Here is a 57,671-nt window from a genome sequence, read left to right as displayed (position 1 = left end):
CGGTGCTGCCGGCCGCAGCGGCCGGGTCATACCGGTGGGTGGTGTTCGCCCAGGTCACCTCGGCGCGCATCCGCTCCGCGGCCCACAGGGCGCGCGAGCCCTTCTCCGTCCAGACGCCGGCGGCACCGCAGGGCGCGTCGCCCGCCCCGGCCACGGCCTCCTCCGGCGTGCGGAACGTGCGCACCGCCAGCACGGGCCCGCCCGGTGCCTCCCGCGCCACCGGCAGCGTCCCGTCGACCCCGGTGCACATGGTCGGCCGGACGAACCACCCGCGCTCCGGCAGCTCCGCGGCGGCCGCGTGCACCAGCGCGCCCGCGGCCGCCGCCTCGTCCACCAGCGCAGCGAACCGCTCCCGCCGCCGCTCGGTCACGAGCGGTCCGACCTCGGTGTTGCGGTCCAGCGGGTCGGCGACCCGCACCGCGTCCAACCGGGCCCGCAGGTGCTCGGTGAACCGCTCGGCCAGCGGCTCCTGCACGAACACCCGGGAGCCGATCGGCCCGGACTGCCCGCAGCCCCGCAGCACACCGTCCACGGCCTGGTCGAGCGCGGCGTCGTCGAAGACCACGTGCGCGGCCGGGGCGGTCGCGTCCACCCGCAGCGGCACCGCACCGGCCGCGCTGCGCACCGCCGCCGCGGCCGACGCCGAGCCGGACAGGAACAGCTGGTCCACCGCGGAGCCCGCCAGCGCCGCGCCGAGCTCGGCGTCGCCGGGCAGCACGTTGACCACGCCCGCGGGCAACCCGGCCTGCCGGCACACCTCGGCGAAGACCAGCGCGCTCAGCGGGGTGTGCGGCGACGGCTTGACCACCACGGTGTTGCCGCAGGCCAGCGCCGGCGCGGCCGCGCGCACCAGCGAGAGCAGCGGCGCGTCGGCGGACAGCAGCTGCGCGACGACGCCGAGCGGCCGCGGCCGCTCCCCGAACCCGGCGAACTCCAGCTTGTCGGCCCACCCGGCGTAGTGGAACAGCCACGCCGCCGCGCTCGGCAGGTCGCCCTCCCGCGTGTGCGCCACCGGACGCCCGGTGTCCAGCGTTTCCAGCACGGCCAGTTCCCGCGCGCGCTCCTGCAGCAGTCGTGCGAGGCGGAACAGGTGCTTGGCGCGCCGCGCGCCCGGCACCTCCGCCCATTCCGCGAGCGCGGTGCGCGCGGCCTCCACCGCCTCGGCCGCCTCCGCGGGTGCGGCGGTGGCGACCTCGGCGAGCGCTGCCTCCGTGGCCGGGTTCCGGTCGGGGCGCGCGGGTCCGCGGCCGCCGCGGAACTCGCCGGCGACGAACGGCCGGTAGCGCGCGGCGAGCTGCGCCGCTCCCGCCGACTCCGGCGCCGGGGCGTACTCCCAGGGGATCTCCGTCATTCACTCCACCGCCAGGTCGCGTTTCGTGCCGTAGTGGGACCGCACCCGCGCGCGTCCCGCACGGGTGCGCCGCTGCAGCAGCAGATCGTCCAGCAGGCTCGACGCGCCGAACCGGAACAGCTCCGGCGTGAGCCACGCAGCTCCGGCGACCTCCCGCACGGCGACCAGGTAGCGCAGCGCGTCCTTCGTGCTGCGGATCCCGCCGGCCGGTTTCACCCCGCACCGGCGGCCGGTGGCCGCGTGCCAGTCGCGGACCGCCTGCAGCAGCACGTGCGTGACCGGCAGGGTGGCCGCCGGGGAGGTCTTGCCGGTGGAGGTCTTCACGAAGTCCGCCCCCGCCAGCAGGGCCAGCCAGCAGGCCCGGCGCACCGCGTCGTACGTGCCGAGCTCACCGGTCTCCAGGATCACCTTCAGGTGCGCGCCGCCGCAGGCCTGCTTGACCGCGCGGATCTCCTCGTGCGCCCGGCCGCAGCGCCCGGCCAGGAACGCTCCCCGGTCGAGCACCATGTCGACCTCCTCGGCGCCGGCCTCGACCGCCTGCCGCACGTCGGCGAGCTTGACCTCCTGCGACGCCCGGCCGGCGGGGAAGGCCGTGGCCACCGAGGCGACCCGCACCGGAGACCCCCGGGTCGCGGCGACGGCGGTCGCGGCCAGGTCCGGGTAGACGCACACCGCCGCCACCGGCGGTGCCGCCGCGGGCGGGTCCGGGTGCCGCGCCCGCCCGCAGAGCCGCCGCACCGCCTCGGGCGTGTCGGCGCCTTCCAAGGTGGTCAGGTCGAGCATGCCGATGGCCGCGTCGATGGCCCGGTCCTTGGTGCCGTCCTTGAGCGCTCGGCCGGCGAGCTCGTCAGCGCGCTGCTGCAACCCCACCGCGTCGACGGCGGGCAGGCCGTGCAGGAAACGGCGCAGGGCGGATTCGCTCGCCGTGACCTCGGGCAGCGGTTCGTCCGGGGCGTGGACCATGCGGCGCAGTCTACGACCGCTTCCAACGCCACGGCTCCGCCAGGAGGGCAGCGTCAGTGGTCGCGCGGTTCGGTGGCCGTGTGCTTGGCCGCAGCGGTCCGTCAAGGCAAGCGGTGCAGCCGCTTCCTCCCCGCGCGCGGACCGCCCCGACGGGGATTCCCCGCCCGACCCGCTACACCAGCCAATCCGCGGACTCCCTCGGCCGGTCACCGCCAGGAGGGCAGCCACAGCTCCGCGTCCCAGTGGCCCTGGGTGATGGGCTCGGCGTTGAGCACCGGCCACAGCCACAGGAAGTTCGCCACGACCAGCCCGATGTACAACGACACCGCCAGCAGACCCGTGCGCCGGCGTTCAGCGGTGTCGGTGGCCCTGCCGAGCACCTCCCCGAGCACCAGCGTGATCCCCAGCACCAGGAACGGCGCCAGCGGTGTGGCGTAGAAGTAGTACATGGTGCGGTCGAGGTTGAGGAACCAGGGCAGGTACCCGCCGGAGTAGGCGACGAGCACCGCCGCGTACCGCCAGTCGAAGCGGGCCGCCGCGCGCCAGACCGCCCAGCCCGCCACGGGCAGCGCCGCCCACCACAGGGCCGGCGTGCCCAGCAGCATCGTGGCCTCGACGCACTCCGGGCGGCCGCAGCCGCTGGCGGTCTCGTCGATCGCGTAGGCCATCGGCCGCAGACCCATCGGCCACGACCACGGTTTCGACTCCCACGGGTGCGACGAGGTCAGTCCTTCGTGGAACTCCAGCACGTTGAAGTGGTAGTGCAGCAGCGAGCGGAACATGTCGGGCAGGAAGCCGAACCCGACCTGGTCGAGGTCCACCGCGTGCCGGTCCGTGGCCGTCTCGCTGGCGTACCAGCCGGCCCAGGTGCCGAAGTACACCACCAGCGGCAGCACGAGCAGCGCCCACAGCGCGGCGGGGGTGTCCCGCAGCAGCGCGCCCGCCCACGGTCGGCGCACCCCGGCGGTGCGCCGCGCCAGGGCGTCCCAGAGCACCGAGAGCAGACCGAACGCGGCGAGCCAGTAGACGCCGTTCCACTTCACCCCGCAGGCCAGGCCCAGCGACACCCCGGTGGCCAGCCGCCACCAGCGGAAACCGAGCCGCGGTCCCCAGTCGGAGGCGGTCGCGCGGCCTTCGGCGACGACCCGCTCCAGGCGCTGGCGGACCTGGTCGCGGTCGACGAGCAGGCAGCCGAAGGCGGCGAGGACGAACACCGCCTGGAAGACGTCGAGCATGCCCACCCGCGACTGCACGTGGCTGAGCCCGTCGCAGATCAGCAGCACCCCGGCGACCGCCCCGAGCAGGGTCGAGCGGGTCAGCCTGCGGCCGATGCGGACGATCAGCACGATCATCAGCGTCCCGGCCAGCGCCGCCGTGATCCGCCAGCCCCACGGGCCGTAGCCGAGCAGCCACTCGCCCACGGCGATGAGCTGCTTGCCCACCGGCGGGTGCGCGACCAGCTCGTAGCCCGGGTTGTCCTCGTACCCGCCGTTGCGCAGCATCTGCCACGCCTGCGGCACGTAGTGCTTCTCGTCGAAGATCGGCGTGCCGTCGTCGGTGGGGTGCCCCAGGTTCCACAGCCGCACCAGCCCGCCGAGCGCCCCCAGCACGAGCGCGACGAGCCACCCCCGGAGGCGGTCGGGGGGCATGGCCACGCGCAGCGGCCCGCGCGGGTCGCGCTGCCCGGGAGCTCCGGGCGGCGGAGTCCGCCCGGCGGGAACCAGCTCGTCGGAACGGCCGGTGGATTCGGGCACGAGGACGCTCACACCCCCGGGATCGTAGGGGTGGGCGGTGACCGCCGGTGCACGGCCACCTCGGCCGACCGGGCGATCGCGCGCGGTCTAGGCTCGAAGGCGATGCCGGCACCTGACGCTCCGGGAACCCTGCTGCTCGCGGCGACCCCGCTGGGGGACGCGCGGGACGCTTCGCCGCGGCTGCGCGAAGCGCTGCGCACCGCCGACGTCGTCGCGGCCGAGGACACGCGCCGGGTGCGGGCCCTCGCCTCCAGCATCGAGGCGCTGCCCGCCGGCCGGGTCGTCAGCTACTACGACGCGGTGGAGGCCGCCCGGACGGACGCGCTGCTGGCGGACCTGCGCGGCGGCAGCACCGTGCTGCTCGTCACCGACGCGGGCATGCCCAGCGTCTCCGACCCGGGCTACCGCCTGGTCGCCGCGTGCGCGGCCGAGGGGATCGCGGTGACCTGCCTGCCCGGGCCGTCGGCGGTGACCACGGCGCTGGCGCTGTCCGGCCTGCCCTCGGACCGGTTCTGCTTCGAAGGCTTCCCGCCGCGCAAGTCGGGCGAGCGGCGGCGGTGGTTCGACGCGCTGCGCACCGAGCGGCGCACCGCCGTGTTCTTCGAGGCCCCGCACCGGCTGGCCGACACGCTGGCCGACGCGGTGGACGTGCTGGGCGGGTCCCGCCCGGCCGCGGTGTGCCGGGAGCTGACCAAGACCTACGAGGAGGTCCGGCGGGGCTCGCTGGCCGAGCTCGCCGAGTGGGCCGCCGCGGGCGTGCGCGGGGAGCTGACCGTGGTGCTCGGCGGCGCCGAGGTGGCGCCGAGCGATCCGCGCGCGCTCGTGCCGCAGGTGGAGCAGCGGGCCTCCGCGGGCGTGCGGCTCAAGGACGCGGTCGCCGAGGTGGCCGAGCTGTCCGGTGTCCGCAAGAAGGAGCTCTACGACGCGGTGCTGGCCGCCCGCGAGCAGGAGTGAGCGAGTCCGCGGCGGAGATCCGGGCGCGGAACGCGCTGCGCGCGGCCTACCGCTCCGCGGCGCCGAGCACGGCCAGCTGGGGCGCGGCCTTGGTGAGGCTCTCCTGCCACTCGGCGTCCGGGTCGGAGTCGGCGGTGATGCCGCCGCCCACGCCGAACTCGTACTCACCGTCGCGGTGCTCCAGCGTGCGGATGGCCACGTTGAGCTCCATGCCGGCCGCGGGGGAGGCCATGCCGATCGCACCGCAGTAGAGGCCGCGCGGCTGCGCCTCCAGCTCGTCGATGATCTGCACCGCCCGGGGCTTCGGCGCGCCGGTCACCGAGGCGGGCGGGAACGTCGCCCGCAGCAGCCGCCCGTGGGGCAGGTCGGCGGGGACCTCGGCGCGCACCTCGGAGACGAGGTGCCACACGCCGGGGTGCGGTTCCACCTCGAGCAGCCGCGGCACGGTGACCGTGCCGACCTCGGCGACGCGGCCGAGGTCGTTGCGCGCCATGTCCACGATCATCACGTTCTCGGCGGTGTCCTTGGCCGAGGAGCGCAGCGCTTCCGCGTTGGCGTCGTCGGCGGGTCCGCGGCGCGGCAGCGTGCCCTTGATCGGCCGGGAGCGGACCTCGCGCCCGGTGCGCCGCAGGAACAGCTCGGGTGACAGGGACGCGACCGCTCCCCACGGGCCGGCCAGGTACGCCGCGCGGGCCGGGGAGAACCGGGCGCTGCCGTGGGCGAAGACCTCCCACGGTTCGGCGTCGGAGCGCACGCCGAACCGGCAGCAGATGTTGGCCTGGAAGATCTCCCCGGCGGCGATCTCGGCGACGCAGCGCCGCACCGCTTTGCGGTGCTGCTCGCCGTCCGGGTGCGCGGCCGTTCCGGTCCACCCGGCCGGGGCGCTCCGGTGGGCCGTCGCCGGTGCGGAAGCGGTGCGCACGAGCCCGGCGAGCTCGGTGATCAGCTCCGCGGGCGGCGGTTCGGCGCCCAGCGCTTCGAACCACCACCGGCCGTCGCGGTCGCGGCGCAGCACGTGGTCGGCCCAACCCCACGCGGTGCGGGGCAGGCGCCGCGGCTGGGCGTGGCGGTCGGGGTAGCCGAGGTAGCCGATCCACCCGCCGCCGACCGCCCCCGGCCGGTCGCCGGACACCGGGGGGTCGGCCGCGTCGAGCGGGCCGAACTCGGACTCCCGCGGAGTGATCGCCACGGAGGGGGCCAGCACCGCGCTCGAGCCGAACCACTCGCCGGTCAGCGCGGCCGGGCCGGGCAGGTGGTGGCGCCGGGCGCGGGCGACGAGCGCCCGCAGCACCGCCGAGGGGTGGGCGTCGGCGTCCAGCGGCCGCGTGTACAGCTGCATCCCGCCGAGTATGCCGGGTGCGCACCACCGCTCCCGCCGCCGGAGGTGGCGGGGTGACCTGGCTCGCGTTCCCGCTGCCGCGCGTCGGGGCCGCCGGCGCGGGGCGCCGCCGCGCCCGCCGGTCTACGGTGGGCTCCATGGTGCGCGTGCTCACCAGCGTCCGGATCGGACGCGTGACCGGCGAGGAGTCGCGGAACCGGACCGCGAGCCGCTTCGGGGTCACCGCCACGGACCTCGGCATCCCCTGGCGCAGCGCCGACGGGGGGATGCTCGTCGCGTTCGGCGACACCTACGGCAGCGGTTGGGGCGGCTACGGGGCCGGGCCCCGCACGGCCGACTGGCGCTGCAACGTGCTCGCCCGCAGCGGCGCCGCCGACCCGGGGGCGGGGTTGCGGCTGGACTGGATGCTCCCCCGCGGGGACGGCGCGGCCGGCCAGGTGCTGGCACCGGACCGGGAGGTGCGCGCGGCGACGATCATCCCGACCTCGGGGATCTCCGTCGACGGGCGGGAGTACCTGCACTACATGTCCGTCCGGTGCTGGGGAGTGCCGGGCGTGTGGCACACGAACTACGCCGGTCTGGCCTTCTCCGAGGACGGCGGCCGGACGTGGACGAAGTCGCGCACGGCCGTGTGGCCGAACCGCAAGCAGCGGACGCTCGACCGGCTGCGCCGCCGCGACCAGGGCGGGCACCCGTTCCAGATGGTCGGGTTCGCCGGGGTCGTGGACGGCTGGGTGTACCTGCTCGGCACGCCCAGCGGGCGGTTCGGGGCGGCGCACCTGGCCGCGGTGCCGGCGGAGGACCTGCTGCAGGCGCGCGCCTACCGGTACTGGACCGGCGACGGCTGGGGCGAGGACCCGTACCGCGCCGCGGCGCTGCTGCCCGCGCCGGTCGGGGAGGTCTCGGTGGGGTTCCACGACTACCTGGGGGTGTGGCTGGCCACGCACCTGGACGAGCACCGCGCGGCGATCGTGCTGCGCAGCGCTCCGGAGCTGACCGGGCCGTGGAGCGCGGGGGAGGTCGCGGTGGCCGGCTTCGACTACCCGGCGCTGTACGGCGGGTTCCAGTGCCCGTGGCCGCGGGACCGGCCGGCGCTGTACTTCACGCTCACCCAGTGGGGCCCGTACAACGTGGACCTGTTCCGCGCCGACCTGGTCGGATGAGGGGCGCTCGGCGGACGGGCCGCTGCCGCGCTCCACCCCCGCTCGAGTGATGTGAGGGACGCATTTCCCGGGAAAAGTCCACCGCCCCGCCCTCCTCGGGACCCGGCGGCGCGCGGGGCGGGCGGTTCGAGCGGTTCCGGTGGTGCGCCGTAGGCTGGAAACATGAGCACCTCCGTGTTGACTGCCGTGGCCTGGCCCTATGCCAACGGTCCGCGGCACATCGGCCACGTGTCGGGTTTCGGTGTGCCGTCGGACGTGTTCACGCGTTACCAGCGAATGGCGGGCAACCGGGTGCTCATGGTGTCCGGCACGGACGAGCACGGCACGCCGATCCTGGTGCAGGCCGAGAAGGAGGGCCTGAGCCCGCGGGAGGTCGCCGACAAGTACAACCGCGTCATCGCCGAGGACCTGCAGGGCCTCGGGCTGTCCTACGACCTGTTCACCCGCACCACGACGAGCAACCACTACGCCGTGGTGCAGGAGATCTTCAAGGCGATGTACCGCAACGGCTACATCCAGCCGAAGACGACCACCGGGGCGATCAGCCCGTCGACCGGCCGCACGCTGCCGGACCGCTACATCGAGGGCACCTGCCCGCTCTGCGGGGCCGACAGCGCGCGCGGCGACCAGTGCGACAACTGCGGGAACCAGCTCGACGCGGCCGACCTGATCAACCCGGTCTCGCGGATCAACGGAGAGCGCCCGGCGTTCCAGGAGACCGAGCACCTGTTCCTGGACCTGCCCGCGTTCACCGAATCGCTCGGCAAGTGGCTGTCCACGCGCACCGACTGGCGGCCGAACGTGCTGCGGTTCGTGCGCAACCTCGTCGAGGACATGCGCCCCCGGGCGATCAGCCGCGACCTCGACTGGGGCGTGCCGATCCCGCTGGAGGGCTGGCGGGACCAGTCGATGAAGCGGCTGTACGTCTGGTTCGACGCGGTGATCGGCTACTTCTCCGCCAGCGTCGAGTGGGCCCAGCGCATCGGCCGCCCCGACGCGTGGCAGGCGTGGTGGACCGACCCGTCCGCGCAGGCCTACTACTTCATGGGCAAGGACAACATCACCTTCCACGCCCAGATCTGGCCGGCGCTGCTCATGGGCCACAACGGCCAGGGCGACAGGGGCGGTGAGACCGGCCCGTACGGCGAGCTGAAGCTGCCGGACGAGATCGTCTCCAGCGAGTTCCTCACGATGAGCGGCTCGAAGTTCTCCACCTCGCGGGGCACGGTCATCTACGTCCGCGACTTCCTCCGCGAGTTCGGCCCGGACGCGCTGCGGTACTACATCTCCGTGGCCGGGCCCGAGAACCAGGACACCGACTTCACCTGGGACGAGTTCGTCCGCAGGACGAACTTCGAGCTGGCCAACGAGTGGGGCAACCTGGTCAACCGGGCGATCTCGCTGGCCGCGAAGAACAACGGCGGCGTGCCCGCGCCGAACGCTCCGCGCGAGGAGGACGAGCAGCTGCGCCGGCAGGCCCGCGAGGCCTTCGACGCCGTGGGCGCGAACCTGCGCGGCTCGCGGTTCAAGAACGCCGCGCAGGAGGCGATGCGCGTGGTCAGCGCGGCGAACAAGTACCTGTCCGACCAGGAGCCGTGGAAGCTCGGCGACGACCCGGACCGCCGCGATTCGGTGCTGCACACCGCGCTGCAGGTGGTGGCGGACGCCAACGCCCTGCTGACGCCGTTCCTGCCGCACTCGGGGCAGAAGGTGCACGAACTGCTCGGCGGGACCGGCGTGTGGTCGGCCCAGCCGGAGTTGCACGAGGTCTCCGACGCCGGCGACGGGTCGCAGTACCCCGTGCTCATGGGCGAGTACGAGCAGGAGCAGGCGAGCTGGGGCCCGCAGGAGGTGCCGGTGGGCCGTCCGCTGGCGAAGCCGAAGCCCCTGTTCGGCAAGGTCGACCAGGAGCTGGCCGACACCGGCCCGGAATGGGCGCCGATCCCGGAGTGACGCCGGCGGAGTGATCGGCGGCGCGTTCGAGGAGGCACCCCGCCCGGTCGCGGACCGGCGGCGGTGCCTCCGTCGTGTGTGGACGGTGGTGTTCCCGCACCACCGCTGATGTGGAGGGATGATGAGCAGCAAGCGGGAGCTGCCGCCGGTGCCCGAGTCGTTACCGGCGGCGGCGGTGGACGCGCACACCCACCTGGACGCCATCGGTGCGACGACGCCGGAGGGCGTGCGCGCGGCGGCCGACCGCGCCGCGCGGGCCGGGGTGGGCCGGCTGGTGACGGTCGCCGACGACATCGAGTCGGCGCAGTGGACGGTGCGCGCGGCCGAGTGGGACGAGCGCGTCGTCGCCGCCGTGGCGCTGCACCCGACGCGCACGGAGAAGTTCGACGACTCCGACCGCGAGGTGCTCACCGGGCTCGTCGACCACCCGCGGGTCGTCGCGGTCGGGGAGACGGGGCTGGACTACTACTGGGACTACGCCTCGCCCGCGGCGCAGCAGGAGGCCTTCCGCTGGCACATCGACCTCGCCAAGCGCTGCGGCAAGCCGCTGATGATCCACGACCGCGAGGCGCACGAGGACATCCTGCGCATCCTCGACGAGGAGGGTGCTCCGGAAACCGTCGTGTTCCACTGCTTCTCGGGTGACGCCGACGTCGCCCGGCGGTGCCTGGACGCGGGCTACGTGCTGTCCTTCGCGGGCACGGCGACGTTCCGCAACGCCAAGGGGGTGCGCGCGGCGGCGGAGATCGCGCCCGCGGAGCAGATGCTGGTGGAGACCGACGCCCCGTTCCTGGCCCCGCACCCCTACCGCGGGCGTCCGAACGAGCCGTACTGCGTGAATTACACTCTTCGGGATCTCGCCGAGCTGCGCGGCCAGCCGCTGGAGGAACTCACCGTGGCGACCACGCGCACCGCCGAGCGGACGTTTTCACTCGATCCCGTGACCTGACACCTGGATCCGGACTCGTCGCGTGATGTGGTAAGAGCGGCGCGTCGTCGTCCGGCTTGCGGGGGAGTGCGCACTTCGTACCGTCCGAAGTGGAAGCCGGGATGAGGAGCCCCCGAACCGGGAACCGCCGCGGCGCACCGAGCACCCGCGGTTCCCGCGTCCTCTGCCCGGACCCGCGAGAGTCAGGACGGTTATGCGCAACGACGGCGGCACGGCCGGTTCCTCCCAGCACGCCGATCTCCCCGAGCACCGCGGCCCCGTTCCCCGGCACCGCGGTCGCGCTGCCCGCGCTTCCGGGCGCTTCGCCCTCGCGGCGGTGTTCGCGCTCGGCGCCGCGGCCGGTCCCGCGCTGGCCGCGCAGGCGGCCCCCGCGGGCGCCGAGGGCCGGCTCGTGTGGGACAGGCTCGCCGAGTGCGAGGCGGGCGGCAACTGGCAGGCGAACACCGGCAACGGCTACTACGGCGGGCTGCAGTTCGACGCGCGCACCTGGCGAGCCTACGAGGGTGACCGGTTCGCCGGATATGCCCACAACGCTTCTCGGGAGCAGCAGATTTCAGTCGGTGAAGCGGTCCGCGCCGATCGCGGGGGCTACGGGGCGTGGCCCGCGTGCTCCCGGAAGCTGGGGCTGCCGCGGTGACGCGAGCACCGCTGCCGTCCTCCTGCGCGGTCGTCACCAGCGAATTCCGTTCGCGTTGAGCGCTCGGGCCGCGCCCGGGAGCGCTGTGCGCGCTCGCCGGCCGTCGAGCGCGGGAGTACCGCTGAATGAGTGACGAACGGGAGCGCAGCTGTGGCGAAATGTCACCGCGTGTGACGATCAGGCCCGCGATGTTGGGTAATACGAGTCACATAGCGATGTTGGTTCCTTGGTTCGGCAGCGGAGATCACGCTAAAGTCTCAGCGCCATAACCCACGTCAACGAGTGCCGTGGGAACGGATGCCCGCTAGTCGCCGCCGGAGCACGTCGGGGAGCCAATCCGCCGGATTGGCTGGGACGGCGCTCGGCTACGGGAGTCGAGTACACACGCGAAGCACGAAAGCACCGTGCTGACCCGGGACAGGAGTGTCCGGCATGCGCCCCGCGGGGGAGAGTGCGGCTCGCCGAGTCCCGCAGGTACGGCTTTTGCGCCTTCGGGAGGTAGCGACCCGGTGAACGAAAGCGACGACCCCGGCAATCCCGCGCGCAGCGGTGTCGACCAGGCGACATCCGGGATACCGGCGAACACGATTCCGCGGGGCGGCAGGCGCGGTCCCGGCGGGGGCGCCGACCAGTGGCGGACCGGCCGGTTGGCCGGAGTGATCGAGGACACCGCCGCGTGGCACCAGCCGCGCAGCGCGGAGCGGACCTGGATCGACCCGAGCGAGGCGCAGTCCCGCCCCGCGGCGCGGGCGAGCGCCGTGGGCGTGCTGGACCGCCCGCGCACGGCCGAGGCCCCGGACCCGGTGCTGTCCACGCAGGACATCCCGGCGATCGGGAGCTTCCCGGACACGATGGAGCGCGCGCTCCGCGGTTTCCCGTCCGATGACTACCCGAGCATTCCGCCGGGCACCCTGGAGATCACCCCGCAGGACGTCTACGAGGCGCTCGGCTCGGACGCCGAGGACCTGCTGGCCACGGCGGAGATCGACGTCCACGAGGTCATCCGGCTGATCAACGCCGAGACCACGGTGCTGCCCGCCGTGCCGCTGCCGGTGGTCCCGGACGAGCCGGCGGAGGCCGAGGCGCAGCCGGAAGCGCAGGCCGAAGCCGACCGGGAGGAGGGCGAGGAAGCGCTCACCGCCTGGAAGCGGCGCTTCGTCAAGGGCGCCGTGGCCGCGGTCGTGCTGTCGCTGACCGGTGGCGGCGCTGCCGCGGCTGCGATGGACAAGTCCGTCACGGTCGAGGTGGACGGCAAGGAGCTGTCCGTCAACACCTACGACTCCACGGTCGGCGAGGTCCTCGAGGACGAGGGCATCAACGTGGGGCCGCACGACGCGCTGAGCCCCTCCCCGCAGGCCGAGGTCGACCACGGCGACACCATCACGCTCGACCGCGGCCGCCTGATGAAGGTGTCCGTGGACGGGCAGCAGCGCGAGGAGTGGGTCCGCTCGGCCACCGTCGGCCAGGCGCTGCGGCAGATGGGCGTGTCCGTGCAGGACGCCCAGGTCTCCGCGGACCTCAACCGGGCCGTTCCGCGCGACGGCATGACCGTCAGCGTGCAGACGAGCAAGGACATCACGGTCGTCGACGGCTCCGGCCAGCCGCGTCCGATCACCACGCACGCGGTCACCGTCCAGGACCTGCTCCGCGAGCAGAACCTCGAGCTGGGGCCGCAGGACGAGGTCACGCCCGGCGGCGGACAGAAGATCACCGACGGCACCGAGGTGCGCATCGACCGCACCGACCGCTCGGTGATCAACGTGCGCCAGCCGATCGAACCGCCGGTGCAGGAGATCGTCGACAACTCCATGCTCAAGGGCGAGGAGCACGTCGAGAACCCCGGCAAGGCCGGGGAGAAGATCCTGGTCACCCGCGTGACCGAGCACAACGGCGACGAGGTCTCCCGGGAGACCATCAACGAGAAGGTCGTCCAGCAGGCCGAGCCCCGCGTGATCCGCGTCGGCGGCAAGGAACCGCCGAACAGCGGTGTGTGGGACAAGCTCGTGCAGTGCGAGGCCGGCGGCAACTGGCAGATCAACAGCGGCAACGGCTACTACGGCGGGCTGCAGTTCGACAAGTCCACGTGGGACGCCTTCGGCGGCGACCAGCACGCCGAGTACCCGCACCAGGCCAGCCGCGAGCAGCAGATCTCCGTCGCCGAGAAGGTGCGCGACTCACGCGGGGGCTACGGCGCCTGGCCGGCGTGCTCGAGCGAGCTCGGCCTGAGCTGAGTGGCTGCGCGGAATTGGCCGTTGCGGGCGGGTGGGTGGGGTAGCTGGGAGAACCCCCGGCGGGTCGGTCCGCGTACGCGGGCAGGAAGCGGCTTCGCCGCTCGTCTGACGGACCGGTGCGGCGGTGGTGTCTCCGGCCCCGCGACCGCGGTTTCGGCCGGAAACGCGGGAGAGCGGGTCGGATCCGTCGCGGACGCGTCCGATCGCCGCCGCCCCAGGCCGGTACATTGGTGCGCGTGGACCAGCAGGCGACACTGCTCGGCCCGGCCGATGTGCGCAGGCTGGCCGAGGAGCTCGGGATCCGCCCGACCAAGAAGCTCGGGCAGAACTTCGTGCACGACGCCAACACGGTGCGGCGCATCGTGTCCACCGCCGGTGTGGACGCCGGCGACGTGGTGCTCGAAGTGGGACCGGGACTGGGGTCGCTGACCCTGGGGCTGCTGGACCGGGTCCGCGCGGTCACCGCGGTCGAGGTCGACGCGGCGCTGGCGGGGCGGCTGCCGCGCACGGTCGCCGAGCGCGCCCCGGAGCGCAGCGAGCACCTGCGCACCGTGCAGGCGGACGCGTTGCGCGTGCGCGCGGAGGACTTCCCGGAGAACCCGACCGCGCTGGTGGCGAACCTGCCGTACAACGTGGCCGTGCCGGTGGTGCTGCACCTGCTCGCGGAACTGCCGAGCGTGCGCAGTGGACTCGTGATGGTGCAGGCCGAGGTCGCCGACCGGCTCGCCGCGAGCCCGGGCGGGCGCGACTACGGCGTGCCGAGCGTGAAAGCCGCGTGGTTCGCCGAGGTGCGGCGCGCCGGGTCCGTTCCGCGCGGCGTGTTCTGGCCGGTGCCGAACGTGGGATCCGGGCTGGTGGCGTTCGAGCGCGTCGATCCGCCCTCGGCGGTGCCGCGCGAGGAGGTGTTCCGCCTCGTCGACCAGGCCTTCGCGCAGCGCCGGAAGACGCTGCGCGCGGCGCTGTCGCCGTGGGCGGGTTCGGCCGGGCGCGCCGAGGAGCTGCTGCGGGCGGCGGGCATCGACCCCGCGGCCCGCGGGGAGCGGCTGCGCGTGGCCGATTTCGCGCGCATCGTGGAGCGCGCCCGCGGCTGACCCCGTTCGGCGGTACCCGTTCCGCTGCACCCGTTCCGCGGGATCAGCGCGAGGGTGCGAGCACCTCGCGCCTCGGGTCGAACGCGCCCGGAACGGGACTCCGCGGGACGAATGCCTCCGGGGTGAACGCGAGCTGTGGCCACTCGAACGCGCGTCGTCGCCACTCGAACGCGTGAGCGCGACATGTCCGATCCGTTTCGTTACGTGGGCCATAACAGCTTGCGCGGGAGCGTGCCAGTAGGGTCTACTATTCGGGAAATCGCGAAGAACCCATCCCGAGCGGCCGAGAGACCTGGCTCGACGACGCCGCAGCAACCACCCCCCGGGCAGGTGCTAACGCCAGGAACGATGGAGTTGTGGTGTCCATTTCCCCGCCTGCCAGTCAGCCCGGCCCGACCGGCGGAAGCGCACTCGCCGGACTCGACGCGGCGGAGCGCTCGGAGCGCTGCGTTCCCTCCCCGAGGCTGTTGACGCAACGGCGCGTCATCGATCACGGGCGGCGCACCACGACCGGCTGTCGAACTGGGATGTGATCCCCCAGCCGTCCTCCTTCCCACTCCGCCCCGGGCATTCGTGTGTCCAGGGCCGGTGCGAGCTGATCTGGAGCCGATCGTGATCACTGTTGAGAACCTGACGAAAACCTTCCCGCACAACGGGGAAACCGTGCGTGCCCTGGACAACGTGTCGCTCGAGGTGCCTGCGGGCAGCGTCTGCGGCGTGGTCGGGTCGAGCGGTGCCGGCAAGTCCACGCTCGCCCGGTGCCTCGCGCTGCTGGAGCGCCCCGAGAGCGGCGCCATCCGCGTCGACGGGACCGACCTGCTCTCGCTGCAGGGGCGCGACCTGCGCGCCGCCCGTCGGCAGATCGGCGTTGTGCCGCAAGGGGATTCGCTGCTGCGGCAGCGCACCGCGGCCGGCAACGTCGCCCTGCCGCTGGAGGCGGCGAAGGTGGGCGCACCGCAGCGGCGCAACCGCGTCACCGAGCTGCTCGACCTCGTCGGCCTGTCGGACAAGGCCTCGATCTACCCGGACCAGCTCTCCGGCGGGCAGCGGCAGCGCGTGTCGATCGCCCGCGCGCTGGCGGCGAAGCCCTCGGTGCTGCTGGCCGACGAGCCGACCTCCGCGCTGGACCCGGGCACGACCGACTCGGTGCTGACCGTGCTCGACCGCGTCCGCTCCGAACTGGGCGTCACCGTGCTCGTGGTCACCCACGACATGGCGGTGGTGCGCCGCGTCGCCGATGACGTCGCCGTGCTGGAGCAGGGCAGCGTGGTCGAGAACGGCAGGGTGCTGGACCTCGTCACCGAACCGGGCAGCCGGATCGGCACGACCCTGCTGCCGGAGACCGACCAGGCCGACCGCGTCGTCGGCGCCGTCGGCGGGCAGCACGACGTCGTCGCCGAGGTCGTGCTGGTCGGGTTCGCCGCGGTGGGGGCGCTGCTGCCGGAGGCCTCGAGCCGGTTCGACGTGGGATTGGACATCCTCGGCGGCGGACTGACCCGCCTGGGCGACACCCCGGTGGCGAAGTTCCGGATCGGGATCACCGGTGAACGGTCCGAGTCCGCCCTGAAGTGGATGGTCGAGCGCGACGCGCACGTGCGTCGCAGCCCAGTGAGTGTTGACGGAGTTGCCGCGTGACTGATGTGACCCCCTGGGCCGAGGTGTTCGAACTCCTCGGCCCAGCGACGGTCGAAACCCTGTACATGGTGCTGGTGGCGACCCTGCTCGCAGTGCTCGGCGGGCTACCGCTCGGCGTGCTGCTGCACATGACTTCGCCGGTCGGGCTGAACCCGCGGCCGACGTTGTACAGGGTCCTCGGCGTGATCGTCGACGTGGTCCGCTCGGTGCCGTTCGTGGTGCTGCTGGTCGTGCTGGCGGCGTTCACGCGGCTGCTGGTGGGCACCTCCATCGGCAGCACCGCGGTGATCGTGCCGCTGACCGTGGGAGCCGTGCCGTTCTTCGCGCGGTTGACGCAGAACGCGCTGCGCGAGGTGAACTTCACCGTGGTGGAGGCCGCGGTGACGACCGGGTCGAGCCGGCTGCGCATCGTGTGGACGGTGCTGCTCGGCGAGGCCCGGGCCGCGCTGGTCGGCGCGGTGGGCGTCACCGCCGTGGCGCTGATCGGCTACGCCGCCATGGCCGGCGCGATCGGCGGCGGCGGGCTCGGCACCACCGCGATCCAGGACGGCTACCAGGGCTACGACGACCGGGTGCTCTACAGCTCGGTCGTGGTGCTCGGGGCCCTGGCCTTCGCCATGCAGCTGACCACCGACGCGGTCGCCAAGCTCGTGGACCGGCGCCGCGCCGCCAGCGGGTGACCGCGGGCGGCCGCCGGGGCCCGGTACCGGCCGCTGAGTTGTTTTCCGCAATCCCCTGACGCCTCCCGTGGGGGCGGGCACCCCGCACGTCCGCGCGACGCGGGGACGGGTGTGCCCTTTTCTGTCCAGAAAGGACTGTTCATGCGTACGCGTTTCGCTGCGTTGCTGGGATCCGCCGTGTTCGCGCTGGCGGCCTGCGGCGGGGGCGGCACCCCCGCGCAGGAGGACCCGCAGGCGCCGCTGAAGATCGGCGCGAGCCCCACCCCGCACGCCGAGGTCCTCGAGTTCGTCAAGGACAACCTCGCCGAGGACGCCGGCCTCGACTTCGAGATCGAGCAGTTCGACGACTACAACCGCCCGAACGACGCGCTGCAGCACGGCGAGCTCGACGCGAACTACTACCAGCACAAGCCGTTCCTGGAGAAGTACGAGTCCGAGCGCGGCGGCGAGTTCTCCTGGGTCACCGACGTGCACAGCGAGCCGCTCGGCGTGCACTCGAAGAAGGTCGACGACCTGCAGGACCTCCAACAGGGCGCGACCGTCACCGTTCCGAACGACCCGGCCAACCAGGCCCGCGCGCTGAAGCTGCTGCAGGCCGAGGGCGTGCTGAAGCTCGAGCCGGGCACCGGGCAGAACGCCGGCGTCCGCGACGTCGCGGAGAACCCGAAGAAACTCGAGCTGAAGCCGCTGGCCGCCGACCAGCTGCCGCGCACGGTGCAGGACGCCGCCGCGGCCGTGGTCAACGGCAACTACGCGATCAAGGCCGGCCTCGAGGACCCGATCGCGGTGGAGGACGTCAAGAACGACCCGTACGTCAACGGTCTGGTCAGCACCCCGCAGATGAAGGACGACCCGCGGGTGCGCAAGCTCGCCGAGCTGCTGACCTCGCAGCAGGTCAAGGACTTCATCAACGAGAAGTGGGGCGCGGCGGTCGAACCGGCCGCGTGATCGCGGCAGCACACCGCTGCGGGGCCGGGCGCACGCGCCCGGCCCCTCCTCGTGCTCCGCGCGCCGCGCCCTGCCCAGGCGAGTCGACCCTAACCCGGGGGCGGCACGTACGCTTTGAGTGTGCTCTCCGTGGTTCCAACGCCGATCACCGTCCGCGTGCCAGCGAAAGTGAACCTGCACCTGGCCGCGGGAGACGCGCGCCCGGACGGGTACCACGAGCTGGTCACCGTCTTCCAGGCGCTCTCCCTGGTCGACCAGGTCACCGTGGTGACCTCCGAGCAGTCCGGCATCGAGGTGTACGGGGAGGGCGCCGACGTGGTGCCCGCGGACGCGGACAACCTCGCCTGGCGGGCGGTGCGGGTCATGGCCGAGCGCGCCGAGCGGGACCCGGACGAGCCGGGCGTGCGGCTGTCCATCCACAAGGGCATCCCGGTCGCCGGGGGCATGGCCGGCGGCAGCGCCGACGCGGCGGCGACGCTGCTGGCGCTGAACCAGCTGTGGCGGCTCGAACTGGGCCGCGACGAGCTCTCCGATCTCGCCGCCCCGCTCGGCAGCGACGTGCCGTTCGCCCTGCACGGCGGCACCGCGCTCGGCACCGGCCGCGGTGAGCGGCTCGTGCCCGTGCTGGCGCGGCACCCGTTCCACTGGGTCATCGCCCTGGACGACGAGGGCATGAGCACCCCCCAGGTGTACGCCGAACTGGACCGGCTGCGGGCGGAGAGCAAACCGCACCGGGTCGGCGACGTGGAACCGCTGCTGGAGGCCCTGGCCTCGGGCGACCCGCGGCAGCTCGCGCTGCTGCTGGGCAACGACCTGCAGTCGGCTGCGGTGTCGCTGCGCCCCGGCCTGCGCCGCACGCTGCGCGCCGGGGTGCAGGCCGGCGCCCTCGCGGGGATCGTGTCCGGCTCCGGCCCGACCTGCGCGTTCCTCTGCCTGGACGGGGACGAGGCGGTCCGCGTGGCCGCCGAGCTCTCCGGGGCCGGCGTGTGCCGCACGGTGCGCGTGGCGCAGGGCCCGGTGCCCGGGGCGCGGATCGTCACCGAGGAGCACACCGACCGGCCGACACCCCCGCAAGTGCACGCGTGAGCCGCCCCACCCCGCGGGATGCCGCGGCGGGGCGGGCAGTGTTGTGCCGGGCGGGCCCGACCGGAAGCCCCGGGGGTGCCCGGAAGTACCGAGGTTCCCGGAAGTCCAGGGGTGCACCGGAGCGCGGGCGCACCCACGAGAACGCGAAGTCGATGGAGCGGTTGAACCCCCGATGGTGAATATCGTCAATCTGGAGGCGGTGCACAAGAGCTACGGCGTGCGCCCGTTGCTCGACGGCGTCTCGCTCGGCGTGAGCTCCGGCGACCGCATCGGGGTCGTGGGGCTCAACGGCGGCGGCAAGACGACGCTGCTCGAGGTGCTGTCCCGGCTCGAGGAGCCCGACGAAGGGCGCGTCAGCCACGCCCGCGACCTGCGCACGGCCGTGGTCACGCAGCGCACCGAACTGCCCGCCGGGTCGACGGTGCGGGACGTGGTCCTCGAACCGCAGGGCTACACGGCCGAGCACGAGTGGGCCGCGGACGCCAACGTCCGCTCCGTGCTCGGCGGTCTCGGCATCACCCGCCTCGGGTTGGAAACCGCCGTGGACAACCTGTCCGGCGGCGAGCGGCGGCGCGTGGCGCTCGCCGCCGCGCTCGTGGCCGACCTCGACCTGATCGTGCTCGACGAGCCCACCAACCACCTCGACGTGGAGGGGGTGCGGTGGCTCGCCGAGCACCTGCTCGGCCGGCGCACGTCGCTGATCGTCGTCACCCACGACCGCTGGTTCCTGGACACCGTCTGCAACCGCACGTGGGAGGTCGTCGACGGCCGCGTCGAGCAGTACGAGGGCGGTTACGCCGACTGGGTCTACGCGCGCGCGGAGCGCGCACGGCTGGCCCAGCAGGCCGAGGAGAAGCGCCGCAACCTCGCCCGCAAGGAGCTGGCCTGGCTGCAGCGCGGCGCCAAGGCCCGCACCTCGAAGCCGAAGTTCCGCGTCGAGGCGGCCGAGGCGCTCATCGCCGACGTCCCCGAGCCGCGGGACACGGTGGAGTTGACCGCTTTCGCCAAGCAGCGGCTCGGCAAGACCGTGGTGGAACTGGAGAACGCCGACCTGCGGGTGGACGACCGCGCGCTGCTGAACGACGTCACCTGGCGGCTCGGCCCGGGCGAGCGGATCGGCCTCGTCGGCGTCAACGGCTCCGGCAAGACCACGCTGCTCAACCTGCTCGCCGGGGAGCGCGAACCGGACGCGGGTCGGCGCGTCCAGGGCAAGACGGTGCGGCTGGCCCACCTGACCCAGGAGCTGCACGACTTGCCGGAGCAGTGGCGCGTGCTCGAGGCGATCGAGAAGGTGGCGACCAGCGTCAAGCTCGGCAAGTACGAGCTGTCCGCCTCGCAGCTGGCCGAGCGGTTCGGCTTCGGCAAGGGGCGGCAGTGGACCCGGGTGCAGGACCTCTCCGGCGGGGAGCGGCGCCGGCTGCAGCTGGCGCGGCTGCTCATGGGCGAACCGAACGTGCTCGTGCTCGACGAGCCGACCAACGACCTGGACATCGACACGCTGCAGCAGCTCGAGGACCTGCTGGACGGCTGGGCCGGCACGCTCGTCGTCGTCTCGCACGACCGCTACCTGGTCGAGCGGGTCTGCGACAGCGTCCACGCGCTGTTCGGCGACGGCGCGATCACCCACCTGCCCGGCGGCATCGACGAGTACATCCAGCGGCGGGAGTCGCTGCTGTCCGAGGACAACAGCATCGGGCGCCAGGCCCGCGACGGCGCGGACGAGGACAGCGGTGGCCGGGAAACCACCGGGGGGCTGAGCGGCGCCGAGGAGCACGCCGCGCGCAAGGAGCTCGGCCGCCTGGAGCGGCAGCTGGACAAGCTCACCGAGCAGCAGAAGCAGCTGCACGAGGAGCTCGCCGAGGCCGCCACCGACCCGGAGCGGTTGCCGGAGCTGGAGGCCAAGCGCCGCGACCTGCAGGAGCGCAAGGACGAGGTCGAGGGGCGCTGGCTCGAACTGGCCGACCAGCTCGACTAGGAGCAGGTTCTTGGATCGCTTTACGTGCGGCCTCCCGTAGCGGAACCTCCGGGGCCGCTCATGTTCCGGGTGCTCGACATCGGGTAGTCACCGGTCTGTGAGTTGCTTCTTCGGTGATCACCGCTGCGTGCGAACTCGTTTCAACGCCCGGTTCGAAGAGGCGGCGGTGCGCCGCCCGGAATCCGCCGACGCGGTGATCCGCGGGGCTGTGCAGAGCATCACAGCGGCCGTAAGCTGCCGGACATGAGCAGGTTCGTGGACACGCTGGTCGCCGCGGCGCGGGAGAACACGGCGGACGGGAGCACGGCAGGTGCTGGCACCGCCCGCGGGTTGGTCACGGGGGAGCCGGACGAGCCGGTCCGCCGCAGCTGGGGCGAGGTGCACGCCCGCGCCCGCGGCGCGGCCACCGCGCTGCGCGGCACCGTCGGCCCCGGCGACGCGGTCGCGGTGCTCGCCGCCGATCCCGGTCTGATCGCCTGCGCTGTGCAGGGGGTGTGGCTCAGCGGCGGCAGCGCCACCATGCTGCACCAGCCCACCGCGCGCACCGACCTCGGTCAGTGGGCCGAGGACACGCTGCGCGTGCTGCGCATGATCGGTGCCCGCGTGGTGCTGCTCGGCCCGCCGTTCGACGAGCTCGGCGACGTGCTCACCGACAACGGCATCGCCTTCCAGCGGCTCGGCGAGCTCGTGGACACGCCCCAGGACCCGGAGTTCACCCCGGTCGACGCGGCGGAGGAGTCCGTCGCGCTGCTGCAGCTGACCAGCGGTTCCACCGCCGAGCCGAAGGCGGTGCGCATCACCCACGGCAACCTCGGCGCGAACCTGCGCGCGATCACCGAAGCCGGCCGGCTCGACCCCGAGCACGACGTGGTCGTCTCCTGGCTGCCGCTGTTCCACGACATGGGCATGGTCGGCTGCCTGGCGGTGCCGATGGCGCTGGGCATGGAGGCCGTCAAGGTCACCCCGGCCGACTTCGTCACCCGGCCGCTGCTGTGGCCCGACCTGATCACGCGCTACCGCGGCACCGTCACCGCCGCGCCGAACTTCGCCTACGCGATCACCGGGCGCCGCATGGCGCGGGCCGAGGAGGGCGACTTCGACCTGTCCTCGGTCCGGTTCACGCTCAACGGCGCCGAACCGATCGACCCGTCCGCGGTGCGCATGTTCACCGCTGCGGGTGCGCCGTTCGGGCTGCGCCAGGACTGCATGGTGGCCGCGTTCGGCATGGCGGAGGCGACGCTGGCCGTGTCCTTCGCCCCGCTGCACCGGGGGCTGGAGGTGGATGCGGTGGACGCGGACGCGCTGGAACGCGAGGGGCGCGCCGTGCCCGCCACCTCCGGGGGCGCCGGAGTGCGGCACTTCGCGCTGCTCGGCGAAGCGCTGCCCGGGCTGGAGGTGGAGGTCGTCGACGACGCGGGCGCGCGGCTGGACGACCGCGAGGTCGGACGCCTGCGCGTGCGCGGCGGGGCGGTCAGCCCCGGGTACGTGACCGTCGACGGGTTCGCGCCCACGCAGGACGCCGACGGCTGGTTGGACACCGGCGACGAGGGCTACCTGGTGGGCGGGCAGGTGGTCATCTGCGGGCGCCGCAAGGACGTGATCATCATGGGCGGCCGCAACATCTACCCGGTGGACATCGAACGCGCCGCCTGCGAGGTGGACGGGGTGCGCGCGGGCAACGCGGCCGCGGTGCGGCTGGACGCGGGCAGCAGGCGGGAGCGCTTCGCCGTCGTCGTCGAATCGGCCTCGGCCGGGGACGCGGAGGCCGAGCGCGAGCTGCGCAAGCAGGTCACGGCCCGCGTGGTGGACGCGGTCGGGCTGCGGCCCTCGGCCGTGGTGGTGCTCGCCGCCGGTGGTCTGCCGAAGACCCCGTCCGGCAAGCTCAAGCGCTCCGCGACGGTGTCGCTGGTGCCGCAGGACGTGGCGGCCCAGCAGTCGTGAGCGGCCACGTCGCCGGGGCCGCGGCGACTACGCGCAGGCCGCGGAGCGGTCGACCCCACTCGTGGACACCGTGACGTCGTGGTCCTCGAAGTCCGCGACGAGCTTCAACGCGGCTCCCAGGGCGGTGATGCAGCGCCGGACGGTGCCGAGTTCGGGATGGGCGAGATCGCCGCTCCCGGGGTTCAGTGGAAGCGGTTCTGGGCGGCCTCGAGCCCGTCGTTGACGAGCGCCTCCACGGCGTCGGCGCAGCGGTCGACGAAGTAGCCGAGCTCCTTGCGCTCGGCGGCGGAGAAGTCGCGCAGCACGTAGTCCGCCGGGTCCGTGCGACCGCTCGGCCGGTCCACGCCGAACCGCACGCGCAGGTAGTCGCGGGTGCCGAGGGACTTGCTCACCGACCGCAGGCCGTTGTGCCCGTTCTCGCCGCCGCCCTGCTTGAGGCGGACGGTGCCGAACGGCAGGTCCAGCTCGTCGTGGATCACCGCGATCGACGTCGGCTCGATCTTGAAGAACTTCGCCACGGCCGAGACGGGACCACCGGAGAGGTTCATCAGCGAGCGCGACTTGGCCACCAGCGTGCGGGTGGAGCCCAGGTGCCCTTCGGCGAGCTCGGCACCGCTGCGGTGCGCCCGGAACTTCTCGCGCATGCGCTCGGCCAGCTCGTCGGCGACGAGGAACCCGATGTTGTGCCGATTGCCGGCGTAGCGCGGGCCAGGGTTGCCCAGTCCGACGACCAGGCGGGGGGAACCGGTCACGGGGTGCACTCCACGGGCTGCTGCGAGGAACGGCGGGCGGACGCGGCGCCACCCGGGCGGGCGGCGCCGCATCGGCCGATCAGGACTCGGAGGACTCGCCCTCCTCGGAGCTCTCCTCGGCGGACTCCTCGGTGCTCTCCTCAGCGGCCATCTCGGCCTCGCTCGGGGCCTCGGTGACGTTGACGACCAGCGCCTCCGGTGCGCTCTGCAGCTCGACGCCGCCCGGCAGCGGCACGTCGGCGGCGGTGATCTGCGTGCCGCCCTCGGCCCCGTCGACGGAGATCTCGAGCTGCTCGGGGATGTGCAGCGCCTCGGCGGAGACCTCGATCGCGGTGATCTCCTGGTTCACCAGGGTTCCCGCGTTGGCCTCGCCGGTGACCGAGACCGGGACCTCGACGGTGACCTTCTCGCCGCGCTTGACCACGAGCAGGTCGACGTGCTCGATGTAGGCCTTGATCGGGTGGGTGGTGACCGTCTTGGTCAGCGCCAGCTCGGTGCTGCCGCCGGTGACGTCCAGGCGCAGGACGGCGTTCTGGCCGTTCTCGCGGAGCGCGCGGGCGAACTCGACGGACGGCAGCGACAGGTGCTTCGGGTCGGTGCCGTGCCCGTAGAGCACGGCGGGGATCTTGCCGGCGCGGCGGGTGCGGCGGGCAGCGCCCTTGCCGAACTCGGTGCGCTGTTCGACGGGCAGGCGGACCTCGGACACGGTGGTGTACTCCTCAGGACGTCGGTGAACGTTGGGGCGGCCTGCGGCGGCGGGGCGCGCAACGAGCGAGTACGACGCGGGACCACCGGGGTCCGTGCCGGAGCCGCGGTCGGCGCCGCGGCACGGGGGAACGAGGGCGACGTGGCGACCGACCGGGACGACCGGTGCGGACGTCGCCCGCGTCACCGCGCCGATCACGCCAGGCACAGCGCCCGACCTCGCCGAGGCAACCAGCCCAGTGTAAGGGCCCCCGCCCGCGGGCCCCGCGCGCGGGGGTGGGCAGCGGAGCGCGCCGCGGCGGGCGGTGGAGCTCACGCTCGGATCAAGGTTTGGTCGCGTGCCCGATGCGGGGGCTCGCGCGTGTTACTGCCGGGGGGCCGCGTGTATTACGTTGCCCGCTATGGCGGCTGATGCGAAGGCTGAACGGAACTCCGCCCCCGGCGGAGCGGAACCGCCCGCGGGAGGACTCGCGCGGTTGAAGCAGATCGGTCCGGGGCTCGTGGCCGCGGCCACCGGTGTGGGAGCCGGTGACCTGGTCGCGAACATGATCGCCGGGTCCCGCTTCGGCTACGAGCTGCTGTGGGCGGTGGTGCTCGGCGCGGTGTTCAAGCTCGCGCTGGCCGAGGCGGTCGCGCGCTGGCACATGGGCTCCGGCCGGACGATGCTGTCCGGGTGGCGCACCCTCGGCCGGTGGGCGGTGACGTTCTTCGGCGTCTACATCGTCATCTGGGGCGTGATCTACGGGGCCACGGCCATGTCCGCCTCCGGGTTGCCGCTCAACGCGCTGATGCCGGGGCTGCCGGTGTCCGCGTGGGCAGCGCTGTGCGGGCTGGTCGGGCTGGTGCTCGTGTGGTTCGGCCGGTACCGCTTCGTCGAGCGCGTGATCACCGTGCTCGTCGGCGTGATGTTCGTGGCCGTGGTCGGCACGGCCGTGCTCACCGCGCCGCAGCTGTCCGGCCTGGGCGCCGGGCTCGTGCCGCGGATCCCGGAGGGCTCGGTTGCCTACGTGCTCGGCCTCATGGGCGGGGTCGGCGGCACGATCACCATGGCGGCCTACGGGTACTGGACGCTGGCCAAGGGGTGGGCCGCGCCCAAGTGGATCCCGTTCATGCGGCTGGACAACGCCGTCGGCTACGTCACCACCGGCATCTTCTCCGTGGCGATGCTCGTCGTCGGTGCCGAGCTGATGCTCGGCCAGGACATCACCGACAGCGACGAGGGGCTGCTCGTGCTGGGCGACACGCTCGGCGCGGAGTACGGGCAGTGGGCGCGCGTGGTCTTCCTCGTCGGGTTCTTCGCCGTGTCCTTCAGCTCGCTGATCGGCGTGTGGAACGGCGTGAGCATGCTGTTCGCCGACTGGTGGCGGACGTGGCGGATGCCGCGGGAGGCGCCGCAGGAAACGGCGCAGGAGTACAGCGCCAAGGCCGGGCTGCGCAGCTGGCCGTTCCGGCTGTACGTGCTGTGGCTGACCTTCCCGCCGATGCTGCTGCTGCTGTGGGGCAAGCCGTTCCAGCTGGTCATCATCTACGGCGTGCTCGGCGCGCTGTTCATGCCGTTCCTGGCGGGAACGCTGCTGTGGCTGCTGAACAAGCCGGCGCACATGCCCGCTGCGCACCGCTCGCGGTGGCTGTCCAACGCGCTGCTGGCGCTGTGCCTGGTGCTGTTCGTGATCGTCGGCGTCATCAAGATCATCGGTGAGCTCGTCTGATCAGCCGTGCAGGGCGAGGTAGGGCGCCACGGCGAGCAGGGCCACGACGAGGGCGTGCTTGAGCACCCGGGTGGGCAGCGACCGCGCCACGACCCAGCCGATGAGCACGCCCGCGAGCTCGGGCACCCCGACGAGGGCGGCCAGGCCCCAGTCGACCCCGCCGTGCGCCAGATAGCCGAGCGAACCGACCCCGGCGATCACGACGGACTGGGCCTGGGCCGCGGCGAGCGCGGGCAGCACCGGCAGGCCGATCGCGATGAGCAGCGGCACCGCCAGCATGGGGCCGCCGAGGCCGAGGACGCCGCTGGCCACGGCCACGCCGCACCCCAGCGCCAGCACGGTCGGTGCCGACGGTGCGGCCGCGGCCTCCTGCCCGGGTTGCCGGCGTTCGCGGTACCACACCAGCCCGGCCACCAGCACGACGAGCACCGCCAGCAGCACGCCGAACACGCGCGCGGAGACGAGCGTGTTCAGCCGCACCCCCACCGGCGTGCCCACCAGGGCCGCCGCCGCGAGCAGGGCTGCGATCCGCGGCGTCGCCGGTGCGCGCAGCTGGCCGGAACGCGCGTAGGCGCCCGTGGCCAGCAGGCCCGTGGCGACGTGCGTGACGATCGCGGTGCCGGCGATCACGGTCGGGGACAGTCCGGTCAGGGCGAACAGCCCGATCGTGGGCAGTACCCCGCCCGGGCCGAGCGCGGTGATGCCGACGCCGCCCGCCAGTCCGAACAGCGCCAGCGTCACGAGTACGGGCAGGTCCAGCCCAGCCATGTCCGCTCCGCAACGGTTCCTCGGTTCGCTACCGAGCGGACAGGTTACCGCCCGCGCACGCCGGGGCCGCGGTGCGCGCAGCACCGGGCCGCGGTGGCGCCTGGGCGCGGGGCCCACGGCCCCGCCGCGACCGGCGCACGGCCGTTCGGGGCGGTGCCGGTCCCGCCGCTCACGCTGCCGCGAGCGCCGGTTGTTGCTGGACGCCGATGCCGGGGATGCCCTTGAGCTCTCCGAACAGTTCCCGGGTGAGGTCCACGGAGTGGTGGGGCAAGTACATCGTGATCTTGCCGACCTGCACGTACACCGGTGTTTGCCCGGCATGCGCGGCCAGCGTCGACTTCAGCTCGGCCACGGCGTCCTCGGTGACCCGCTGGGGATCGGCCCGCAGCAGGAACGGCTGCTCGCCCGCCGCGTCGGTGGGGTTGTGCTCCGCCTCGGAGATGTCGAGCCCCACCAGGCCGGAGGCGAAGACCGACATCGTGTCGTCGCGCCAGTTCACGCGCCCTTTCACCGCCACGGCGGTGTCGGTGACCAGCTCCTCGCCGAGGGTGGAGTAGGCCTTGGCGAAGAACAGCGTTTCGATCGTGTCGTCGTGGTCTTCGATCGTGACGATGGCCCAGGGCTGCCCGTTCTTGTTCACGCGGCGCTCGATGCCGGTGATCAACCCGGCGATCGTCACTTCACCCTCGCCGGGGGCGTCGGCCTTGAGCTGCGCGATCGAGCGGTGGGCGTGGGAGCGCAGGATGCCCTCGGCACCGTCGAGCGGGTGGGCGGAGACGTAGAGCCCGAGCATCTCGCGTTCGTAGGACAACCGCTGCTTGCGCGGCCACTCCTCCTCGGTGAACGCCAGGTGCGCCAGCGGCGAGGTCGTCTCGTCCGGTTCGGCGTCACCACCGCCGAAGAGGTCGAACTGGCCGGCGGCCTCGTGCTTCTTCAAGCTCGACATGGCTTCGACGGCCTCTTCGTGCACCGCGTTGAGCGCCATGCGGGTCGCCCCGGACGAGTCGAACGCACCGGCCTTGACCAGCGACTCGACGACCTTCTTCGAGCACACCGTCGCCGGCACCTTCGTGAGGAAGTCGGCGAAGCCGGTGCAGGTGCCCTTCTCGTCGCGGACCTGGATGATCGTCTCGGCGACCCCGGTGCCGACGTTGCGGATCGCGCCGAGGCCGAAGCGGATGTTGCCGTCGACGGCGGAGAACCAGACCGCGGACTCGTTGACGTCGGGCGGCAGGACCTTCACGTTCATCCGCCGGCATTCGGAGAGGTAGACCGCGGTCTTGTCCTTGTTGTTCGAGAACGCCGTGAGCAGCGCGGCCATGTACTCGGCCGGGTAGTGGGTCTTGAAGTAGGCGGACCAGTAGGTGACGATGCCGTACGCCGCGGCGTGCGACTTGTTGAAGGCGTAGCCGGCGAACGGCAGCACCGTCTGCCACAGCGTGCTGATCGCTTCCTCGGAGTAGCCGTTCTCCCGCATGCCGGCGTGGAAGTGCTCGTACTCCTGGTCCAGCACCTCCTTCTTCTTCTTGCCCATGGCGCGGCGCAGCAGGTCGGCTCGTCCGAGGCTGTAGCCGGCCACGCGCTGGGCGATGGCCATGATCTGCTCCTGGTAGACGATCAGGCCGTAGGTCTCGTCGAGGATGTCCGACAGCGCGTCCGACAGCTCCGGGTGGATCGGCGTCACCGGCTTCTTGCCGTTCTTGCGGTCGGCGTAGTCCAGGTGCGCGTTGACCTCCATCGGACCGGGGCGGTACAGCGCGTTGCAGGCGACGATGTCGGCGAACGCGGTCGGCTGCATGCGCTTGAGCAGTTCGCGCATGCCGCCGCCTTCGATCTGGAACAGGCCCAGGCTCTCGCCGCGCGCCAACGTCTCGTACGTGGCGGGGTCGTCCAGCGCCAGCTCCAGCGGTTCGATCGCCACACCGTGGTTGGCCTGCACGGCCTTGGCCGCGTCGTCGATGATCGTCATGAAGTTCAGCCCGAGGATGTCGATCTTCAGCAGACCGACCGCCTCGCACTGCGGACCGTCCCAGCCGGTGATGATCTCGCCGTCATCGCGCTTCCACAGCGGCAGCACGTCCAGCAGCGGCTGGCGGCTGATGATGTGCGCGCACGCGTGCACGCCCGCGTTGCGCACCAGCCCCTCGAGCCCGCGGGCGGTTTCGAAGATCTGCGCCGTCGTGGGATCGTTCTCGATCATCGCGCGGGCCTCGGCCGCTTCCGCGTAGCGCTCGTGCTCCGGGTCGACGATGCCCGACAGCGGGATGTCCTCGGCTTCGGACGGCGGCGGCAGCGCCTTCGAGAACTGGTCGGCCAGCGCGAAACCGGGCTGGCCGAGGTGGACCCGCGCGGCGTCCTTGAAGGCCGCCTTCGTCTTGATCGTGCCGTAGGTGATGACCTTCGCGAAGGACTCCTCGCCGTACTTCTCCTTGGCGTAGGCGATGACCTCCTCGCGCCGGCGTTCGTCGAAGTCGATGTCGATGTCCGGCGGGGAGTTCCGCTCCGGGTTGAGGAACCGCTCGAACAGCAGCCCGTGCGCGATCGGGTCGATGTCGATGATGCGCAGCAGGTACGACAGCAGCGCTCCGGCTGCGGAGCCGCGGCCCGGGCCGACCCGGATGCCCTGCGACTTCGCCCAGCGCACCATGTCGCCGACGACGAGGAAGTAGGAGCAGTAGCCCTTCTCGGTGATGACCTCCAGCTCCCAGTTCAGCTGGTCCCGGTACTGCTGGGACAGCCCCTCGGGGAACCGGGTCGGGATGAACTGCTCGATCTCCTCGCGCAGGACCTCCTCTTCGGTCTTGCCGGCCTGGATCTTCGCCTGCGGCATCCGGTTGACCTCGGCGAAGGCCTCGTCGTACTCCTCGACCATCTCGGCGATGGCCAGCGTGTTGTCGCACGCGCCCGGGACTTCGGAGTCCCAGTACTCGCGCATCTCCTGGGCGGACTTGATGTTGTACCCCCCGCCCTCGAAGCGGAAGCGGTTGGTGTCCGCCAGCGTCGAGCGGGTCTGCAGGCACAGCAGCGCGTCGTGGTGATCGGCCTGGTCGGCGGTGACGTAGTGGCTGTCGTTCGTGGCGACCACGCCCAGGTCGAGCTGGCGGGCCACGTCCAGCAGCTCGGGCCGGATGTCGCGCTCCATCTGGATGCCGTGGTCCATGACCTCGATGAAGAACCGGTCCGGACCGAAGATGTCCTTGTAGTCGGACGCGGCCTGCAGCGCTTCCTGCTTCTGCCCCAGGCGCAACCGCGTGAGCACCTCGCCGGCCAGGCACCCGCTCGTGGCGATGATGCCCTCGGAGTGCTCCGCGATGAGCTCGCGGTCGCAGTTGTGCAGGGCGAAGTCGCTGACGTACGAGTGGTCGTCCTCCACCTCGATGTTGTAGACCGGGCCGTCGTAAGGCTCCTGCAGAACCTCTCGCACCGGCCGGTACACGTACTCGGCATCACTGGCGATCTGGCGGTTTCCGGCGTAGCCGTGCTTGGTGAACGAGCACCAGTAGGCTTGCGAATGGCGCTCCGAGTGCTTGGGTTGCTGGTACACGCCGGGGAAGTCGCCGCGCAGACAGGAACCGAGGGTGCGCATCTGCCAGATGAGGTTCTCCGAGACAAGGCTCAGGCGGACGATGTTCTCAGCGCTCTTCGACCCGTCGCCTGCCAGAACCCCGTCGTAGGCGCCGCGCATGAACTCGACGGGGGCTTCGAAGGTGAACTCCGGCAGGTGCTTGTTCGCCGCGCCTTTGCCGCACAGGGCTTCCACGAACTCCGCCAACAGCTGTGCGGACACGGTCGTGGTGATTCCTCGGTAGCCGTGTCGGTCCGGGCGGTGCCGCGTCGTCGCTTCCTTCCCGACGAGCTTCTGCGTCATCTTGGAGCAGAAGTCGGCCAGGTCGGTCTCGTCTTCGTGGAAGTGCCAGAGCACGCTGTTGCCTCGATCAATGCTGCCTTCCGAGGCGTACAGCCCGAGGAGGAAACCGAAGTCGTAGTCCAGGTCGACTGCTTCGGCGAGCTCCCCGTAGTGCCGTGTCGGGCCCATACCGGTGCGCTCGATTTCCTTGTGGAACTTGTCGCCCCCCTCGTGGGTCCAGGTGACGTAGTCCGCCGGGTTGACCACGGTCACCTGTGGCGCATCTGACTGGGCTCGGGGCAAGCAAACCCAGCTGTTCCAGCAGTCTGAGGCTTCTCGTGTACCGGTCCCGGGGCGGCCCGCAACGAGGTCACGCGCCTTCACCCAGTCCCGGTTTCCGTTCCGGAACCGAGTCAGCACCGGGTGCTCGTCGGTCATCCACGTGGTGCGCGTGTAGCGCCCGCTCAGTTGAACGCCGTAAATGGTTCCGGAGTAGTGGTTCTGCATGGTTTCCGTGACGCGGCGGAACCGACCGCGGTGAGTCAGGACCTCGTCGCCGACGCGGACGTCTTCGATGGGCTTGACTCCGTCGCGTGTGATGATTTCCTGCCCGGGGAGCAGACAGCGAGGCTTGCGGAAAAAGCCCTCGAAACTGGCGATGCTGGAGAGCTTGAACAGGTTCCGCAGGCCGGTGGAGTTCTGCGCGAGCAGCGTCATGTGGGTGTAGGCGCCGCCGCCGGAGACATCGCCGCCGACCTCCTTGTCACCGGAGTCGGACTTGCCCTTGCCGCGGCTTCCCCAGAACACCGGCTTCTTGTGGTGGCGACTGGCGGGTGCGACGTACGCCTCGATGCCGATGATCGGCTTGATGCCGGCCTTCTTCGCGTGGTCGTGGAACGACCACGCACCGAACATGTTCCCGTGGTCGGTCATCGCCACGGCCGGCTGCTCGAGCCGGGCGACCTCGCTGAACAGCTTCGAGTGCTTCGCCGCCCCGTCCAGCATCGAGAACTCGGTGTGCACGTGTAGATGCACGAAGTTGCTGCTCATCGCACCTCATCCCAGAACGGCCAGCTCGTCGGCGCCTTGATTCTCCCTCCGCGGGCCCCGTCCCCGCCCACCGGGGACGAGGCCCCTCGCTGCTGCGGGGGAGGCGGCGCCGGCGTGCTGCCGCAGCACGTCGAACGGGCGCACGCCCGCTGCCAGCGGCGCGGACGACCCGGCTGGGAACGGCTCCCGACGGGGGTCCGCCGACATGCGCGAGGGCCCCGGTCCGGGAGTCCGACCGGGGCCCTCGCGCATCGGTGCGCAGCGCGCCCGCGCGAGCCGGCCGGGGCGCAGGCCCGCCCGCGCCCGTCGTCACGCGTCGCCGTCGAAGAGGCTCGTCACCGAGCCGTCCTCGAAGACCTCCTGGATGGTGCGGGCCAGCAGCGGAGCGATCGACAGCACCGTCAGCGTGTCGAACTTCTTCTCCTCCGGGATCGGCAGCGTGTTCGTCACGACGACCTCGCGCGCGCCGCAGTTCGCCAGGCGCTCGGAGGCCGGCCCGGACAGCACGGGGTGCGTGGAGGCGATGATGACGTCCTTGGCGCCCGTCTCCAGCAGCTGCTTGGTGGCCTTGGTGATGGTGCCGCCGGTGTCGATCATGTCGTCGACCACGACGCACAGCCGGTTCTCCACGTCGCCGACCACCCGGTTGGCCACGACCTCGTTCGGCTTGAGCGGGTCGCGCGTCTTGTGGATGAACGCCAGCGGCGTGCCGCCGAGGTCGTCGGCCCACTTCTCCGCGACGCGCACGCGGCCGGAGTCGGGGGAGACGACGGTGATCTGCTCGTCCGGGTAGGTCTCGCGGATGTAGTTCGCCAGCAGCTTCTGCGCGAACATGTGGTCCACCGGGCCGTCGAAGAAGCCCTGCACCTGGTCGGTGTGCAGGTCGACGGTGACCAGGCGGTCGGCGCCCGCGGTCTTGAACAGGTCCGCCATCAGGCGCGCCGAGATCGGCTCGCGGCCCTTGTGCTTCTTGTCCTGGCGGGCGTAGCCGTAGAACGGCATGACCACGGTGATGCGCTTGGCGCTGCCGCGCTTGAGCGCGTCCACCATGATCAGCTGTTCCATGATGGCGTCGTTGAGCGGGTGCGTGTGCGACTGGATCACGAACGCGTCGCAGCCGCGCACGGACTCGTCGTAGCGGACGAAGAGCTCACCGTTGGCGAACTGGTAGGCAGCCTGGGGCGTGACCGTCACGTCGAGCTGCTTGGCCACCTCCTCGGCCAGCTCCGGGTGGGTGCTCCCGGAGAAGAGCTTGAGGCTCTTCTTGGGTGTCGCGGACATGGCACTCACGGTCATCGTCCCTCCCCGTTGACGTGCGTCATTGCCGTCACTCGTCGGATTGGTGGATGGTTTCTGCATTGCCCAGGGCCCGTTGTGCGGCCTGGTCGGCGGCGGTACCCGGGCGGCGCTTGGCCACCCAGCCTTCGATGTTGCGCTGCCTCCCGCGCGCCACCGCCATGGCGCCCGGGGGGACATCTTCTGTGATCACCGAGCCGGCGGCGGTGTAGGAACCGTCGCCGACCTCGACCGGTGCGACGAACATGTTGTCGGCGCCGGTCCGGGCGTGGGAGCCGATCACGGTGTGGTGCTTGTCCACCCCGTCGTAGTTGACGAAGACCGTGGCAGCCCCGATGTTGCTGTGCTCCCCGATGGTTGCATCACCGACGTAGGTGAGGTGCGGGACCTTCGTGCCGGTGCCGATGTCCGCGTTCTTCGCCTCGACGAACGAGCCCGCCTTCGACCGCGCGCGCAGCTGCGTGCCCGAGCGCAGGAAGGCGAAGGGGCCGACCTGGGCCTCCGGGCCGACCTCGGCGCGCTCGCCGTGCGAGCGCACGACCGACGCGCCCGCGTGCACGGTGCAGGCGGTGAGCGTGGTGTCCGGGCCGATGGTGGCGCCCTCGCCGACGGTGGTGCCCGCGCGCAGCTGCACGCCCGGTTCGAGCAGCACGTCGCGGTCGAGCACGACGTCGCAGTCCAGCCACGCGCTGGAGGGGTCGGTGACGGTGACGCCGCTGCGCATCCACGACTCGACGAGGCGGCGGTTCAGCTCCGCGCCGAGGTTCGCCAGCTGGACGCGGTCGTTGACGCCCTCCACCAGCCACGGGTCGGAGCAGACCAGCGCACCGACGCGGCGGCCCGCGCCGCGGGCGATGGCCAGCACGTCGGTGAGGTACCACTCGCCCTGGGCGTTGTCCGCGGAGAGCCGGGCCAGCGCGTCGCGCAGGACGAACGCGTCGAAGGCGTACACCCCGGAGTTGATCTCGGTGATCTCCGCCTGCGCGTCGGTGGCGTCCTTCTGCTCGACGATCCCGGTGACGACGCCGTGCGCATCGCGCAGCAGGCGGCCGTAGCCGGTGGGGTCGGCGACGGCGGCCGAGAGGACGGTGACCGCGTTGCCGGAGTCGTGGTGCTCCTCGAGCAGGGCGCGCATGGTCGCGCTGTCCAGCAGCGGCACGTCGCCGCAGGTCACCAGCACCGTCCCCGCGGACGTCCCGTCGAGGGCCTCGAGGCCGCGGGCCACGGCGTGCCCGGTGCCGAGCTGCTGCTCCTGCACGGCGGTGGCGATCGGGCGGTCGAGGGAGGTGGACAGCTCGTCCAGGTGCGGAGTCACCGCGGTGCGGCCGTGGCCGACGACCACGGCGAGCTCGCCCGGGTCGACACCGGCGACGGCGCGCACGGAGTGCTCCAGGAGGGGGCGTCCGGCGAGGCGGTGCAGCACTTTCGGCGTCGCGGAGCGCATCCGCGTGCCTTCCCCCGCTGCGAGGACGATGGCCTGCACGGAATCCGGCGAATCGGACCCGGCGGAGCTGTCGGGGGAAGCGGGCTGGGCGGCTTCGCCCTGGAGCATCGGCGCTCTCCCTTGGTCTTTCGACGCTGCCTTCGCGGCACCAGGCTTGAGTTCGTCGCGCTCGCCGGGGCTCCGGCGAGCGCGATTCGAGGAGTGCTTCCCGCACGCGTGTCAACGCTCGCACAGCGGTAGCGCCGTCCCTCCGCCGGAGCAGCCGATCGGCGCGGCCACTGCCACCGAGCGGGTGAAGGGTAACCGGAACGAACGGCCCCGGCGCGCACGGCCCCTCCGTGGTGCGAACCGGTCGGAGTTGCCGTGGTGCCCGCCCGATAATACCTGCTCAGCCTCTTCGGGCGGTGATGCGCGAGCGGTGCGAGCTGCGATTTCCGGGGGGCGGGCGCGAGCGGGCCCGCACTGCCGGTGCCGCCTGTCCCGCGGCGGTGCCGCTGCGGTGTCGCCGCGCGTGCCCGCCGGTCGGGTCGCGCGACGGGTGGTTGTCGCGAATCCCACTGCCCGCACCCGGCGGGCGCGCCCGGAGGGCCCGGAAGCTGTCGGAGCGCCGGAATCGGCCGAAGTGCCGGAAGCACGCCGGTCGTCCGACCTCTCGCGAACCGCCCCGTCCCGAACCGACCGGATCAGGTGAGCGGGTCCGGCGGGGTCCAGAGCCGCCGCCCGCCCGGGTCCTCGACCTCCGCGGCGGGTGCGGCGGCGTGCACGCCGCCGCCGCCCGCGCGCTTGGCCCGGTACATGGCCTCGTCGGCGCGCGCGAGCGTGCGCGCCGGTGATTCCTCGGCGCGGGTGGCCACCACCCCGATGGACAGCGTCACCCCCCGCGCGACGCCCGCGGGCAGCCGGCTCACCGCGCGGACGCTGCGCCGCAGCGCGGACTCGGCCGCCTCGAGCGCGACGCCGGGCAGCAGCACGACGAACTCGTCCCCGCCGTAGCGCGCGACGAAGTCGTCCGCGCGCAGCGTGTCCCGCAGCGAGTCGGCGATGGCGCGCAGCACGTCGTCGCCCTCGGCGTGCGAGGAGTGGTCGTTGACCTCCTTGAACCCGTCCAGGTCCACCAGCGCCACCGCCAGCGGTTGCGCCTCGGGGGAGGAGTGCAGCTGCTCGAGGCGTTCGTCGAGCGCGCGCCGGTTGTGCAGCCCGGTCAGCGAGTCCTGCAGGGCCTGGCGCGTGATCGCGTCGTGCTCGTTGCTCAGCCGCGAGTTCTCCAGCCGGGTCAGCAGCGTGGACACCCGGGTCTGCCGCATCGCCCACAGCTCGTTCTCCAGCTCGGCGGCGTAGCTGCGCAGCGCGGCGTCCCTCTCCTCGGCTCCCAGCGCGGTCATCCGCGTGCACTCGCGGGCGAGCGCGATGCGCAGCGTGGGGTCGGAGGTCTCCGCGGTCAGTTCCGCGCGCACCCGGGTCAGCAGCGCGCCCGCTTCCGGCTCGCGGTCGGCGCGCACGAGGCAGCGGGACAGCGCGACCGCGGTGAGGATCTTCTCCCGGGGGTGGATCGCGCGATCCAGCTCGAGCAGTCCGCGCAGCCGGGAGACGTGCTCCGGGCCGGGACGGGCCAGGGCGTGCGCGGTGCCCAGCACCGGCATCTGCTCCGCCGCGGGTTGTTCGGCCAGGCGGGGGAACAGCGACTCGTGCCACGGACCTTCGGCGGCCTCCGCGATGGCCGCGGCGGTGCTGTAGCGGCGCTCGGCCTCCTCGGCGTGCCCGACCCGCTCGAGCCGCATCCCCCAGCCGAGCAGCATGCGGCAGCGGTTGATCAGGTGCACCGCGATCTCGTGCGGACCGCCGCCTTCGCGGATGCGCTGGTGCGCCCGCGACATGACCTCGTCGGCCACCTCGTAGACGCCGAGCTGGGTGAGCACCAGGCCGAGGTCCACCAGGGCGGTGGCCAGCACCCGCTCCCAGGAGCGCAGTCCGAGGGCGTGGTCCGGGGCGGGGTCCTCGTCGAGCAGGGCCAGCCCGTGGGCGACCTCGGTCAGCGCGCTGTCCTCGGCACCGCTCAGCAGCGCGCGCTGGCCGCGCAGGGCGTGGCTGTCGGCTTGGAAGACCACGAGCCCGTGCCGCCGCGAGTGCGTGAGCAGCTCGTCGAGCAGCGGTTCGGCGCTGGCCGGGTACCCGGCGGTGGCCAGCCGGAGGGAGGTGCAGTGGCGCAGGACCTGCGCGATCACGCGGGGTTCGCCGCGGCGGCGGGCCTCCGCGAGCAGCCGGTCGGCTTCCCCGATCGCCTCGGACTGCCCCTGCGTGTCGCTGTACTGGCCGACGGCGTTGAGCTCGCGCGCCCGGGCCAGGAGCCAGGCCTCGGAGACCTCGCCCAGCGCGGCCGCGTCCTCCTGCGGTGCCTCCGCGTCCTCGTGCAGCGGCGCACACCCCCTGGTCGTGTGGCGGAGCCGGCGGAGTTCGCCGTCGTCCGGTTCGGGGGTCAGCACGGCAGGTCCGGGAAGGTCGCTCGCTCCGCCGCCAGGATTCGAACCTGGACCATCGGAACCAAAATCCGAGGTGCTGCCGTTACACCACGGCGGATCGGGCACTGCCGTGGATGTCCCTCGACAGTCGGAGCCGGGGTCCGGGACCGGAACCGGTTCCGATATCGCCCACGGCACATCCTGGCACGGCCGCGGCCGCCGGGGGGCAGTGGGGCCGCGCTCGCGCGGCGGCCGGGGAGTTCGGGTGCTGCGTCGGTCACGTCGGATCCGACGGTGCGCGCCGACTCGCGGTTGCGCGCTCCTCCTCGGTCGAACGGGTGAAGTCGGTTGGCGAACCGGACCGCACCGAGGCCTCGTGGGGGCGAGCGGCGACACGCCTGAGAGCGGCGACACGCCGTGATTTACCGAATCGGGATGACGTGTTCGCGGGGGAGAACTTACGCTGTCGTAGGTTACGGTTCCGTAGGTTGGACTCCTTCGCAGCACAACGGCACGCGCGAGTCTCGGAACTGCCACGGACAGTGAGGAAGAGAGCATGACCGCAACAACCGGGTACGCGACCCCTTCCGCCGCTTCCGCGGACTCAGGAACCCCGAACGGCCAGTCCGGGCGCAAGCCCCTCGTGGCCGAGACCCGGAACTGGGTGTCGCAGCTGTCGGTGTACATCTTCGTCCTCGTGCCCCTGATGGCACTGATCACGGCCGTCCCCTTCGCCTGGGGGTGGGGCCTCGGGTGGGCCGACGTCGGCCTCGCCGTCGCCTTCTACGCCATTACCGGGCTCGGCGTCACCGTCGGGTTCCACCGGCACTTCACGCACGGCTCGTTCAAGACCAAGCGGCCGGTCCGCGCGGTCCTCGCGGTCGCGGGCATGATGTCCGTGCAGGGACCGCTCATCAACTGGGTCGCCGACCACCGGCGCCACCACGCCTACTCGGACCGCGAGGGCGATCCGCACTCGCCGTGGCGCTTCGGCGGTTCGCCCGTGGCCCTGGCCAAGGGCTTCTGGCACGCGCACATGGGGTGGCTGTTCGAGCGCGACGTCACCAACTCGCAGCGCTTCGCCCCGGACCTGCACAAGGACCGCACGATGTTCGGGCTCAACCGGCTGTTCGTGCTGTGGACCGTGCTGAGCCTGCTGCTGCCCGCCGTGCTGGGCGGCCTGCTCACCTGGTCCTGGTGGGGCGCGTTCACCGGGTTCTTCTGGGCCGGCCTGGTGCGGGTCTCGCTGCTGCACCACATCACGTGGTCGGTGAACTCGATCTGCCACATGATCGGCGAGCGGCCGTTCAAGAGCCGCGACAAGGCCGCCAACTTCTGGCCGCTGGCCCTGGTGTCCTTCGGCGAGTCCTGGCACAACTCGCACCACGCCGACCCGACCTGCGCGCGGCACGGCGTGATGCGGGGCCAGCTGGACATCTCCGCGCGCGTGATCTGGGCGCTGGAGAAGCTCGGCTGGGCCTGGAAGGTGCGGTGGCCGAACGCCAAGCGCCTCGCCCGCATCTCGGTCACCGAGTCGGGGAGCTGATCGACCGGCCCCGGCGGGGACCGGTGAGCGGTTTAGGGTTGTCCGAGTGGCACGGCGACGCGCACGTTCCAGCGAATCCAACAAGCGGGCCTCCCGCTCGGCCCGCCGCGCCGCGCGCGTGCGGATGAGCGGGGAGGAGCGGCGGCACCAGCTGCTCGACGTGGCGCGCGCCCTCTTCGCCGAGAAGGGCTTCGACGGGACCTCGATCGAGGAGATCGCCCACCGGGCCGAGGTGTCCAAACCCGTCGTCTACGAGCACTTCGGCGGCAAGGAGGGCATCTACGCCGTCGTGGTGGACCGGGAGATGCGGCACCTGCTCGACGAGATCGTCTCCGCCCTCTCGGCCGGGCACCCCCGCGAGCTCCTGGAGCAGGCCGCACGAACACTGCTGGACTACGTCGACAACTCCACGGACGGGTTCCGCGTGCTCGTGCGGGACTCCCCGGTGGCCAGCACCACCGGGACCTTCTCCAGCCTGCTCAACGACATCGCCAGCCAGGTCGAGGACATCCTCGGCGTGCAGTTCTCCGCCCGCGGCTACGACCCGAAGCTCGCGCCGCTGTACAGCCAGGCGCTCGTCGGCATGGTGGCGCTGGTCGGGCAGTGGTGGCTGGAGGTGCGCAAGCCGAAGAAGGACGAGGTCGTCGCCCACCTGGTCAACCTGGCCTGGAACGGCCTGTCGCACATCGAGGCCAAGCCCGAGCTGCGCACCACCCGAGGTCGCGCCGGCTCCCGCCCGTGAGGCCGCCCGGCTCCCGCCGGGCGGGGACGGCAGCGGCGGTGCTCACCGCGCGGGGCGCCGGGAGATCGCCACACCGACCAGGCAGATCGCTCCGCCCGCGAAGCCGTACACCGAGGGCGTCTCGGACAGCAGCAGCCACGACAGCAGCACCGACAGCGCGGGAACGGCGTAGGAGGAGGTGCTGAGCTTGCCGGCGTCGGTGCGGCGCAGGGCGTAGGCCCAGGTGCTGAAGCCGAGAGCGGTCGGGGCCACGCCCAGGTACACCGCGGCGAGGACGTCGCTCGCCGACGCCGGGCCCAGCTCGGTGATCAGCTCCGGCAGCCAGGGCAGCAGCGCCACCGTGGCGATCACGCATCCGAGCCAGGTGATGGTGAACCCGTCCGCGTGGCGCATGGTGCGCTTCTGGATCAGCACGCCCGCCGCGTAGAGGACCGCGGCCAGCAGGCACAGCACGACGCCGATCCCGTCGCTCCGCCCCGAGCTCCCGGCGGCGATGAGCGCGACCCCGCCGAACGAGACCACCGCCCCCGCCAGCAGCGGCCGGGGGAAGCCCTCGCCCAGGAGGAGGCCCGCGCCGAACGCGACGAGCAGCGGGGCGACGTTCACCAGCAGCGCCGCCGTCCCCGCGTCGACGTGCAGCTCACCGGCGTTGAGCGCGACGCTGTAGGCGCCCAGCCAGAGCACCCCGTAGGCGGCGATCAACCCGAGTCCCCTGCCGGACAACCGCACGCGCAGTGCGCGCCCGGGGCGGGCGAGCGCGAACACCGACAGCGCCGCCGCCGCGACCGCGAGCCGGAGCAGCGTGAGCGGCGCGGGCGACAGCGCCTCGCCCGCCTCGCGGATGGCCACGAACGAGGAGGACCACAGCAGCATCGTGAAGGCCGCCGCCGCAGCGGCCTTCCGCGGTTCGGTGAGCAGCGTGGAGCGGGCGTCGGTGCGCGAGATCACGAGGCCATCCTCGAAGGGCCCTCGCGTCAGCACAAGCGAATAGTTCTGCAATGACCGTTAAGCTCCACTGCACACTGCCGTGTCCCGCCGGGGTCCGATCACCGGGGGCGGTCCCGCCGCGGATGCGCTCCGCGCGAGCGCGTGGGGGCCGCACCGGCGGGGCGGGGAGCAGGTCGGTCGGAGCCCTCGCACGGCGCGCGGCGGCTCGTCAGAGCTCGCTCGGCGTCACCCGCAGCACCCGGTCGTTGGAGCCGTTCGAGGTCGTCACGTACAGCGCTCCGTCCGGTCCCTGCTCGACGGCCCGGAGGCGGCCGAACGTGCCGTCCAGCGGCCGCGGCACGTGCACGCCCCGCACGTCCCCGGACCCGGTCACGTCGAACAGCAGCAGTTTGCTGCCCTTCAGCGCGGCCACCGCCAGCCGCCCGTCCAACGGGCCCCACCGCGCGCCGGACAGGAACGTCGCGCCGCAGATCGCCTCGGTCCGCCCGCCGGAGGACCACGCGGCCGGGACCGCGTTCGGGAACCGCTCCCGGTCGGTCATCGGGACCGACTCGTCGTAGCCGGTCAGACCACCGCGCGGAGCCCACCCGTAGTTGCGGCCGGGCCGGACCCGGTTGATCTCGTCGTCCACGTCCGGGCCGTGCTCGGAGAGGAACACGCCCCCGTCGGCGCGCGTGGCGATGCCCTGCGCGTTGCGGTGCCCGAAGGTGAGCACGAGGCGCTGGCGCGGATCGGCCGCGCCGGCGAACGGGTTGCCGCGCGCCGGGCCGCCGGAGTCCGGGTCGACGCGCAGGAGCTTGCCGCCGAGGGAGGTCCGGTCCTGCGACACCCGCGGCGCGGCGCTGTCGCCGGTGGTGACCAGCAGGGCACCGGTGCGGTCCAGCTCCAGCCGGCAGCCGGCGTGCCGCCCGTTCGACCGCAGCGGGATGCCGGTGACCAGCGGATCACCGATCCGCCGCGCCTCCGCGCGGTCCGCGGACAGCCGCCAGCGCAGCACGCGGACGTCGTGCGCCCGCCCGCCGCGCTCCGCGGCCTGGCAGGTGAAGAAGGTCCGGTTCCGCGCGAAGTCCGGGTGCGGCTGCAGTCCCATCAGCCCCGCCTCGTTGCGGGCGAAGACGTCGCCGAAGTCCGCGCGCACCGGACGCGGCCGCGTGCGGGAGCGCGGATCGGGCAGCAGCACCAGCTCCCCCGAGCGCTGGGTGACGAGGGCCGCGCCGTCCGGCAGGAACCCGATGTCCCACGGGTGCTCCAGCCCCTCGGCCACGACCTCCGCGGCGAGCTCGCCCGTCGGCGAGGAGGGGGTCGGGCCCGCGTCCTGCCGCACCGGTTGCCCGCCGCAGGCGGCCAGCGCCGCGGCGACCGCGAGGAGCACCAGGAACCGAACGCGCACGGGCTCAGTGTGCCAGCGCACCCGGTTCGGCGGGGGTCCGCCGACACACCCGGCCGCGGACCGCGCCCCCGCGGGCACCGCGGCCGCACGTCGTAGGCTGGGTGGTGGTCTCCTGCTCCCGGTCGACCGCGTCGTCGATCCTCCGGCCGGTGGCGCGCCCGCCGCCCCGCGGTCCCGGGCAGGAACGTGTGCGCATGTCGTGACGTCGCTGCGAGGTACACCCATGACTCAGGCCGGTCCCCTGCGCGGGCTGCTGGACACGATGCTGGCCGACCCGGCCGTGGCGCGCGTGCTGCGCTCCACCGACCGCCCGCGCCTGGTGCTGGAGGGGCCGGCCGCCGCGCGCCCCCTCACCGCGGCCGCGCTGGCGGCCGGCGGGGGCAGCGGTGGCGCGGAGCGGCCGGTGCTGCTGGTCACCGCCACCGGCCGCGAGGCCGAGGAGGCCGCTGCGGCGGTCGGCGACCTCATCGGTGAGGACGCGGTGGCCGTGTTCCCGTCGTGGGAGACCCTCCCGCACGAGCGGCTCTCCCCCCGCGCGGACACGGTGGGCCGCCGGCTGGCCGTGCTGCGGCGGCTGGCCCACCCCGAGGAGCACGCCGAGGGGCCGGTCCGCGTGCTCGTCAGCACGGTGCGCAGCCTGATCCAGCCGATCGCCCCGGGCCTGGGCGAGCTGCGTCCCGTGCGGCTGGGCGTCGCCGACGAGCACGACTTCGAGCAGCTCACCGCCCGTCTCGCGCACTTGGCCTACGAACGCGTGGACATGGTCGAGAAGCGCGGCGAGTTCGCCGTGCGCGGCGGGATCGTCGACGTCTTCCCGCCCACCTCGGAGCACCCGCTGCGGCTGGAGTTCTGGGGCGACGAGGTCACCGAGATCCGCCCCTTCTCGGTGACCGACCAGCGCTCCCTGCCGGAGGCGGAGTCGGCCGAGCTGTACGCACCGCCGTGCCGGGAGCTGCTCATCACCGACCAGGTGGCCGAGCGGGCGGCGAAGCTCGCCGAGCAGCACCAGCAGGACCCGCAGCTGGCCGAGATGCTCGGCAAGATCGCCGCGGGCTCGGCCGTCGACGGGATGGAGGCGCTCATCCCCGCCCTGTGCGAGGGCGAGATGCACCTGCTGACCGAGCTGGTCCCGGAGGGCACGCACGTGCTGCTGGCCGATCCGGAGAAGATCCAGGCCCGCGCGGCCGACCTGGTGCGCACCGGCGAGGAGTTCCTGCAGGCCTCGTGGATGGTCGCCGCCGAGGGCGGGCAGGCCCCGATCGACCTGGGCGCGGCCGCCTACCGCGGCCTCGGCGACGTCGCCGAGCAGACCCGGCAGCGCGGCCTGCCCTGGTGGAGCCTGACGCAGCTGTCCAGCGAGCACGACGAGGCCGACGACGAGACCCTGCGGCTGGGGCTGCACCCGGTCGAGCGCTACCGGGGCGAGATCAGCAAGGCCTTCGCCGACCTGCGCGCGCACGTCACCGCTGGCGGCGCGGCCGTGCTCGTCGTCGCCGGGAGCGGTACCGCGCAGCGGGTGGCCGCGCAGCTCGGCGAGGAGGAGCTGCCCGTCAAGCTGGCCACCGAGGAGCTGGGCAGCGCCCCGGAGGGCGGTGTGGTCACCGTGGTGCGCGGCGGTCTGGAGGACGGCTTCGCCGCTCCCGAGGTGCGCCTGACCGTGCTCACCGAGACCGACGTCACCGGCGGCCGCGGCGGCACCTCCACCCGCGACATGCGGCGCATGCCCTCGCGCCGCCGCAACGCGGTCGACCCGCTGGCGTTGAAGCCCGGCGACTACGTGGTGCACGACCAGCACGGCGTCGGCAAGTTCGTCGAGATGGTGCAGCGCACCGTCGGCGGCGCCACCCGCGAGTACCTCGTGCTCGAGTACGCCTCGAGCAAGCGCGGCCAGCCGGGCGACCGGCTCTTCGTGCCCACCGACCAGCTCGACGAGGTCTCCCGCTACGTCGGCGGGGAGGCGCCCTCGCTGAACAAGCTCGGCGGCGCGGACTGGAAGAACACCAAGGCCAAGGCGCGCAAGGCGGTCAAGGAGATCGCCGCCGAGCTCGTCCAGCTCTACGCGGCGCGCCAGTCCTCGCCGGGGCACGCGTTCGGCCAGGACACCCCGTGGCAGCGCGAGCTGGAGGACGCTTTCCAGCACATCGAGACCGGCGACCAGCTCGCGGCCATCGACGAGGTCAAGCGCGACATGGAGAGCCAGGTGCCGATGGACCGGGTGATCTGCGGCGACGTCGGCTACGGCAAGACCGAGATCGCCGTGCGCGCGGCGTTCAAGGCGGTGCAGGACGGCAAGCAGGTGGCGGTGCTCGTGCCGACGACGCTGCTGGCGCAGCAGCACCTGAACACCTTCACCGAGCGGATGCGGTCCTTCCCCGTGCGCGTCGAGGGGCTGTCCCGGTTCACCACGTCCGAGGAGGCCGAGCGCACGCTGACCGGGCTCGCCGAGGGCGAGGTCGACGTCGTCATCGGCACGCACCGGTTGCTGCAGACCGGCGTGCGCTACCGCGACCTCGGGCTGGTCATCGTCGACGAGGAGCAGCGCTTCGGCGTCGAGCACAAGGAGCACATCAAGTCGCTGCGCACGCACGTGGACGTGCTGACGATGTCGGCCACGCCGATCCCGCGGACGCTGGAGATGAGCACCGCGGGCATCCGCGAGATGTCCACCATCCTCACCCCGCCGGAGGAGCGGCACCCGGTGCTCACCTACGTCGGGGCCTACGACGAGAAGCAGGTGGCCGCCGCGATCCGCCGCGAGCTGCTGCGCGACGGCCAGGTGTTCTTCGTGCACAACCGGGTCTCGGACATCGAGAAGACCGCCCGGCACCTGCGCGAGCTCGTCCCCGAGGCGCGGGTGGTCACCGCGCACGGGCAGATGAACGAGGACCGCCTGGAGAAGATCATCCAGGGCTTCTGGGAGCGCGAGCACGACGTGCTCGTGTGCACCACGATCATCGAGACGGGCCTGGACATCGCCAACTCGAACACGCTCGTCGTGGACCGGGCCGACCGGCTCGGCCTCGCCCAGCTGCACCAGCTGCGCGGCCGCGTCGGGCGCGCCCGGGAGCGCGCCTACGCGTACTTCCTGTACCCGGGGGAGACGCCGCTGAAGGACACCGCCTACGACCGGCTGTCCACGATCGCGCAGAACTCGGAGCTGGGCGCCGGCATGGCCGTGGCGATGAAGGACCTGGAGATCCGCGGCGCGGGCAACATCCTCGGCGCGGAGCAGTCCGGGCACATCGCCGGGGTCGGGTTCGACCTGTACGTGCGGCTCGTCGGCGAGGCGGTCGAGGCCTACCGGCAGCAGGCCGACGGCGGGTCCGGTGACGTCGAGGAGACCGAGCCCACCGAGGTCCGCGTCGACCTGCCGGTGGACGCGCACATCCCGCACGACTACGTCTCCGGTGAGCGGCTGCGGCTCGAGGCCTACCGCAAGATCGCGGCCGCGCGGACCGAGGAGGACCTGGACTCGGTGCGCACCGAGCTGGTCGACCGCTACGGGCCGGTGCCGGATCCGGTGACGCGGCTGCTGCACGTCGCGCGCTTCCGCCAGGTCTGCCGCGAGCACGGGGTCACCGAGGTGACGGTGCAGGGCTCCTCGCTGCGGTTCGCCCCGGTGGAGCTGCGCGATTCGCAGGCGGTGCGGCTCAAGCGGCTCCACCCGAAGGCGGTGCACAAGCCGGCCGTGCGCACCCTGTCCGTGCCGCGCCCCACCGAGGGCGCCGCCGGCGGGCGCATCGGCGCGCCCCAGCTGCGCGACGAGGCGCTGCTGGACTGGTGCACCGAACTGCTGAACTCGGTGGTGGCCGCCCCGGCGCCGGCGTGGTGATCTTCACCACGGGAGCGAGCCGTGCGAAGCTGTGCAGCTGTGAGCTTCGTCCTGTCCCGCCGCGTTCGCCCGGTCCTCGCCGCACTGCTCGTCACCGGAGTGCTCGCCGGCTGCGGCACGGCCGACCGCGCCGGCGCGGCCGCGTTCGTCGGCGGCACGCGCGTCCCGGTGGGCGAGGTGCGCGGCTGGTTGCACGAGACCCTGCGCGAGGAGCCGGGGCTGAAGCGGAGGTTGCAGCAGCGCGACGAGGTCGACGACCTCGGCCGGGAACTCGCCGCGCAGCTCGTCCGCGAGGAGCTCACCCGGCGCGCGGCGCAGGAGGAGGACCTCGCGGTCTCGGCGGCCCAGGTGCGCGAGCTCATCAGCGGCGCAGGGGGTGCGGCCGCGCTGACCGAGGGCACCCCGTACCAGCGGGACCAGCTGCCGCGGGCGGCGCGCTCGGAGCTGACGCTGGTGGAGCTCGGCCGCGAGTACTACGACCGCCTCGCGGTGAGCTTCGTGATGACCCGGGCCGACAGCCGCGAGGACGCCCGGCGCAAGGCCCGGCGGATGGCCGCGGGGCCGCAGCAGGCCCGCGACCTGCTCGCCGCGGACCGCCGGTCCGGGCTGCCGGCGCAGCGCATCGACGGGCTGCGCGCGTCCGCCGCGCCGAGCACGGCCGCGGGGACCCCGCTGTTCGGCGCGCGGGCGGGGACCGTGCTCGCCTACGAGCCCCGCCCCGGCTCCGGGCAGTGGCTCGTCGCGCGGATCACCCGGCGCGACGAGCACGTCGAACCCGACCGCCGGGCCCGGCCCGCCGGCGAGCAGGTGCTCAGCCGGTTCGGCGAGCAGCTGCTCGGGTTGACCGCCGCGCGCGAGGGCGTGCGGCTCAGCCCCCGCTACGGCGTCTGGGACCCGATCGCGCTGACCACCCGCAGCAGCGAGGACGAGCTCCGCGGGTTCCGGATCGAGCCGTGACCCGGGGCGCCGAGCCCGCTGCTCGCCCCTCCGCGCCCACCCCGGAACGGGGGAAGTGCGCGCTCCGGGCAGAATCGAAGCGTGGTTGCTGAGTCGAAGCCCGCATCGGGCACTGCCGTGGTCGTGGTGGACGCGCGGCTCGGCGAGGTCCTCCCCGCGGCCGCCTTCCCGCTCCTGCGCGACGCCGCGGACGTGTTCGCGGCGGAATCGGTGCCGGAGGCCGCCCGCGCTGCGCTGGCCCCGCGCGGGGCCGACCGGGCACCCGCGCCACCGGCGGCCGCGGAGCTCGTGCGGCGCGCGGCCGAAGCCCCGGTCGTGCTCGTGACCACCGACGCCGCCGAACCACCCGCGGCCGAGCTGCGCGCCGCGGGCGCGGACGTCGTGGGCGCGCCCCGGCCGGCGGGTGCCGAGCTGCTGGCGGCCGTGTCGGTGATGGACCGGCTGCGCTCCCCGGGCGGCTGCCCGTGGGACGGGCAGCAGGACCACGACTCGCTGCGGCGCTACCTGGTCGAGGAGACCTACGAGCTGCTCGACGCGATCGCCCAGCGGGACCGCGCCGCGCTGCGCGAGGAGCTCGGGGACGTGCTGCTGCAGGTGCTCTTCCACGCCCGGGTGGCCGCGGAGGACGCGGGCGATCCGTTCGACATCGACGAGGTCGCCGCGGACCTCGTCGCCAAGCTCGTCTCCCGTCATCCGAACGTGTTCGCCCGGGACGGCGAGGTGCTCGACCCCGAGGCGCAGCACGCCCGGTGGGAGGAGCTCAAGCAGAGCGAGAAGCAGCGCGAATCGATCGTGGACGGCGTGGCGCTGGGCCAGCCGGCCGCCGCGCTGGCCGCGAAGATCGCGCAGCGCGCCCACCGCGCCGGGGTGCCGGTGGAGGACCTGCCCGCGGGTGACGGCGCCGGCGGGCGGATGTTCGCGCTCGCGGCGCGCGCCCGCGTCGAGGGGCACGACCCCGAGGACGAACTGCGCGAGGTGGCCCTGCGGGCCGACCGGGCGATCCGCCGGGCCGAGCAGCGGTTGCGCGAGGAGGGGCGCGAACCCGCGCAGGCCGGCGGAGCGGAATGGCGCGCGGCGCTGTCCGGTTCGCCCGAGCGCACCGCCGCGTCCCGCGAGCGGTGAGGGAGACTGCAGGAGCACCGGCCGCGGACGGCGTTCCCGCGAACCGGCCACCAGCGGGACCGGGGCGACGGCGGCCCGGGACACGGGTCGCGAAAGGCGCGTGAACGCGCGGACGGAGGGGTGCTGTGCCGCGAGCAGGTGCGCGGAGGATGCTGGTGTGCGTCCCGGCGCTGGTCGTGCTGACCTCGTGCTCCGCCCTGCTGCCCCGGGAACCGTCCGCTCCGGAGCCGTTCGAACCGCCGCCGGCGTCCGCGCCGCCCGACCCCGGGGTGGCGCCGCCCGAGGTGCGGCTGCACGACCCGGCCGACGGGACCCTGCCGCCCGGCTCCCGGCCGCAGGCCCAGCTGGGGCAGTGGTCGGAGGAACTGGCCGATGAGCTGAACATCCCGCGCGCGGCCCTGCAGGCCTACGGCTACGCGGCGCGGGAGCTGGAGCGCGACCGGCCCGGGTGCCACCTCAGCTGGACCGCGCTCGCGGGCATCGGCGCGGTCGAGTCCGGCCACGGGCGGTACGGGGGTGCGCAGCTGGACGTCACCGGCCGGCCCGACCCGGAGATCCGCGGGGTCCCGCTGGACGGCAGCGACGGGGTCCGGCGGATCCCGGACACCGACGACGGCGTGTGGGACGGCGATCGCGTGTGGGACCGGGCGGTGGGTCCGCTGCAGTTCATCCCGGACACGTGGCGCGACTGGGGCGTCGACGCGGACGCCGACGGGCGCGCCGATCCGCACGACATCGACGACGCCGCGATGGCCGCCGGCCGCTACCTGTGCTCGGAGGGCGTGGACCTGGCCGATCGCGGGGACTTCTGGACGGCGCTGCTGCGGTACAACGCCAGCCGCGACTACGTCGACGACGTCGTGGCCTGGGCCGACCACTACGGCCGCACCAGCCGCGCGCAGCCGGGCGAGCAGCGCTGACCGCTCCTGCCGCGCACCGGTGGGAGCGTGGTGATGGTCACGAGGGGCTACTGGCGCGTAGCCTGTCGCCGTGCTTCGGTCGATCCACCGGGGAACCGCCCGCTGCGTCCGCGCGTGCGGCGCCGCGGCGCGGTCCCTCCAGCGGCGCCTCGCCGCGCTCGCAGTGCGCGGACCCGGCGCGCGGGGACTCGGTGCGCGGGGACTCGGCGTGCGCGGGCGGGCCGTTGTGGCCGTGGGACTCGTCGCGCTCGTCTCCGGCGGGATCGGGCTGCTCGACGTGCTCACCCGGCCGCCCGAGGCTCCCCGCGCGGGCCCGCTGCCGCGCGCGCCCGTGCGGCCGGCCGAAGTGGAACCGGGTTCCGAAGCGCCGGCGCCGGAGGAGGCCGCAGGTCCGGAAGCGATGCCGCCCCCGCCGGAGGAGGGCGCGTGGCAGCGGCACGACGACCCGGTGCGCGCGCTGGCCGACACCATCGCGTCCGATGTGGACGTACCGGCGCGCGCCGCGGAGGCCTACATCAACGCCGAGCTGGGGATGCGCCGGTACCAGCCGGAGTGCGGCCTGTCCTGGGTGACCGTCGCCGGGATCGGTCGGGTCGAGTCCGACCACGGCCGGTACGGCGGCCGGGTGCTCGGCGAGGACGGCACCTCGTCCCGCCCCGTCGTCGGGGTGCCGCTGGACGGCGGTCCCGGCGTGCGCCACCTGCCGGACAGCGACGGCGGCGCGCTCGACGGCGACTCCCGGTTCGACCGGGCGGTGGGTCCGCTGCAGTTCATCCCGGACACGTGGCGCCGGTGGGGCACCGACGGCAACGGGGACGGGGCGGCCGACCCGTTCGACATCGACGACGCGGCCATGTCGGCCGCCCGCTACCTGTGCTCCGGCGGCCGCGACCTGACCACCGGCGAGGGCTGGTGGTCGGCGGTGCTGACCTACAACAACTCCGCGGACTACGGTCGCACCGTCTTCGGCCTGGCCGAGAGCTACGCAGCGGCCGGCAACCGGCGCGACTGAGCCCCCGTTGCGGCTGTTGGCGCTGATCGCGTGCAGCGCCCGACAGGGGTGACATCCTCTGGTGCCGGGAGGTGCCTCCCGCCGTTTCGTCTCCGAGCACGGGTGGCCAGCTGCTGGGAGAGCTCCTCACCGGTCGCGGAGGGCGATGTGCGCGTTGATCTCGCCGAGCGCTTCCTGGTAGGTGGGCGTCGGCGACATCGTCGCCGCGAGCCGCAGCTGCGCCCGGGCCTCGGCGAGCCGCCCCTGGCGCTGCAGCGTCCGGCCGAGCGCGAGGCGGGCGTAGTGGTCGGACGGGTCGAGCTCCAGCACCCGCGAGAACGCCGATTCGGCGCGGCCGAGCTGCGCGGCGAAGTAGTACGCCCGCCCGAGCAGCAGCTGCACGCTCGGCTTGTCCGCGCCGATGTGCAGCACCGGTTCCAGCGCGGTGAGCGCCTCCCGCGGGCGCCGCTGGGTGACGAGGTCCTCCGCGCGCCGGAAGGCCGCAACGGCCTCGCCGCCGAGCCCCGACGTGTCCGGCCCCTCGCCGGCTGGACCGGTTCCGATGTCGTCGCGCCCGCCGTTGTCCGCAGGGGGCGGCTGCTCGGGGCCACCCCGGTTCGCCTGGTGTTCCTCGCTCATAGCGACCTCACCATAGGACGATTCGCCGTCGGAAACGACGTCCAAGCAGATGGTAGGTGGGCGGGTCGGCGGTGCGCCGCCTTCCCGCGCGGTGCCGCGGCGGCCAGGCTGGGCGGGCGGCACCGCGACGTGTCGAAGGTGACGGGAGTGCCCACGGACCCGACCCGAGCGCATAGGCTCGGGAGTGGCCGGGGCCGCCAGGGCGGGCGCAGCGCGCGCACCCGGGGTCACCGCCGCGAGGTCAGATCGTTGGAACGCTGGTAAGGAGCACACGTGGCGATCATCGAGCAGGTCGGCGCCCGCGAGATCCTCGATTCCCGGGGCAACCCGACGGTCGAGGTCGAAGTGGCGTTGGAGGACGACACGCTTACCCGCGCCGCGGTACCTTCGGGCGCCTCGACCGGTGAGCACGAAGCGGTCGAGCTGCGCGACGGGGACGCCGGGCGCTACGGCGGGAAGGGCGTGCAGAACGCGGTCACCGCCGTCCTCGACGAGATCGGTCCGGAACTGCAGGGGCTGGAAGCCACCGAGCAGCGCGTCGTCGACCAGAAGCTGCTGGACCTCGACGGCACGGCCACCAAGTCCCGCCTCGGGGCGAACGCGCTGCTGGGCGTGTCGCTGGCCGTGGCCAAGGCCGCCGCCGAGTCCTCCGGGCTGGACCTCTTCCGCTACCTGGGAGGGCCGAACGCGCACGTGCTGCCCGTGCCGATGATGAACATCCTCAACGGCGGTGCCCACGCGGACACCGGTGTGGACATCCAGGAGTTCATGATCGCGCCGATCGGCGCGGACAGCTTCGCCGAGTCGCTGCGCTGGGGCGCGGAGACCTACCACGCGCTGAAATCGGTGCTCAAGTCCAAGGGCCTGGCCACCGGCCTCGGTGACGAGGGCGGATTCGCCCCGTCGCTGAGCAGCAACCGGGAGGCGCTGGACCTGATCACCACGGCGATCGAGAAGGCCGGCTACAAGCCGGGTCGGGACATCGTGCTCGCGCTGGACGTGGCGGCCACCGAGTTCTGCTCCGAGGGCGTGTACACCTTCGAGGGCAAGCAGTGGACCGCCGAGCAGCTGTCCGAGTACTACGGCGAGCTCGCCGACACCTACCCGCTGGTGTCCATCGAGGACCCGCTGTCCGAGGACGACTGGTCCGGCTGGGAGCAGCTGACCCGGCAGATCGGCGGGAAGGTGCAGCTGGTCGGCGACGACCTGTTCGTCACCAACCCGGAGCGCCTCGAGGAGGGCATCAACCGGGGCGTGGCCAACGCGCTGCTGGTGAAGGTCAACCAGATCGGCACCCTGTCCGAGACCTTGGACGCGGTGCAGCTGTCCACCTCCTCCGGGTACAAGAGCATGCTCAGCCACCGCTCCGGGGAGACCGAGGACACCACGATCGCCGACCTCGCCGTGGCCACCGGCTGCGGCCAGATCAAGACCGGTGCGCCCGCGCGCAGCGAGCGGGTGGCCAAGTACAACCAGCTCGTGCGGATCGAGGAGCTGCTCGGCGACGCCGCGCGGTTCGCGGGCGAGCTGGCCTTCCCGCGGTTCACCCCGGTGGAGGACTGACGCATGCCGGTCGGGCGCGTTTCGCGCAGCACGGGCCGCCGCGGTCGGGACGACTCGCGGCGGCCGGCCCGCGCCCGTCGCGGCACGTTCCCGCGGCCGACCGGGGCCAAGCGGTCCCGGTCGGCCGCGAGCAGCACCGGCGGCGCGTTCAAGCTCTCCTCCACGCCCCGCGCCGCGGTGCTGGCGCTGGTCGTGTGCGCGATGGCGCTGAGCGTCGCGGTGCCGCTGCGCACCTACTGGAGCCAGCGCGCCGAGCTCGCCGCGCAGCAGGAGCGCCGCGCGCAGCTGGAGCGCGAGGTGCAGTCGCTGCAGCAGCGCAAGGAGGAGCTGTCCGACCCTGCGCACGTGGAGGCCGAAGCGCGCGAGCGGCTCGGCTACGTGCGCCCGGGGGAGACGCCGTACATGGTGCACGTGCCGTCCCCGGAGAAGGGGCCGGGCGGGGAGCGGCCCGCGGAGGCGGACGAGGACGCGCCCTGGTACGAGCAGCTGTGGACGTCGATTCGAGGAGAGGACGGAGCGTGACCGGCAGCCACGAGGCGGCGCGGCCGATCGACGAGCACGACCGGGAGACCGTCGAGCGGCAGCTGGGGCGCCGGCCGCGCGGGTTGCGCTCCGTCGCCGCCCGCGACGCCGCGGGCGAACCCACCGTCGTGCGCACCAACCCGCGCCTGGAGGACGGCACCCCGTTCCCCACGCTGTACTACCTGACCGCGCCCGCACTGGTCAGCGCGGCCGCCACGCTCGAATCCGAAGGCCTCATGCGGGAGATGACCGAGCGGCTCGAGCGGGACGCGGGGCTGGCCGAGCGCTACCGCCGCGCGCACGAGGCCTACCTGGCCGAGCGGGACGCGCTGGAGCCGCTCGGCACCCGCGTCAGCGCCGGGGGCATGCCCGAGCGCGTCAAGTGCCTGCACGTCCACCTGGCGCACGCGCTCGCCGCCGGCCGCGGCACCAACCCGGTCGGGGACGAGCTGGTCGACCTCATCGCGCAGCGCTGGCCCCACCTGCGCGGCGCGCTCGGGCTCGAAGCGTGAGCCGGTCCGTTCACGACTCGTCCGGGTGACGCCGCGCTGCGGCCATCCGGCGATCTCCTCCGCCGTCCTGTAAGGAAGGAAATCGTGCGCGGGCTTTGCGCCCCTGGGGCACCGACCGCGGCGCCGACTCGCAGGCGGGGAGAGGCCAGTGGCGTTGGACGAGGACAGCCGAGCGCGACGCGGTCGCGGCGGCCACAACCCGTGGCGCCGTCGCAGGCGCGTCGAAACCGTGGTGGCCGCGCCGCTCGTGGCCGCTTCGGCGGCCGTGCTCGTGGTCACCGGGATGCTCGCGCAGCGGGCCGAGGACGTGCCGGAGGAGGCCGACGTGCCGCCGCGCACGCTCGGCGTCGCCGGCACGCTGCCGGAGCGGAGCGATCCGCGGTCGCTCGGCGGGACGGGCGAGCAGCGGACCTCCCCGAACCCCGCGGCCCCGGGTGCGGCGGCTTCCGACCCCGCGCTCCCGGACGACGCGGCGCAGGCGGGGCTGCTGGACATCCCCGAGCCCGTGCTGCGCGCCTACCGGTCCTCGGCGCGGACCGTCTCGGCCGAGCACCCCGGCTGCGGGCTGCACTGGTCGATGCTGGCGGCGCTGGGGCGCGTCGAGTCCGGGCACGCGCGCGGCGGCGCGATCGACGCGAACGGCACGACGACCGAACCGGTCCGCGGACCGGTGCTCGACGGCGACGGCGTGGCGGCGATCCCCGACACCGACGGCGGGCGGCTCGACGGCGACGCGCGCTGGGACCGCGCGGTCGGTCCGATGCAGTTCATCCCGCGGACGTGGCGCGCGGTCGCCGAACCGGGCATGGACCCGAACAACCTGCACGACGCCACCACCGCAGCGGGGGAGTACCTTTGCGCCGGCGGGCGGGACCTGAGCCGCACGCAGGAGCTGGCCCGCGCCGTGTTCGGCTACAACCGCTCCGCCGAGTACGTGCGCGCAGTCCTCGTCTGGGCGAACGCCTACGAGCGCGGCGTGCCGCCGAGCCCCGGTGCGCTGAAGCCCCCGGAGACCGCGGGCACGGACGTGGAGGGGCCGTACTTCCCGCGGATCGAGCCGGTGCCGCCGGCGCCCCCCGTCCCGCAGCCGCGGTTCACCCCCCGCGCCGGCAGCGCGCAGCCAGGCAGCTCCGCCGCGCCGGAGGGCACCGCCTCCGCACCCGCGCAGCCGCCGGCGGGCGAGCAGTTCCCGGAGGACTCCCCGCCGCCGGAGGGGCCCGCCCGGCCGTCCGAGGAGACCCCGTCGCAGCCGCCGGAGTCGCAGCCGCCGGAGGCGGGCGCCTCGGGGGAGCAGGCGCCCCGGGAGGCCCAGACGTCCGCTGCCGAGGACCCCGCGCCGGGTGACATCGAGGTGCCGCTGCCGCCCGCGCACCCGGTCGGCGAATCCTGAGCAACCCCGACCCGGCGGCCACGGACGCCCGTCACCCCGCGGCGGGCGGAGCGGGGCGGACGGTGAGGATCTGCTGCGCTTGCCCGACGGGTCCGTTGACGTCGTGCAGGCAGGTGCTGGTGAGGCCTTGGCCGGCGGGTCCGAAGGTCACCGCGGTGTCGAGCCCGGTCCAGCGGCCTTCGGGCTGGCGGTGGAGGTGGACGGTCAGGTCGACGTTGGGGAACATCCACTCGGCGGGCGACTGGCGCACGGCGATGCCGTTGGCGGTGTCGACGAGCGCGATGTAGGACGCGAGCGGGCTGGCGGTCTGCCCGGCGACGAGGTCGAGGTCGGTGGCGACCCAGGCCGCGGTGCGGCCCGGCTGCGGCGGTGCGAGCGGGCGGAAGTCCAGGGAGGCGATGTAGCCGCCGGGCCACACCGAGGTCATCGACCGGGACTCGAGCTGCTCCGGGGGAGTGAGCGGGTCGGCGCCGCCGCCGGCCACGGAGCCGGTGTCGGAGGGGTTGAGCAGCCAGGCCCGGGCCCGCACCGCGGTGCGGGCCCCGATGAGCACCTCGGCTTCGAGCAGTTCGATGGTGCGGCCGGGGCGGATCGTCTCCACCCGGATCTCGCATTCGTCGAGGGCGAGGCGCCCGAGGATGTCGAAGCTGACCCTGGACAGGACCAGGTCGTTGGTCGGCCGCGCGGCCAGGTGGCGCTCGATGGCGTGGACGATGAGCCCCCCGAGCGGGCTGAAGTGCTGCTCGTCGGGGTCCCACGCCCCGCCCGCGTGGGGCGTGGGCTTGTAGCGGTGCTCGTCGATGGGCTCGTAGTAGCTGCCGGTGTGCAACGGGGCTCTCCTCCCGGGTGGGCGAACGGGCAACGGCGTGGCGACCGGTGGGGCGGGGAGGCGCGGCGCGCAGCGACCGCCCTCACCGCGCGGCCGGTGCGCTCCACGTGCGGCACGGGTGCTCAACTCGTGGAGACTGCTGCCGGGCCCGCTGGCGCGGACGTGCCGTCGAGGATGCTCAACGGCCGCGCTGCGGCGCCACCCCTGCGGGCCGGGGTGGCGCGTGACCCGGCGCACCTCCCGGCCTCCCCTCAGCTGCCCCGGCCTCCCAGCGGCACGCGAGCGCCGATCCGCGGATTCCCTTACTAGTGTGGTGACCGCACCCCTCACCGGGAGTGGTGCGCACCGACACCGCGAGGAGGAACGCCGATGGCACGGGTCGCCGCGATCGACTGCGGGACGAACTCGATCCGCCTGCTGATCGCCGACGTGACGGCGAGCGGGGACGGGCGGCGCGAGCTGCGGGACGTGCAGCGGGACATGCGCATCGTCCGGCTGGGCCAGGGGGTGGACGCGTCGGGGCGGCTCGCCGACGAGGCGATCGAGCGCACCCGGCTGGCCCTGGTGGACTACGCCGAGGCCGCGCGGCAGGCCGGTGCCGAGCGCGTCCGCATGGTGGCCACCTCGGCCACCCGCGACGCGGCGAACCGGGAGGACTTCTTCGGCATGGTCCGCGGCACGCTCGGCGTCGACGCCGAGGTGATCACCGGCGAGGAGGAGGCCCGGTTGTCGTTCACCGGTGCGGTGAGCGCCTTCGACCCCTCCGGCAGCCCGTTCGCGGTCACCGACGTCGGCGGCGGCTCGACCGAGCTGGTGCTGGGCACCTGGGACGGCGCGCAGGCGCGGGTGCAGGCCTCCTACTCGGCCGACATCGGCTGCGTGCGGCTGACCGAGCGGTGCCTGCCGTCCGACCCGGCGACGGCCGACGAGATCGCCGAGGCGGAGAAGCTCGCGCGGTCCGTGCTCGACGAGGCCTTCGCCGCGGTGGACTCCTCGGGCGCGCGCACGTGGATCGGCGTGGCGGGCACGGTGACGACGCTGTCGGCGCTGGCCCTGGGGCTGGAGGAGTACGACTCGACCCGCATCCACCGCTCGTCGGTGCCGCGGGACGGCATCGAGCGGCTGACCGGCGACCTGCTGCGCATGGGGCACTCCGAGCGCGCCGCGCTGGGGCCGATGCACCCCGGGCGGGTGGACGTGATCGGCGGCGGCGCGCTGGTGGTGAAGGCGCTCGCCGACGAGTTCGCCGAACGCGCGGGCATCGCCGAGATGGAGGTCAGCGAGCAGGACATCCTCGACGGCATCGCGCTGTCGATCGCGTGAACGGGCGGGCCGCATCTCACGGAGTGGGCAGTTCGTCCGCCATTTAGGTGAATTGTCCGCTGCATCGAGAAAGTCGGCTACGTCTTTATGACATCCGAGCGGTGCAGACCACTTCTCGCCTAAATTGTTCGCACCACGCGGTGGAGCGGGCCGACCGCGGCCCGTGGCGCCGCGTGGATGCGCGTTAGCGGGAGGTGCACATGCGAAAGCGACGCTTGGCCGCCTGGATCGCGGCCCCGCTCGTCGTGGGGCTGGTCGCCGGCGGTTGCGGCGGCGGTGGTGCCGGCTCGGAGGACGGCTACATCTCGGTCAACTCGACCGAGCCGGAGAACCCGCTGGTGCCCGCGGACACCACGGAAACCGGCGGGGGGCGCCCGGTCGACGCGATGTTCACGGGGCTGGTCGGCTACGACGGGGAGAGCAGCGAGCCCTACAACGAGCACGCCGAGTCGATCGAGACCGACGACAACCGCGTTTACACGATCACGCTCAAGCCCGGCTGGACGTTCCACGACGGCACGCCGGTGACCGCGGAGAGCTACGTGCGGGCGTGGAACTACGCCGCCTACGCCCCGAACGGGCAGTCCGCCGCGTCGTTCTTCTCGCACATCGAGGGCTTCGACGAGGTCAACCCGGGCGGCGGGGAGAGCGGGGGCCCGCAGCCCGAGCCGACGGCGGAGAAGATGTCCGGACTCGAGGTGCTCGACGAGCGCACCTTCCGGGTCACCCTGGACCAGCCCTTCGCCACGTTCCCCACGATGCTCGGCTACCCCGCCTTCTCCCCGATGCCGGAGAAGTTCTTCAACGACCCCGAGGGCTTCGAGAAGCACCCCGTCGGCAACGGGCCGTTCACGTTCGAGGAGCGGCGCCCGAACGCCTACATCAAGCTGGGCCGCTACGAGGACTACGCGGGCGAGCACAAGCCGAACATCCGCGGTGTCGAGTTCCGCGTCTACAACGAGCAGGAAACCGCCTACCAGGACGTGCGCTCCGGCAACCTCGACTTCATCGACGCGGTGCCGCCCTCGGCCCTGGTCGACGACAAGTGGCGCACCGACCTGCAGGACCGCGTGGTGGAGAAGGAGATCCTGCGCAACACCGCGCTGCAGCTTCCGCTGTACCAGGAGAAGTACCAGGACCCGCGCGTGCGCAAGGCCCTGTCCATGGGCATCGACCGCGAACGCGTCACCGGCGTCGTGTTCAACGGCGCCTACACCCCGGCGAGGGGATGGGTGCCCGAGGGGGCCGTCCCCGGCTACGAGTCCGGCGCCTGCGGTGAGAACTGCGAGTTCAACCCGGACCGCGCCAAGCAGCTGCTCGAGGAGTCCGGCTTCCGAGGTCCCGTCACCATCACGTCCAACGCCGACGGCGGGCACAAGGAGTGGATCGAGGCCGTCTGCGGGCAGTGGAAGAACAACCTCGGCGTGGGCTGCACCTTCAACGCGGTGCCCACGTTCTCCGAGTTCATGACGATGCACGAGAACCGGTCCCACGATGGGCCGTTCCGGTTCGGCTGGGTCGGTGACTACCCCTCGGCGGAGACCTTCCTCGGCAAGATCTACCGCACCGGCGCCTCCTCGAACTACATGGACTACTCCAGCCCCGAGTTCGACAAGGCGATGGACGCCGCCGACCAGGCGCCCAGCGTCGAGGAGAGCAACAAGGGGTACCAGCGGGCCGAAGAGGTCCTCGCCCAGGACATGCCCTCCATCCCGCTGTGGGACCAGAAGGCCGTCTCCGGCTACTCCGACCGGTTGGAGAACGTGCA

The 57,671-nt window shown here is 73.2% G+C and carries 42 protein-coding genes, 1 tRNA gene and 1 riboswitch (2 of these 44 cut by a window edge); of the genes, 27 read left to right on the top strand and 16 right to left on the bottom strand.

The genetic code is table 11. From position 1 onward, the window contains the following. The 3 genes from ACYVJE_RS19275 to ACYVJE_RS19265 form a co-directional block, all read right to left on the bottom strand. Nucleotides 1–1,351: the 5' portion of an aldehyde dehydrogenase family protein gene (locus tag ACYVJE_RS19275; RefSeq protein WP_461145544.1), read on the bottom strand. The gene continues 38 nt to the left of window position 1, outside the view; the window shows 1,351 of its 1,389 coding nt (coding positions 1–1,351); it begins with the start codon at nt 1,349–1,351; its stop codon lies beyond the left edge, outside the window. Further along, nucleotides 1,352–2,314, bottom strand: coding sequence for a deoxyribose-phosphate aldolase (gene deoC / locus ACYVJE_RS19270; RefSeq protein ID WP_459157233.1), 963 nt, complete (start codon nt 2,312–2,314; stop codon nt 1,352–1,354). Between the two features lie 206 nt (nt 2,315–2,520). Continuing rightward, on the bottom strand, nt 2,521–4,080 hold the full coding sequence (locus ACYVJE_RS19265) for a dolichyl-phosphate-mannose--protein mannosyltransferase (protein ID WP_461145543.1): 1,560 nt from the start codon (nt 4,078–4,080) through the stop codon (nt 2,521–2,523). Nucleotides 4,081–4,170: 90 nt separating this feature from the next. Here ACYVJE_RS19265 and rsmI point away from each other — a divergent pair, with 90 nt between their 5' ends. Then, entirely contained in the window at nt 4,171–5,022 is an 852-nt protein-coding gene (gene rsmI, locus ACYVJE_RS19260; protein ID WP_461145542.1) for a 16S rRNA (cytidine(1402)-2'-O)-methyltransferase, read from the top strand. A gap of 46 nt (nt 5,023–5,068) precedes the next feature. Here rsmI and ACYVJE_RS19255 read toward each other — a convergent pair whose 3' ends face one another. Continuing rightward, a complete protein-coding gene (locus tag ACYVJE_RS19255) occupies nt 5,069–6,361 on the bottom strand; it encodes an aminodeoxychorismate synthase component I (RefSeq protein ID WP_461145541.1) in 1,293 nt (430 codons plus the stop codon). Between the two features lie 53 nt (nt 6,362–6,414). On the opposite strand from ACYVJE_RS19255, the gene ACYVJE_RS19250 reads away from it, so the two are divergent. The 12 genes from ACYVJE_RS19250 (at nt 6,415) to ACYVJE_RS19195 (ending at nt 22,650) form a co-directional block, all read left to right on the top strand. Continuing rightward, on the top strand, nt 6,415–7,524 hold the full coding sequence (locus tag ACYVJE_RS19250; protein WP_461145540.1) for a DUF4185 domain-containing protein: 1,110 nt from the start codon (nt 6,415–6,417) through the stop codon (nt 7,522–7,524). Between the two features lie 162 nt (nt 7,525–7,686). Then, on the top strand, nt 7,687–9,477 hold the full coding sequence (gene metG / locus ACYVJE_RS19245) for a methionine--tRNA ligase (RefSeq protein WP_461145539.1): 1,791 nt from the start codon (nt 7,687–7,689) through the stop codon (nt 9,475–9,477). Between the two features lie 121 nt (nt 9,478–9,598). Continuing rightward, nucleotides 9,599–10,426, top strand: coding sequence for a TatD family hydrolase (locus ACYVJE_RS19240; RefSeq protein WP_461145538.1), 828 nt, complete (start codon nt 9,599–9,601; stop codon nt 10,424–10,426). A gap of 193 nt (nt 10,427–10,619) precedes the next feature. Next, nucleotides 10,620–11,063, top strand: a complete 444-nt coding sequence (locus ACYVJE_RS19235) for a transglycosylase family protein (RefSeq protein WP_461145537.1) — start codon at nt 10,620–10,622, stop codon at nt 11,061–11,063. A 509-nt stretch (nt 11,064–11,572) separates the two neighbouring features. Then, complete coding sequence (locus ACYVJE_RS19230) at nt 11,573–13,294, top strand: ubiquitin-like domain-containing protein (protein WP_461145536.1); 1,722 nt, start codon at nt 11,573–11,575, stop codon at nt 13,292–13,294. A 236-nt stretch (nt 13,295–13,530) separates the two neighbouring features. Further along, nucleotides 13,531–14,385 (top strand): 16S rRNA (adenine(1518)-N(6)/adenine(1519)-N(6))-dimethyltransferase RsmA, encoded by an 855-nt coding sequence (gene rsmA, locus ACYVJE_RS19225; RefSeq protein ID WP_461145535.1) that lies wholly within the window; start codon nt 13,531–13,533, stop codon nt 14,383–14,385. A gap of 267 nt (nt 14,386–14,652) precedes the next feature. Then, nucleotides 14,653–14,740, top strand: a riboswitch (SAM riboswitch). Nucleotides 14,741–14,997: 257 nt separating this feature from the next. Beyond that, on the top strand, nt 14,998–16,020 hold the full coding sequence (locus tag ACYVJE_RS19220) for a methionine ABC transporter ATP-binding protein (RefSeq protein ID WP_461145534.1): 1,023 nt from the start codon (nt 14,998–15,000) through the stop codon (nt 16,018–16,020). Further along, nucleotides 16,017–16,700, top strand: coding sequence for a methionine ABC transporter permease (locus ACYVJE_RS19215; protein WP_459157223.1), 684 nt, complete (start codon nt 16,017–16,019; stop codon nt 16,698–16,700). The genes ACYVJE_RS19220 and ACYVJE_RS19215 overlap by 4 nt, the downstream gene beginning before the upstream one ends. A 141-nt stretch (nt 16,701–16,841) precedes the next feature. Next, complete coding sequence (locus ACYVJE_RS19210) at nt 16,842–17,648, top strand: MetQ/NlpA family ABC transporter substrate-binding protein (RefSeq protein WP_461145533.1); 807 nt, start codon at nt 16,842–16,844, stop codon at nt 17,646–17,648. A gap of 129 nt (nt 17,649–17,777) precedes the next feature. Next, complete coding sequence (locus tag ACYVJE_RS19205; protein ID WP_459160076.1) at nt 17,778–18,734, top strand: 4-(cytidine 5'-diphospho)-2-C-methyl-D-erythritol kinase; 957 nt, start codon at nt 17,778–17,780, stop codon at nt 18,732–18,734. 172 nt (nt 18,735–18,906) lie between these two features. Continuing rightward, entirely contained in the window at nt 18,907–20,709 is a 1,803-nt protein-coding gene (locus tag ACYVJE_RS19200) for an ABC-F family ATP-binding cassette domain-containing protein (protein WP_461145532.1), read from the top strand. A gap of 243 nt (nt 20,710–20,952) precedes the next feature. Continuing rightward, nucleotides 20,953–22,650, top strand: a complete 1,698-nt coding sequence (locus ACYVJE_RS19195) for a fatty acyl-AMP ligase (RefSeq protein ID WP_459157220.1) — start codon at nt 20,953–20,955, stop codon at nt 22,648–22,650. A gap of 182 nt (nt 22,651–22,832) precedes the next feature. Here ACYVJE_RS19195 and pth read toward each other — a convergent pair whose 3' ends face one another. Both pth and ACYVJE_RS19185 read right to left on the bottom strand, forming a co-directional pair. Continuing rightward, on the bottom strand, nt 22,833–23,411 hold the full coding sequence (gene pth / locus ACYVJE_RS19190) for an aminoacyl-tRNA hydrolase (protein WP_461145531.1): 579 nt from the start codon (nt 23,409–23,411) through the stop codon (nt 22,833–22,835). A gap of 70 nt (nt 23,412–23,481) precedes the next feature. Next, nucleotides 23,482–24,108, bottom strand: coding sequence for a 50S ribosomal protein L25/general stress protein Ctc (locus tag ACYVJE_RS19185; protein WP_459157218.1), 627 nt, complete (start codon nt 24,106–24,108; stop codon nt 23,482–23,484). 400 nt (nt 24,109–24,508) lie between these two features. Between ACYVJE_RS19185 and ACYVJE_RS19180 the strand changes: the two genes are divergently transcribed. Beyond that, nucleotides 24,509–25,816, top strand: coding sequence for an Nramp family divalent metal transporter (locus ACYVJE_RS19180; protein WP_461145530.1), 1,308 nt, complete (start codon nt 24,509–24,511; stop codon nt 25,814–25,816). On the opposite strand, the gene ACYVJE_RS19175 is transcribed toward ACYVJE_RS19180, so the two are convergent. The 6 genes from ACYVJE_RS19175 to ACYVJE_RS19150 all read right to left on the bottom strand — a co-directional run bounded on the left by ACYVJE_RS19175 (nt 25,817) and on the right by ACYVJE_RS19150 (nt 36,795). Then, on the bottom strand, nt 25,817–26,584 hold the full coding sequence (locus ACYVJE_RS19175; protein WP_461145529.1) for a sulfite exporter TauE/SafE family protein: 768 nt from the start codon (nt 26,582–26,584) through the stop codon (nt 25,817–25,819). It abuts the gene before it with no gap. Between the two features lie 169 nt (nt 26,585–26,753). Beyond that, nucleotides 26,754–31,481 (bottom strand): DNA polymerase III subunit alpha, encoded by a 4,728-nt coding sequence (gene dnaE / locus ACYVJE_RS19170; RefSeq protein WP_461145528.1) that lies wholly within the window; start codon nt 31,479–31,481, stop codon nt 26,754–26,756. Nucleotides 31,482–31,790: 309 nt separating this feature from the next. Beyond that, on the bottom strand, nt 31,791–32,762 hold the full coding sequence (locus tag ACYVJE_RS19165; protein ID WP_459160075.1) for a ribose-phosphate diphosphokinase: 972 nt from the start codon (nt 32,760–32,762) through the stop codon (nt 31,791–31,793). 46 nt (nt 32,763–32,808) lie between these two features. Next, nucleotides 32,809–34,329, bottom strand: coding sequence for a bifunctional UDP-N-acetylglucosamine diphosphorylase/glucosamine-1-phosphate N-acetyltransferase GlmU (glmU, locus tag ACYVJE_RS19160; protein ID WP_461145527.1), 1,521 nt, complete (start codon nt 34,327–34,329; stop codon nt 32,809–32,811). A gap of 575 nt (nt 34,330–34,904) precedes the next feature. After that, nucleotides 34,905–36,632: a GGDEF domain-containing protein gene (locus ACYVJE_RS19155; RefSeq protein ID WP_461145562.1), complete on the bottom strand. Its 1,728-nt coding sequence runs from the start codon at nt 36,630–36,632 to the stop codon at nt 34,905–34,907. Nucleotides 36,633–36,724: 92 nt separating this feature from the next. Further along, nucleotides 36,725–36,795: transfer RNA gene (locus ACYVJE_RS19150), tRNA-Gln, on the bottom strand. A 438-nt stretch (nt 36,796–37,233) separates the two neighbouring features. Between ACYVJE_RS19150 and ACYVJE_RS19145 the strand changes: the two genes are divergently transcribed. Together ACYVJE_RS19145 and ACYVJE_RS19140 are read left to right on the top strand one after the other, a co-directional pair. Beyond that, nucleotides 37,234–38,223, top strand: a complete 990-nt coding sequence (locus ACYVJE_RS19145) for an acyl-CoA desaturase (protein WP_461145526.1) — start codon at nt 37,234–37,236, stop codon at nt 38,221–38,223. A gap of 124 nt (nt 38,224–38,347) precedes the next feature. After that, nucleotides 38,348–38,965 carry a TetR family transcriptional regulator gene (locus tag ACYVJE_RS19140; protein ID WP_461145561.1) on the top strand — a complete coding sequence of 206 codons (618 nt, stop codon included), beginning with the start codon at nt 38,348–38,350 and terminating at the stop codon, nt 38,963–38,965. 42 nt (nt 38,966–39,007) lie between these two features. On the opposite strand, the gene ACYVJE_RS19135 is transcribed toward ACYVJE_RS19140, so the two are convergent. Both ACYVJE_RS19135 and ACYVJE_RS19130 read right to left on the bottom strand, forming a co-directional pair. Beyond that, complete coding sequence (locus ACYVJE_RS19135; protein WP_461145525.1) at nt 39,008–39,913, bottom strand: DMT family transporter; 906 nt, start codon at nt 39,911–39,913, stop codon at nt 39,008–39,010. A 208-nt stretch (nt 39,914–40,121) separates the two neighbouring features. Then, nucleotides 40,122–41,303, bottom strand: a complete 1,182-nt coding sequence (locus ACYVJE_RS19130; protein WP_461145524.1) for a PQQ-dependent sugar dehydrogenase — start codon at nt 41,301–41,303, stop codon at nt 40,122–40,124. Nucleotides 41,304–41,526: 223 nt separating this feature from the next. Between ACYVJE_RS19130 and mfd the strand changes: the two genes are divergently transcribed. The 5 genes from mfd (at nt 41,527) to ACYVJE_RS19105 (ending at nt 49,146) form a co-directional block, all read left to right on the top strand. Continuing rightward, the gene (gene mfd, locus ACYVJE_RS19125) at nt 41,527–45,135 is read left to right on the top strand and encodes a transcription-repair coupling factor (protein WP_461145523.1); all 3,609 of its coding nucleotides are present in this window, start codon (nt 41,527–41,529) and stop codon (nt 45,133–45,135) included. Between the two features lie 39 nt (nt 45,136–45,174). Then, nucleotides 45,175–46,092 carry a SurA N-terminal domain-containing protein gene (locus ACYVJE_RS19120; protein WP_461145522.1) on the top strand — a complete coding sequence of 306 codons (918 nt, stop codon included), beginning with the start codon at nt 45,175–45,177 and terminating at the stop codon, nt 46,090–46,092. Nucleotides 46,093–46,173: 81 nt separating this feature from the next. Further along, a complete protein-coding gene (locus ACYVJE_RS19115) occupies nt 46,174–47,214 on the top strand; it encodes a nucleoside triphosphate pyrophosphohydrolase (RefSeq protein WP_461145521.1) in 1,041 nt (346 codons plus the stop codon). A gap of 149 nt (nt 47,215–47,363) precedes the next feature. Continuing rightward, nucleotides 47,364–48,134 carry a lytic transglycosylase domain-containing protein gene (locus ACYVJE_RS19110; RefSeq protein ID WP_461145520.1) on the top strand — a complete coding sequence of 257 codons (771 nt, stop codon included), beginning with the start codon at nt 47,364–47,366 and terminating at the stop codon, nt 48,132–48,134. Nucleotides 48,135–48,342: 208 nt separating this feature from the next. Continuing rightward, nucleotides 48,343–49,146: a lytic transglycosylase domain-containing protein gene (locus tag ACYVJE_RS19105; RefSeq protein WP_461145519.1), complete on the top strand. Its 804-nt coding sequence runs from the start codon at nt 48,343–48,345 to the stop codon at nt 49,144–49,146. A gap of 126 nt (nt 49,147–49,272) precedes the next feature. On the opposite strand, the gene ACYVJE_RS19100 is transcribed toward ACYVJE_RS19105, so the two are convergent. After that, nucleotides 49,273–49,689: a tetratricopeptide repeat protein gene (locus tag ACYVJE_RS19100; protein WP_461145560.1), complete on the bottom strand. Its 417-nt coding sequence runs from the start codon at nt 49,687–49,689 to the stop codon at nt 49,273–49,275. 348 nt (nt 49,690–50,037) lie between these two features. On the opposite strand from ACYVJE_RS19100, the gene eno reads away from it, so the two are divergent. The 4 genes from eno (at nt 50,038) to ACYVJE_RS19080 (ending at nt 53,751) form a co-directional block, all read left to right on the top strand. Beyond that, complete coding sequence (gene eno / locus ACYVJE_RS19095; RefSeq protein WP_461145518.1) at nt 50,038–51,327, top strand: phosphopyruvate hydratase; 1,290 nt, start codon at nt 50,038–50,040, stop codon at nt 51,325–51,327. 3 nt (nt 51,328–51,330) lie between these two features. Then, the gene (locus ACYVJE_RS19090) at nt 51,331–51,849 is read left to right on the top strand and encodes an FtsB family cell division protein (RefSeq protein ID WP_459157198.1); all 519 of its coding nucleotides are present in this window, start codon (nt 51,331–51,333) and stop codon (nt 51,847–51,849) included. Beyond that, the gene (locus ACYVJE_RS19085) at nt 51,846–52,361 is read left to right on the top strand and encodes a DUF501 domain-containing protein (RefSeq protein ID WP_461145517.1); all 516 of its coding nucleotides are present in this window, start codon (nt 51,846–51,848) and stop codon (nt 52,359–52,361) included. Before ACYVJE_RS19090 ends, ACYVJE_RS19085 begins: the two co-directional genes overlap by 4 nt. A 148-nt stretch (nt 52,362–52,509) precedes the next feature. Beyond that, on the top strand, nt 52,510–53,751 hold the full coding sequence (locus ACYVJE_RS19080; protein WP_461145516.1) for a lytic transglycosylase domain-containing protein: 1,242 nt from the start codon (nt 52,510–52,512) through the stop codon (nt 53,749–53,751). 31 nt (nt 53,752–53,782) lie between these two features. On the opposite strand, the gene ACYVJE_RS19075 is transcribed toward ACYVJE_RS19080, so the two are convergent. After that, a complete protein-coding gene (locus ACYVJE_RS19075; protein ID WP_461145515.1) occupies nt 53,783–54,580 on the bottom strand; it encodes a thioesterase family protein in 798 nt (265 codons plus the stop codon). Nucleotides 54,581–54,949: 369 nt separating this feature from the next. Between ACYVJE_RS19075 and ACYVJE_RS19070 the strand changes: the two genes are divergently transcribed. Next, nucleotides 54,950–55,903 carry a Ppx/GppA phosphatase family protein gene (locus tag ACYVJE_RS19070; protein ID WP_461145514.1) on the top strand — a complete coding sequence of 318 codons (954 nt, stop codon included), beginning with the start codon at nt 54,950–54,952 and terminating at the stop codon, nt 55,901–55,903. A gap of 200 nt (nt 55,904–56,103) precedes the next feature. Then, nucleotides 56,104–57,671 carry the 5' portion of a peptide ABC transporter substrate-binding protein gene (locus ACYVJE_RS19065; RefSeq protein ID WP_461145513.1) on the top strand. 52 nt of this gene lie beyond the right edge of the window, so the window shows 1,568 of its 1,620 coding nt (coding positions 1–1,568); it begins with the start codon at nt 56,104–56,106; its stop codon lies beyond the right edge, outside the window.

The organism is Salinifilum aidingensis (assembly GCF_054782015.1).
This window is presented reverse-complemented; position numbering and strand designations above follow the sequence as displayed.

Bases quoted from the DNA above. Each gene is read 5' to 3' on its own strand.
- ACYVJE_RS19110 (WP_461145520.1), top strand. From the start codon at position 47,364: ATGCTGGTGTGCGTCCCGGCGCTGGTCGTGCTGACCTCGTGCTCCGCC.
- ACYVJE_RS19235 (WP_461145537.1), top strand. From the start codon at position 10,620: ATGCGCAACGACGGCGGCACGGCCGGTTCCTCCCAGCACGCCGATCTC.
- dnaE (WP_461145528.1), bottom strand. From the start codon at position 31,481: ATGAGCAGCAACTTCGTGCATCTACACGTGCACACCGAGTTCTCGATG.
- glmU (WP_461145527.1), bottom strand. From the start codon at position 34,329: ATGCTCCAGGGCGAAGCCGCCCAGCCCGCTTCCCCCGACAGCTCCGCC.
- ACYVJE_RS19175 (WP_461145529.1), bottom strand. From the start codon at position 26,584: ATGGCTGGGCTGGACCTGCCCGTACTCGTGACGCTGGCGCTGTTCGGA.
- mfd (WP_461145523.1), top strand. From the start codon at position 41,527: ATGACTCAGGCCGGTCCCCTGCGCGGGCTGCTGGACACGATGCTGGCC.
- deoC (WP_459157233.1), bottom strand. From the start codon at position 2,314: ATGGTCCACGCCCCGGACGAACCGCTGCCCGAGGTCACGGCGAGCGAA.
- ACYVJE_RS19140 (WP_461145561.1), top strand. From the start codon at position 38,348: ATGAGCGGGGAGGAGCGGCGGCACCAGCTGCTCGACGTGGCGCGCGCC.
- ACYVJE_RS19200 (WP_461145532.1), top strand. From the start codon at position 18,907: ATGGTGAATATCGTCAATCTGGAGGCGGTGCACAAGAGCTACGGCGTG.
- metG (WP_461145539.1), top strand. From the start codon at position 7,687: ATGAGCACCTCCGTGTTGACTGCCGTGGCCTGGCCCTATGCCAACGGT.
- ACYVJE_RS19255 (WP_461145541.1), bottom strand. From the start codon at position 6,361: ATGCAGCTGTACACGCGGCCGCTGGACGCCGACGCCCACCCCTCGGCG.
- ACYVJE_RS19145 (WP_461145526.1), top strand. From the start codon at position 37,234: ATGACCGCAACAACCGGGTACGCGACCCCTTCCGCCGCTTCCGCGGAC.
- ACYVJE_RS19070 (WP_461145514.1), top strand. From the start codon at position 54,950: ATGGCACGGGTCGCCGCGATCGACTGCGGGACGAACTCGATCCGCCTG.
- ACYVJE_RS19210 (WP_461145533.1), top strand. From the start codon at position 16,842: ATGCGTACGCGTTTCGCTGCGTTGCTGGGATCCGCCGTGTTCGCGCTG.
- ACYVJE_RS19240 (WP_461145538.1), top strand. From the start codon at position 9,599: ATGAGCAGCAAGCGGGAGCTGCCGCCGGTGCCCGAGTCGTTACCGGCG.
- ACYVJE_RS19180 (WP_461145530.1), top strand. From the start codon at position 24,509: ATGGCGGCTGATGCGAAGGCTGAACGGAACTCCGCCCCCGGCGGAGCG.
- rsmI (WP_461145542.1), top strand. From the start codon at position 4,171: ATGCCGGCACCTGACGCTCCGGGAACCCTGCTGCTCGCGGCGACCCCG.
- ACYVJE_RS19195 (WP_459157220.1), top strand. From the start codon at position 20,953: ATGAGCAGGTTCGTGGACACGCTGGTCGCCGCGGCGCGGGAGAACACG.
- ACYVJE_RS19165 (WP_459160075.1), bottom strand. From the start codon at position 32,762: ATGTCCGCGACACCCAAGAAGAGCCTCAAGCTCTTCTCCGGGAGCACC.
- ACYVJE_RS19090 (WP_459157198.1), top strand. From the start codon at position 51,331: ATGCCGGTCGGGCGCGTTTCGCGCAGCACGGGCCGCCGCGGTCGGGAC.